Raw genomic sequence first — 54,601 nt, 5'->3', positions numbered from 1 at the left:
GCGGTTATCCGCGCTTCTTCTTTGTCAGAGCGGCCCTGAAAGGGGACAGATCGGACCAGGTGGAAGCAAAGATTTTCGAGCCAGTGTGGGCGATTAGCTCAGCGGTAGAGCACTTCGTTGACATCGAAGGGGTCACAAGTTCGATCCTTGTATCGCCCACCATTCTATTCATCGGGACGCCCACGGGCCTCCCTGCACGAAACCCTGGCGCTAGCCGCGCCGCGACATGAGGAGAGAGGCCATGAAGGTCAAGAACTCGCTCCGCTCGCTGAAGCAGCGCCACCGCGATTGCCGCGTCGTGCGCCGCAAGGGCCGCGTCTATGTGATCAACAAGACGCAGCGCCGCTTCAAGGCCCGTCAGGGCTGAGAGCTGCCAGAGCTTTTCACGAAAAGGGTCGCCTTCGGGCGGCCCTTTTTGCATCTGGCCTTTTTGCACCTGGCCCGGCCCCTGGCGGGGTTCGGCCCTTGGCGCGGGCGCGGCGGCACCCTACCCTTTCCCCATGACCGAGGATGAGATCACCCACCTCAGCGCCGCGCTGGCCGGTCGGGCGCCGGGGCCCTTCCATTTCCGCGACATCTGCGCGGGTTTCGATGAGATGTGGATCGGCGACAAGGTGAAGGCCGGGCACGCCTTCCTGAACGCGGTGCGCGCCGGGCGCCTGCCCGGGGTCCGCGACAGCGGGCGCAAGACCGGCGGCGGGCGGCTGTACCTTTGGGCGCCCGAGGGCGCCAGCGCGCGCTAGGCGGGCGAGGATGCCCGCCAGGGCGGCGGGGCGCCCCCGCCCCTCAGTCGTATTTGCGCCGATCCTCGATCACCAGCCCGTCATTGGGCAGGCTGCCCGGGGCCAGCAGCTCGATTCGCGCCTTCAGCTTCAGCAGGTCCGTGGCGCTGGAGGCAAAGGCGGCCGCGTCGCCGCCCTCGGCCTCGACCTGGAGGATCATCACGTCCATCTCGCCCTCGCGCTCGGCCACGACGCGGGCGCGGCGGACCTCGGGGTGGCGGGCGACGAAATCGGCCACCTGTTCGGGACGCACGAACATGCCCTTGATCTTGGTGGTCTGGTCGGCGCGGCCCATCCAGCCCTTGATGCGCAGGTTGGTGCGGCCACAGGGGCTGGCGCCCGGCAGCACCGCCGACAGATCGCCAGTGGCAAAGCGGATCAGCGGATAGTCGGGGTTCAGGGTGGTCACCACCACCTCGCCCACCTCGCCCGGGGCCACCGGGGTGCCGGTGCCGGGGGTGACGATTTCCACGATGACGCCCTCGTCAACGATCATCCCCTCCATCGCGGCGCTTTCATAGGCGATATTGCCCAGATCCGCGGTGGCGTAGCATTGCAGGCAGGCGATGCCGCGCTCGGCATATTCAGCCCGCAGCGACGGGAACAGCGCCCCGCCCCCCACGGCGGCCTTGGTGATCTGAAGGGGCAGGCCCTGGGCCTCGGCCCGATCCAGGATCACCTTCAGGAAATCCGGCGTACCCGCATAGGCCGTCACCCCCAGGTCATGGGCGGCGCGCACCTGAAGATCGGTCTGGCCGGTGCCCGCGGGCAGCACGGTGGCCCCCACGGCCCGGGCGCCGTTCTCGAACATCATTCCCGCCGGGGTCAGGTGATAGCCGAAGCAGTTCTGCACCAGATCGCCGCGCCCGATGCCCGCCGCGTGCAGGAAGCGGCCCATGCGCCACCAGTCGTGGCTGGCCCCGCCGGGTTCATAGATCGGCCCCGGCGACTGGAAGACATGGGCGAACCCCGTCAGCGGCAGCGCGGTCAGCCCGCCAAGCGGCGCCCCCGCCCCCTGGCGCTTCACCAGGTCCGACTTGCGCGTCAGCGGCAGGGCGGCCAGGGCCTCGACGCTGGTGATCGCCGCCGCGTCGACCTCGGCCAGAGCGGGCGCGGCCCCCGGCAGACCCTGGGCATTGGCCAGCTGGCGCGGCAGGTCGCGGGCGATCGCCGCCTCGCGCTCGTCCGGGCTGCGGGTCTCAAGCGCATCGTAGTGGTGGGTTCGGGAATGGCGGGTCATCATGCTCTCCGGGGCGCGGGGATCTGGGGAGGGGATCGGGGGAACGGGCGGGCTCAGCTCAGCCAGCGCTTGCGGCGCCGGTAAGAGCGCACGTCGCGGAAGCTTTTGCGCCCCTCATCGGACATGCCGAGGTAGAATTCCTTCACATCCGGGTTCTCGCGCAGCGCGGCCGCCTCGCCATCCATCACCACGCGGCCCGATTCCAGGATATAGCCGTAATGGGCAAAGCGCAGGGCGACGTTGGTGTTCTGCTCGGCCAGCAGGAAGGTGGCCCCCTGCTCTTCGTTCAGGCTTTTGACGATGCCGAAGATCTCTTCGACCAGCTGCGGCGCCAGACCCATGGACGGTTCGTCCAGCAGGATCGTTTCGGGGCGCGACATCAGCGCCCGGCCGATGGCGATCATCTGCTGTTCCCCGCCCGAGGTATAGCCCGCCTGGGATTTGCGGCGCACCTTCAGGCGCGGGAAGTAATTATAGACCATCTCGAGATCGGCCTCGATCTCGCCCTTGCCGCGCCGGGTATAGGCGCCGGTCATCAGGTTCTCTTCGACGGTCAGGTGTTCGAAACAGTGGCGGCCTTCCATCACCTGGATGACGCCGGTCTTGACCAGGCTGGCCGGGTCCAGATCCTGGATGCGGTTGCCGCGATAGAGGATCGAGCCCTTGGTCACCTCGCCGCGTTCCGCCTGCAACAGGTTCGAGATCGCTTTCAGCGTGGTGGTCTTGCCCGCGCCATTGCCGCCCAGCAGGGCGGTGATACCGCCCTTGGGCACCGACAGGCTGACCCCTTTCAGCACGAGGATCACATGGTTGTAGATCACCTCGATATTGTTGACCTCCAGAAGCGTTTCCTGCGTCGACGCCTCTTTGATCGGTGCGGAATCGAGCATGACGCCCTCCCATTTCCTGGCTTCACTTGCGCCCGGCGCGCCTTCGCGACCCGGGGGAGGACGGCCCCCGGGGCCGGGGACCGTCCGTTAACTATGAGCGCGGCTTATTCGCAGCCGGGGGTGATGCCGTTCTCTTCGGCATAGGCCATGCTGTCTTCGCTGATCAGCGCGTCCAGCACCTCGCTGTCCGAGGGGCCGTAGTCGGTGATCAAGGACCAGCTGCCCGCCTCGGCGTCCCATTGCGCCACGGCCCCCAGGCCGTCGCCGCCGTGGTTCGAGCAGGAGACGTTGAAGGTCGGGCCGAAGTTCGGCAGGCCGAGCCCGGCCATCTTCTCTTCGGTCATCTCCAGCGCTTCCATGCCGTCGCGCATCATGGCGGGGGTGATCTGCGCGGTGCCGTGGATGTCCTGCGCGGTGCGCGCGGCCTCGGTGGCCAGCATGGCCGCGTACATGCCACGGTTATAGAGCGCGGTGCCCAGCTGATCGCCGGCCCCGGCCGCCAGACCGGCATCGACCACATATTGCTTCAGATCGTCATAGACCGGATAGTCCATGCCCAGATTGTGGAAGGTCAGCGCCTTGTAGCCGTTGGCACCGTCGCCTGCGGGCAGCACGTCATTCTCGGAGCCGGACCACCAGATGCCGATGAAGTTCTCCATCGGATAGCGGATGTTCACCGCCTCCTGAATGGCGACCTGGTTCATCACGCCCCAGCCCCACATGATCACGTTGTCCGGCTTGGCGCGGCGGATCTGCAACCACTGGCTTTTCTGTTCCTGGCCCGGGTGATCCACCGGCAGCAGCAGCAGCTCGAAACCGTGCTTGGCCGACAGCTCTTCCAGGGTGCGGATCGGTTCCTTGCCATAGGCCGAGTTGTGATAGACCAGCGCGATGGTCTTGCCGCTGATGTCGCCGTTGTTGACATCAAGGATGTGGTTGATCGCGTGGCTGGCGCCGTCCCAGTAGTTGGCCGGATAGTTGAAGACCCAGCTGAAGACCTCGCCGTTCTTGGCCGAGGTGCGGCCATAGCCCATGGTGTGCATGGGGATCCCGTCGGCGGTGGCCTTGGGGATCAGCTGATAGGTGATGCCGGTCGACAGCGGCTGATAGACCAGCGCGCCTTCGCCCTTGGTCGCCTCGTAGCATTCCACACCCTTCTCGGTGTTATAGCCGGTCTCGCATTCGATGATCTCGATCTTCTCGCCGCCGATGCCGCCATCCCGGGCGTTCAGCAGGGTCATGTAGTCCTGGTAGCCGTCCGAGAACGGGATGCCGTTCGCGGCATAGGGGCCGGTGCGGTAGCTCAGGTCCGGGAACACCAGGTCTGCGGCGGCGGGGCCTGCGATCACCCCTGCGGCCAGCAGGGCTGCGCCCGCGACACTCATCTTCGTCTTCGCCATCTCAATCTCCTCCCTTGGAACGATGGTCCATCTGCCGGGGCTCCTCTTCCCCGGTATCGTGACACGGGCGCCTCTTGCGGGCCCCCTTGTCGGCGGCGCTGGCGGGGCTCCTCTTCCCCGCGCGGCGCCGGTCAGGCCCGCCCTAGTGCGGGAAAGGCCAAAGTCTCAGCTTCTCCTTGGCGACGCGCCACAGCTGCGCCAGCCCGTGGGGTTCGGCCACCAGGAAGGTGACGATCAGCGCGCCCACGATCATGAATTCCAGATGCGCCGCCAGGTCGGTGGGCCAGCCCAGGCTGCCGACCAGCACGTTCTTCAGCAGCACCGGCAGCAGCACCAGGAAGGCCGCGCCCATCAGGGATCCGCCGATCCGGCCCAGCCCGCCGATGATGATCATGAAGAGCACCAGGAAGGACTTGTTGATGCCGAAGGCCTCGCCCACCTCGACCGCGCCCAGGTAGACCGCGAAGAACAGCGAGCCCGCGATGCCGATGAAGAAGGACGACACCGCGAAGGCCGACAGTTTCGCCGACAGCGGGTTCACCCCGATGATCTCGGCGGCAATGTCCATGTCGCGGATGCCCATCCAGCTGCGCCCCATGGTGCCGCGCGTCAGGTTGCGGGCCACCACGGCGGCGAAGATCAGGAACAGCAGGCAGAACAGGTAGGTCACCCAGGCCTCGGCATTGGGGCCGGTGACGGCATAGCCCAGCACCTCGCGCTCGGGCGCGCTGATCTGGCCCGAAGCGGAGTAGTTGTAGAACCACGGCACCCGGTTGAAGAGCCAGACCAGGAAGAACTGCGCCGCCAGCGTCGCCACGGCCAGGTAGAACCCCTTGATCCGCAGCGACGGCAGGCCGAACAGAACGCCGACGCCTGCGGTGATGCCACCGGCCAGCAGAACGTGAATGATGATCGACACCTCGGGGAAGGCCGTCATCAGCTTGTAGGTGGCATAGGCGCCGACGGCCATGAAGCCGCCGGTGCCCAGGCTGACCTGCCCGCAGAAACCGACAAGGATGTTCAGCCCGATCGCCGCGATGGCATAGATCAGGAAGGGCAGCGCCACGGCATTGGCCCAGTAGTCGTTGATGATGAACGGCACCACCCCCAGCGCCAGAACCAGCGTGACCTGTAGCGCGACCCGGTCGAACCGGATCGGGAAGGTCTGGTTGTCAGCCTGGTAGCTGGTCTTGAAATCCCCGGCTTCGCGGTAAAGCATTTTGTCAGCCCTCGATCTGCGGTGCGATGCGCTGTGTCGGCGCGATGCGGTTGCACAGGCCCAGATGGCAGGCGACGCCCGCCAGGAAGCCCAGGCCCGCCAGCAGGCAGGCGATCAGCATCTCGCCCCGGGCCAGCTCGACGAACAGGGCGATCAGGCCAAAGGTCCAGAAGGCCCCCCAGGCCACGACGTTGGCAATGGCGATCAGTTTCATGCGTCTTCTCCCTTCATCGCCCAGCTGATGCGGCGCGCCGCGGTCAGATAGGTCAGCCAGGCGGCCACGGCGCCGATGACGACGATGACCGTATTGATCAGGTGGTGCTGGCCCTCCAGATGCCCCGGGCGCGCGGCCCAGAAGACGAAGGCCCAGTAGGCGACCCAGAACGCGGTTGCGGCGACCAGGCGGATTCCCTTCACGTCTTTCATGTCAAATCTCCTCCAGATGCCCCCCGGCTCCTCTACCGGGGGCCCCGGGCGGGCGGGTGCCGCGACAAAGTCGCGCAGTCGCCCGCCGGGGTCTTTACACTCTTTCGATAATCCGTTCCCCGAACAAGCCCTGCGGACGGAAGACCAGGAACAGAAGGGCCAGCACATAGGCGAACCAGTTCTCGGTCGCCCCGCCGACCAGTGGGCCGATGGCGAACTCGAACAGTTTCTCGCCCACCCCGATGATCAGACCGCCGACGATGGCGCCCGGGATCGAGGTAAAGCCCCCCAGCATCAGAACCGGCAAAGCTTTCAGAGCGATGAGCGAGAGCGAGAATTGCACGCCCGACTTGGTGCCCCACATGATCCCGGCGACCAGGGCCACGAAGCCCGCGATCGACCAGACCAGCACCCAGATGTAGTTCAGGCTGATCCCCACGCTCAGCGCCGCCTGGTGATCGTCAGCCACGGCCCGCAGGGCGCGGCCCTGCTTGGAATACTGGCTGAAGATGGTCAGGGCGACGACCAGGGCCGCGGCAATGGCGGTGGCCCAGAGGTCCAGATTGTCGATGAAGAAGCCGTAGCCGAAGATGCCGAAGGTGGTGTCGTCGATCCACAGGTTGATCCCCTGCGGCAGGCCCACGTCCAGCTTCTTGATGTCGGCGCCCCACATGATGTCGCCCAGGCCTTCCATGAAATAGGCCAAGCCGATGGTGGCCATGAACAGGATGATCGGCTCCTGCCCCACCAGGTGGCGGAAGATGAAGCGATTCACCGCCCAGGCCAGGACGATCATCACCCCCCCGGTCAGCAGGATCGCGGCAATGGCGGGCAGGTGCCAGCCGAAGTGGTGGATCTCGGTCCCGAAGGCGGCGTTGATCAGGTGGCTGAAGGGCACCTGCCCTTCCATGATCCCCACCAGGGTCAGCGCGGCAAACAGCGCCATCACCCCCTGGGCATAGTTGAAGATGCCGCTGGCCTTGTAGATCAGCACGAACCCCAGGGCGACAAGGGCGTAAAGCACGCCGGCCATCAGCCCGTTGAGGAACACTTCCATGGCATAGAGCAATTGATCGGGCATGGCTCAGACCTCCGGTTGCGCGACAGGGGCGCGGGTGTTGCGGGCGGGGTGGCGGGGCGCGGTCAGCTGCGGCTTAGTCATGGGCCACCCCCAGATAGGCGTCGATCACGTCCTGGTTGTTGCGCACCTCGTCGGGGGTGCCGTCGCCAATCTTCTTGCCGTAATCCATCACCACCACGCGGTCGGACAGATCCATGACCACGCCCATGTCATGTTCGATCAGGGCAATGGTGGTGCCGAACTCGTCATTCACGTCGAGGATGAAGCGGCTCATGTCCTCTTTCTCTTCGACGTTCATCCCGGCCATCGGCTCGTCCAGCAGCAGAAGCGACGGCTCGGCCGCCAGGGCGCGGGCCAGTTCCACCCGTTTCTTCAGACCGTAGGGCAGGCTGCCCACGGGCTTCTTGCGGATGTTCTGGATCTCGAGGAAGTCGATGATCTTCTCGACCTTCTCGCGGTTTTCGATCTCTTCGCGTTCGGCGCGGCCCTTCCACAGGGCCTGGGACAGAACCCCCGCCTTCATGTGGTTCAGACGGCCGGTCATCACGTTGTCCAGCACCGACATCCCCTCGAACAGGGCGATGTTCTGGAAGGTGCGGGCGATGCCCTGGCGGGCCACCTCATAGGGGCGCATCTTCGGACGCTTGGAGCCCAGGTAATGCACCTCGCCTTCCTGCGGATGATAGAAGCCGCTGATGACGTTCAGCATCGAGGACTTGCCCGCCCCGTTCGGCCCGATGATCGCGCGGATCTCGCCCTTGCGGATGTCAAAGGAGATATCCTTGATCGCCACCACGCCGCCGAAGCGCAGGGTGATGTTCTTCATCTCCATCATCACCGCGCCGATCTGGCGCCCGTCGGCGGTGATCCAGCCACCGTCCGCATCGTCGCGCTCGTGACCAAGTACTTGTTCTGCCAGGCTCATTCCGCTGCCACCTTCTTGCTTGCCACCGGTTGCACCGCCGCATCGCACAGCGTCAGCGTGGCCGAGATATGGCCCTTGCGCCCGTCCTCGTAGGTCACTTCGGTCCGGGTCGAGATCTTGTCGGAGCCGTCGTACAGCGCGGTGATCAGATCGTGGAACTTCTCTTCAATGACCTTGCGGCGCACCTTGCGGGTGCGGGTCATCTCGCCATCGTCGGCGTCCAGCTCCTTGTGCAGGATCAGGAAGCGGTGGATCTGGCAGCCCGACAGCATCTCGTCCTCGGCAACGCTGCGGTTCACCGCCTCGACATGCTCGCGCACCGTCTCCAGCACCTTCGGGTGGCCCGCCAGTTCCTGATAGCTGGAATAGGCGATGTTGTTGCGCTCGGCCCAGTTGCCCACCGCCGTCAGGTCGATGTTGATGAAGGCGGTGCACATCTCGCGGCCATTGCCGAAGACCACGGCCTCCAGAATGTTGGGATAGAACTTCAGCTTGTTCTCGACGTATTTCGGCGCAAACAGGCTGCCGTCGGCCATCTTGCCCACATCCTTGGCGCGGTCGATGATCCGCAGATGGCCGCTGGCCTCTTCGATGAACCCCGCGTCGCCGGTGGCCACCCAGCCCTCGGCATCCTTGGTCGAGGCGGTGCTTTCGGCATTCTTGTAGTAGCTCTGGAAGACCCCGGGGCTGCGATAGAAGACCTCGCCGCTGTCGTCGATCTTCAGCTCGACCCCCGGGGAGGCGACGCCCACGGTATCCGAGCGCACCTCGCCATCGGGTTGCTGGGTGATGAACACGCTGGCCTCGGTCTGGCCGTAAAGCTGTTTCAGGTTGATCCCCAGCGAGCGGTAGAAATCGAAGATCTCGGGGCCGATCGCCTCGCCTGCGGTATAGCCCACGCGCACCCGGCCCAGGCCCAGGGTGTCCTTCAGCGGGCCATAGATCAGCAGCTCGCCCAGGCGGTATTTCAGCCGGTCCATGCCGCCCACAGGGCGCCCGTCCAGCAGATCGCCGCCGACCTTGCGGGCATGGGCCATGAAATGATCGAACAACCGCTTCTTGAACCGCCCGGCATCTTCCATGCGGATCATCACATTGGTCAGCTGGGTCTCGAAGATGCGCGGCGGGGCGAAATAGTAGCTCGGCCCGATCTCGCGCAGGTCGGTGGCCAGGGTCTCGACGCTTTCGGGGCAGTTCACGCAGAAGCCGCTCCAATAGGCCTGGCCGATGGAGAAGATGAAATCGCCGACCCAGGCCATGGGCAGATAGGCCAGCACCTCTTCGCCCGCGCCCAGCTTGTCGAACTCGGCCGAGTTCTTCGAGGTCTCGATGATGTTGCGATTGGACAGCACCACGCCCTTGGGCTTGCCGGTGGTGCCCGAGGTATAGAGCATGACGCAGATGTCGTCATAGGTGATGGCGGCGGCGCGCCGGTCCAGCTCGGGCGTCAGCTCATCACGCAGGGCATGGCCCTGTTCCTGGATGTGGGAAAACTCGTGCAGATGGGTGTGGTCGTATTTCCGCATCCCGCGCGGGTCGAGGTAGATGATATGCTCCAGCCCCGGCAGCTGGTCCTTGACCTCCAGCACCTTGTCGACCTGTTCCTGGTCCTCGGCGATCACCACCCGGGCGCCGCAATGGTCCAGCACATAGGCCATCTCTTCGGCGGCGCTGTCGTTGTAGATCGGCACGGGCACGGCGCCGACCATCTGCGCGGCCGGAATGGCCCAGTACAGATGCGGCCGGTTGGCGCCGATGATGGCCACGAAATCCCCCGGGCCCAGCCCGAGATTCAGCAGCCCCCGCGCCAGATTGCGGATTTCGCTGCGTGTTTCGGACCAGCTCCAGCTTTGCCAGATGCCGAATTCCTTTTCGCGATAGGCCGTGCTGTCGGGCCAGGCCTTCGCGTTCCGGTCCAGCAGGGCGGGCACGGATGTAACCGGCCCGCCCGCCGCGTGCGAGAGTTCTCCCACGGTGTTCTCCTCCCTGTGCTCCGGTCCTCCCCGACCGGATAGCCGCCCTCCTCAAGGCGGGTCATGCCGGGGGTTGCCCCCCGGGGCGCCGCGACGGGCGCTCCTGACTAGTCAAGATTTGCCGCGAAGTTTTGCCGCATCATTTCCGGATCCTAACGAATTGTTACGGGTGCCGCGGGCGCGAAATTCGCGCTGCAACTGCAAAGCGAACCCCTTTCTCGAAGGCCCGTTTCCCGCTAGGTCTGATCCGGGGAGTGGAGGAAATATGCCCAGCCATCAGGCACGTACCGACCGGATGACCATGGCCGGGCTGAACATGATTCAGCAGGCCCTGTCGATCTATGACCAGGATCTGCGGCTGGTGCAGTGCAACCGCCGCTTCCGCTCGATGTTCGATCTGCCCGCCGAACTGACCCGCCCCGGCGCCGGCTTCGAGGACACGATCCGCTTTCTGTGCGAATCCGGCGAATACGGCCCCATCGACAACCTGGAAGAGGCGATCAAGGTCCGGGTCGAGAAGGCCCTGGCCTTCGAGCCGCATTACCTGGAGCGCCCGCGCGCCAATGGCCGCATCATCTCGGTCGAGGGGGCGCCCCTGCCCGAGGGGGGCTGGGTCACCGTCTATACCGACATCACCGAGACCAAGCGCCAGGAACGCCTGCTGCGCGCCCGCTCGGCCGAGCTGTCGGCGGAGCTGCTGACCCGGGCCGAGGAGCTGGCGGCGACCAACCGCCAGTTGCAGGCGACGAACTCGGCCCTGGAAGAGGCCAAGCGCGAGCTGACCGAGATGGAGGCCCGCACCCGGCTGACCACCGAGATGCTGCCCGCCCATGTGGGCCATGTGAACCCGGACCGGATCTATACCTATTCCAACCGCCGCCTCAGCCGCATCATGCCGGGCCGACCGGCGCATATCGTGGGGCTGCATATCGCCGATGTGCTGGGCCGCCAGGCCTATGAAGCGGTGCGCCCTTATCTGGACGCGGCCCTGGCCGGGCAGCCCGCCACCTTCGAGTTCACCGACGAGACCAGCTCGCGCCGTATCCGCACCGCGCTGACCCCCAACGGAGCCGATGGCGCCTATCTGATGTCGATGGACGTGACCGAGGAAAGCCAGACCCGCGCCGCCCTGGCCCAGACCAAGCGGCGCGAACTGGCGGCGCAGATGACCTCTGGCATGGCGCATGATTTCTCGAACCTGCTGACCATCATCCTGGGGCTGCAATCGCAGCTGTCGCGGATGGACCTGTCGCGCGACGCCCAGGGGCTGGTGGCGGCGACCCTGGGCGCGGCCAAGCGCGGCGGGCGCCTGCTGGACCGGATCGCCGATATGACCGGCGGTCGCGACCACAGCCCCGGCCCGGTGGTCTGGTCGGATTTCCTGCGCGATTTCAGCACCCTGGCCTGGTCGACCCTGCCCGATCACATCTCGCTGGTGCTGGCGGACGAGCTGGGCGCGCGGCGGCTGTGGCTGGACAGCGGGCTGTTGCAGGACAGCCTGCTGAACCTGGTGCTGAACGCGCGCGATGCCCTGGGGGGCGAGCGGGGCGAGATTCGCGTCACCTGCCGCTGCCTGAAGGACACCTGGCTGGAAATCACCGTGGCCGACACCGGCCCGGGCTTCACCGAGGCGGCGCTGGATCAGGCGCTGACGCCCTTCTTCACCACCAAGGGGGCCGAGGGCTCGGGGCTTGGCCTGTCGATGGTCTATGACATGACACAGCGCGCGGGCGGGCGGATGCGCCTGGCCAATGCGGGCGGCGCCCAGGTCACCCTGCACCTGCCCTGGCGCGAGGCGCCGCAGCCGGTCACCCCGGGCCTGGCCCTGCTGGTTGAGGACAGCCCGGACCTGCGCCGCTCGGTCCGCGACATGCTGGTCTCCCTGGGCTATTCGGTGATCGAGGCCAGCGCGGCGGAAGAGGCCCGCGCCATCGCCCGCGACCTGCCCGATCTGGTGATGATCCTGTCCGACCTGACGCTAGAGGGCGGCTCGACCGGGCTCGACCTGCTGGACGCCCTGCCCGAGGCGCCGCCGCCGCTGTTCTTCATGACCTCGCTGCGCCCCGACCATCCCCTCTACCGCCGTGCCGCCGCCCATGCGCCGGTGCTGCGCAAACCCTTCGACCAGGAGGCCCTGGCGGGCTTCCTCTCTCTGGGAGGAGAGCCATGACAGCGCCCCTGATCGCCATCCTCGACGATGAGCCCGACATCCGCTCGATCCTGTCGGCCGCGCTGGAAGAGGCCGGGTTCCGCAGCCAGGCCTTTGGCCGCGCGACCGAGTTCGAGGCCGCCCTACGCCACATGACGCCGGACCTTTGCCTGGTGGATCTGTCCCTGCCCGACCGCGACGGGCTGACCCTGGTGCACCGGCTGGCGCTGGAAAAGGGGGCGACGGTGATCATCATCTCGGGCCGCGCCCAGGTGCAAGACCGGGTGACGGGGCTGGAACTGGGGGCGGATGACTATATCATCAAACCCTTCGATCCCGCCGAGGTGGTGGCCCGGGTCCGCGCTCGCCTGCGCCGCGACCGCCCGGCCAATGGCCCCGAGGCCAGCCAGACCGCGCGATTTGCCGGCTGGACGGCGCATTTCGACCGTTTCACGCTGGAGGATGCCGAAGGGGTCGAAACCCCCTTCAGCCAGGCCGAGGGCGAGGTGCTGCGCCTCTTCCTTGACCGGCCGAAACGGCTGATCAGCCGCGCCACCATGCAAGAGGTGCTGGGGGGGGCTGCGGGCGAAAGCTTTGACCGGGCGATGGATGTGCGCATCTCACGGCTGCGGACCAAGCTGCGCGAGGATCCGAAAAACCCGCGCCTGATCAAGACGATCTACGGCGCGGGCTATATCTTTCTGGGCGATGTAAGCTGGGCCTAGGGGCGGCCCGGGCGCGGCCCAAGGTCACCCCAGACGCGTCACCGCCCCAGCCAGCACCTGAAGGCCCGCGACCAGATCGGCCTCGCCCGTGTCCTCGGCGAAGGCATGGCTGATGCCGTTGATCGAAGGCACGAACAGCATCGCCACCGGCATCAGCCGCGCCACGCTGGCCGCGTCATGCAGGGCGCCCGATTGCATCGCCCGCCAGCGCCCCGGCACCTGCGCCTCGGCCGCCCCTTCCAGCGCGGCGCGCAAGGCGGCGTCCATCGGCACCGGCTCCAGCCCCAGCAGGCCCGAGGTCGAAAGGGTCATGCCCATCTCTTCGGCCACTTGGGCCCCGGCGGTGCGAATGATCTCTTCCATACGGTCCAGCCGGTCCTTGTCGCCGTCGCGCCACTGCATCGAGAAGCTGCACCGCCCCGGCACGATGGAATGGCTGCCCGGGTGCAGTTCGACGTCGCCGGTGGTCCAGACGGTCTGCGGCGTGACCACGTTGCGGAAGCGATCCGAGATCAGCGCCTGGAACCGCAGCATGGCCTGGAAGGCGTCGCGGCGGCGGTGCATCGGGGTGGTGCCCGCGTGGTTCTGTTCGCCCTCAAAGGTCATGGTCATGTCGCGGATGCCCACGATGTCGCTGACCACGCCCACGGCCTCGCCCGCCTCGTCCAGCCACGGCCCCTGCTCGATATGGCATTCCAGAAAGCCGGTGAACCGCGCCGGATCCACCGGGCCGGTCACCATGTCGGCCATCCGCGCGCGCGCCTCGGCGAAGGTCACGCCGCCCTTGTCGACCAGCTGATCGGCCTCCTCCAGCGAGCTATGGCCCGACCAGACCCGACTGCCGGTGGTCACGCCGAACCGCCCCTCTTCGTCCTGAAAGGACACGGCAGAGATCGGCACGCCCGCCGCGGCCCCGGCGCGGGCCAATTCCAGGCCACAGATCACCCCAAGGGCGCCATCCAGCCAGCCGCCCTCGGGCTGGCTGTCGGAATGGCTGCCCACCAGCAGCGAGCGGCCCGGCGCCAGGCCAAAGACCGACCCGCAGGGATCCACCACCACCTCCAGCCCGGCCTCGGCGTATTGCTCGGCCAGCCAGCGGCGCGCGGCGATGTCGGGATCGGAATAGGCCGGGCGCACAACCCCCTTGCCGACACCAGCGGCGCCAAAGCTGCGCAGCTTGTGCAAATCGGCCAGAAATCGCTCCGGGTTCACGGGAATCATCGCGGGCACCTCCTGTTGCGTCCGGGCCCGAGACAACAGCTTTGCGCGCGGAAAGGCAAATCGGCCCGCACCCCCAGCCCTGCCGCGCCGTTCCGCCGCCGGTTTCATTGCATCCCCGAGGCGGCCCGCTATACCGGGTGACCGAAAGGAGCCTCTCATGACCCATATCTGGCTGCGCGCCGAACAGCGCCCGAACGAGGACCGCGCCGGGCTGACCCCCGAAGGCGCCAAGGCGCTGATCGAGAAGGGCTTCCGCCTGAGCGTTGAGGAAAGCCGCACGCGCATCCTGCCGATCGAGGGCTACCGCGCGGCGGGGGCCGAGATCGTGACCGAGAATTCCTGGCCCGAGGCCCCCGAGGACGCGATCATCTTCGGCCTGAAAGAGCTGCCCGAGGACGGCACGCCCCTGCGCCACCGCCACATCATGTTCGGCCATGCCTTCAAGGGCCAGCCCGCGGGGCAAGAGCTGCTGAAGCGCTTCCGCGCAGGGGGTGGCACGCTCTACGATCTGGAATATCTGGTGAATGAGACCGGGCGCCGCGTCGCCGCCTTCGGCTATTGGGCGGGCTATGCGGGCGCCGCCGTGTCGCTGATGTGCTGGGCCGCCCAGCAAGAGGGCACGATCTGCCCGCCCGTCGGCGCCTATCCCGACAAGGAGGCCCTGCTGGCCGACCTGCGCGCGCGCCTCGCCCCCTATGACCAGCGCCCCCGCGCCATCGTCATTGGCGCCAAGGGCCGCGTCGGCACCGGCGGGTCGGACCTTTGTGCCGAGCTGGGCTGCGAGGTGACCAAGTGGGACATGGCCGAGACCGCATCGGGTGGCCCCTTCCCCGAGATCGCCGAGCACGAGCTGTTCCTGAACGCGATCCTGGCCATGCCCGGCACGCCGGTCTTCGTGCCCGTGGAGATGGCCGATGGCCCGCGCAAGCTGACCGTGATCGGCGACGTGGCCTGCGATCCGACATCCGATTTCTCGCCCATCAAGGTCTATGACCGGACGACCACCTGGGAGGCCCCCGCCCTGCGGGTGCGCGACACCCCGCCCCTGGACGTGATGGCGATCGACAACCTGCCCTCGATGCTGCCCAAGGAAAGCAGCGAGGATTACGCCGGCCAACTGCTGCCCTCCCTGCTGACGCTGGATGCGCTGGATGCAGGGGTCTGGGGTCGTGCGAAGGCCGAATTCGATAAGCATATGGAGGTATTGGCATGAAGATTCATTGGTGTGGCACGGGCCTGTCGGCCGTCCCCGGCCTGCGGCGGCTGCTGACCGGCAACTACCCCGTGGTGGTCTGGAACCGCACGGTATCCAAGGCCGAGGCCGAGGTGGGCGACCTGACCCAGGACATCCGCCCTTTCACCCTGGAAGCCGTGGCGCAGGCGCTGGAGCCCGGCGACATCGCCGTCTCGATGCTGCCCGCCGACCTGCACGTGCCCCTGGCCAAGGCCTGCCTGGAGAAGGGCGCGCATTTCGTCTCGTCCTCCTACGTGGCGCCGGAAATGGCAGAACTCGACCAAGCGGCGAAGGACAAGGGCCTGAGCTTCGTCAACGAGGTGGGGCTGGACCCGGGCATCGACCACATCCTGGCCGACGACCTGGTGGCCCGGCTGAAGGACAGCGGCCTGGGCGAGGGCCTGGACGTTTCCTTCACCTCCTATTGCGGCGGGTTCCCGAAGGTCGCCAACGACTTCCGCTACAAGTTCAGCTGGTCGCCGCTTGGCGTGCTGAAGGCCCTGCGCTCGCCTTCCAAGTCGCTGAAAGGCGGCGAGGAACTGAACGTGGCGCGCCCCTGGGATGCGATCACCCGCTACGCAAACCCCCTGCCCGGCGGCGAGGTTTTCGAGGCCTACCCGAACCGCGACTCGCTGCCCTTCATCGCCCAATACGGCTTTGACGACAGCTGGACCGTGCAGGACTTCGTGCGCGGCACCCTGCGGCTGGACGGCTGGTCGGCGGCCTGGGCGGATCTGTTCAAGGAAGTGGAAACGCTGAAAGGCCCCGAGGGCGACGCGCGCCTGCGCGAGATCTCGGAAGGCCTGTGGAACGATCACGCCTATGACCCGGGCGAGGCCGACCGGGTGGTGATGTTCGTGCGCCTGACCGCCACCAAGGACGGCGCGCCGGTCTTCGATCAGGCCTGGGCGATGGATGCCAGCGGCAAGGACGACGGCAGCGCCATGGGCAAGCTGGTGTCGATCACCGTCGCGATGGCCATCGAATCGCTGGTCGCCGCGCGCCTGGCCACCGGCGTGGTCACCGCCTCGAACGCCGCCGATCCGCTGTTCGCCGAGGACATCCGCCGCGAGTGGATCGCCGAGGTGGAAACCATGTGCGACACGCTGGAGCGGATCGACTACCTGGGCTGACCCGCCCCCGAGGGGCAAAGAAAAAGGGGGCGCCGCAGCGATGCGGCGCCCCTTTTGGTTCCGGGGGCGAGGGCATGGTGCCTCCCCTACGGGGACGCACCCTACGGCCTCAGCCGCCGCGCACCAGGTCGTCTTCCTCGTCGCTGGCCGACAGGCCAAGCGCGTCCAGACCGTTCTCCAGGTGATCCGACAGATGCGGCGTGCCCAGCAGGTAGTCGGGGGTGGGCGTGGTGGCCTCGGATTTGGCGGTGGCGATGGCCTCGGCCAGATCGTCGGGCTCGAAGCTTTCGCGGCCGATCCACATCAGGGCCACGAGGCTGGCCAGTTCGTCTTCGTTCAGGCTGTCGAGGAAGGCGTGCAATTCCCCCTCGGCGCGGTTCAGCTCCCGCGCCATGAGGATGACATTAGCGACCTTCGCGATCGAGATTTCTAGCATGGCGTTTCCTCCTGTTCGTCGCGGAGCTTGTAGCCAAAACCCTACGCGCTTCCTTGATTTGCCGCAAACTCAGCTTTTATCGACCCCGTCCTGGGTCAGGCTGGCCAGCGGGCTGTCGTCGGCCTCTGGCGCCAGTTCCTCGAAATCGAAATTGTCCAGCTTGGCGGCGCGCTTGCCGGCCCGTTCGGCGGCGGTGCCGATGCCGTCCAGATCCTTGCGCGCCTGGTTGAAATGGGTGTCCAGCTTGGCCACCCGTTCCACCACCAGTTCCACGTCGCGGTGCAGCATCGACAGGGTCTTGCGGATGGCGCCTGCCTGTTCGCGCATCCGCGCGTCCTTCAGGATGGCGCGCATGGTGTTCAGCGTCGCCATGCAGGTGGTGGGCGAGACGATCCAGACCCGGGCGGCGAACCCCTCGCGGACAACTTCGGGGAAATTGGCGTGCAGCTCGGCATAGACCGCCTCGGAGGGCAGGAACATCAGGGCCCCGTCGGCGGTCTCGCCCTCGATGATATAGCGTTCCGAGATCGCCTTGATATGGGCGCGCACCGCCTGGCGGAACAGGGTCTGGGCGCGGGCCTTGTGATCGGCGGTCTGGGCGCCGCGCAGGGCCTCGTAGGCCTCTAGCGGGAACTTGGCATCGATGACGATCGGGCCCGGCGGGTTGGGCAGGTGGATCAGGCAGTCGGCGCGCTTGCCGTTGCTCAGCGTGGCCTGCACCGTGTAGCTGTCCGAGGGCAGCGCCTTGCCGACGATGTCGTTCAGCTGGATCTCGCCGAAGGCGCCGCGGGTCTGCTTGTTCGACAAGATGTCCTGAAGCGACAGCACATCGCCCGACAGCTTGGTGATGTTTTCCTGCGCGCGGTCGATCACCTGAAGGCGCTGTTGCAGCTCGGCCAGGCTTTTGGTCGTTTTCTCGGACCCGCCGCGCAGCTGTTCGTTCATCTTTTCCTGCATCTCGGCCAGGGCGCGGGCCTGCTGCATGGCGTTGGCGTGCAGGCGGTCGTTCATCTGGCTTTGCACATGGGCCAGCCGGGCCTCCATGGTCTGCACCATCTGGGTCTGGCCGTTGGTCTGGGCGTCCGACACGGTGCCCAGACGCCCGGCCAGTTGCTCCTGCCCCGAGGCCAGCCCCTCGACCGTGCGCGCCAGCTGGGCCATCTGCCAGATCACCGGCTCGGTCGAGCGGCCCGCGGCGCGGATCGCCAGGACGATCAGGATCAGCAGCACAAGAAAGGCCACGCCGCCGATGACGGCGGCGAGGGTCAGCGGGTCGGAAAGGTCGATCTGGGTACTGCCGATCTGGATCATGTGCGGCCAAACAGCCTTTCGATGTCAGAGAGCTTTAGCTCTACATAGGTGGGACGACCGTGGTTGCATTGCCCGGAATGGGGGGTCGCCTCCATCTGCCGCAGAAGTTCGTTCATCTCGGCCACCTGCATCCGGCGGCCCGAGCGGATCGAGCCGTGGCAGGCGACGCGGCTGAGGATCGCCTCGATCCGCGCCTGAAGGGTCAGGCTGTCGTCCTGGTCGGTCAGCTCGTCCAGCACGTCGCGCAGCAGGGCCTCGGCGTTGATCTCGCCCAGGATGGCGGGGGTTTCGCGCACCGCGATGGCGCCGCCGCCGAAGGGTTCGATGACCAGGCCCATGCGCGCCAGGTCGTCGGCGGCCTCTAGCAGGCGCTGTGCGTCGCCCTGCGACAGCTCGATGATCTCGGGGATCAGCAGGGCCTGGGCGGCGACGCCGTTTTCGGCCATCTGGTGTTTCAGCCGTTCATAGACCAGCCGTTCATGGGCTGCGTGCTGGTCGACAATGACCATGCCGCGGGCGGTCTGGGCGACGATGTAATTCTCGTGCAGCTGCGCCCGGGCCGCGCCCAGGGGGTGCTCTTCCAGCGGGGCCTCATCGGCGCCCTGCGGGGCCTCTTCGACGACCTGTTCGAACCGCGCCGAGGGGCCGGTGTCGAGGCTGGGCAGGCCCCAGGGGGCGGCGCCCTCGGACAGGCCGCCCGCGCGCCGGTACAAATCGGAGGGGGCGAAATCGGAGGGGGCGAAGGTCGGGCGGGACATCGCCGGGCGCGCGCCGGGGTCGTATTGATAGACCCGGGGCGCGCCGCCCTCGGGCGTCTCGGGCCGGGGGCCAAGCGCGCCCAGGGACGCAGGCTCGGGCCGGAAGGCGCCCAGCGTGGCCCCCGCCACGGTGGTAGAGGCGCGGTGCCCGGCCTCGGCCAGGGCATGGCGCAGCCCCGAGACGATCAGCCCGCGCGCCGTGCCCGGATCGCGGAACCGCACCTCGGATTTCGCCGGATGGACGTTCACGTCGACCAGATGCGGGTCGCAATCGATGAAAAGCGCCGCCGCCGGGTGCCGGTCGCGCGACAGGAAATCGAAATAGGCGGCGCGCAGGGCGCCGGTCAGCAGCTTGTCCTTCACCGGGCGGCCATTGACGAAGAGGAACTGCGCCACCGCCGCGCCGCGCGAATAGGTGGGCAGAGCCGCATAGCCGGTCATCCGCAGCCCCTCGCGGGTGGCGTCGATGCGCAGGGCGTTCTCGGCGAACTCGCGCCCCAGGATGGCGGCCAGCCGCCCGTGCAGCGCATCGAACAGATCGCCGGTTTCCGGGTCGGCGCGGAAGGTCACCCGCGCCTCGCCGCCCTTGCCCGAGGCCCCGGAGGCATCGCGCAGGGTAAAGCCCACGTGCGGCTCGGCCATGGCCAGGCGTTTGACCACATCCGACACCGCCTGCATCTCGGCCCGGTCGGTGCGCAGGAACTTCAGCCGCGCCGGCGTGGCGTAGAAAAGATCGCGCAGCTCGACCACCGTCCCCTTGTTCAGCGCCGCCGGGCGCACCTGGGACATCTGGCCGCCCGACACCTTCAGCTCGGCCGCGTCATGGCCCTTGGCGCGCGAGGTCAGGGTCAGCCGCCCCACGGCCCCCAGCGAGGGCAGCGCCTCGCCCCGAAAGCCGAAGGAATGAATATTCAGCAGGTCGGTGCCGTCGATCTTCGAGGTGGCATGGCGCGACAGGGCCAGCGGCAGCGCCTCGGGCGGGATGCCGCAGCCGTCGTCGGCCACGCGGATCAGGGTCTTGCCGCCGTCGGCGACGGTGATGTCGATCCGGCTTGCCCCCGCGTCGAGGGCGTTTTCCACCAGTTCCTTGACCGCCGAGGCGGGGCGTTCGACCACCTCGCCGGCGGCAATGCGGTTGATCGCGGCATCGTCGAGCTGACGGATGACGGGCTGGGCATCAAGGATATGGGGGTCTGGGCGCTGCATGACGCCAAATCTAGCAGGTACAAAGCGAGTCGGAAATGGGGGTGCGCCCCGGTTCGCGCAGCGACAAACCTTCCGGGGGAAGGTATGAAGGGCGCACGGGCGGAGCACCGGGGAACGGTGGTCAAAAAGCCCTCGCGCGCCGCAACCGACCCCAACGCCAACCGCCCCCCCCGCCCCTACGCAGACCCTCGCGCACCGCCCGTCTCTTTCGCCCGGCGGCACGCCGGGCTGCGCCCTCCCCTCCCCACGGGAGGGCGCAATTGCAACGACAGCCCCGAGCGGAACAGCTGCGTTTTTCGCAGGCCTAGCGACCAGCCCGACCCGTGCGCGCCCACCCAGGGGAGGGCGCAGCCCGGACCCTTAGCCAGTCGCAAAGCGGCGAACCGCCCCGGAAGCGTCCCCTGAATGCACCTCTCCCAGCCGGGCGAAAGGGGGGCCAGAGGGGGGCTCTGAACTATGAGTGCGCAGCCCGGGACATGGCCCGGCGCACAACAACGCCACGGCCCCTCACTCCCCCGGCCAGGCGGCGGGGTTGGTCAGGCAGACGGTGCGATGCGCCTTTTCGGGGGCGTCGGTCAGGTAGATGGTCAGGTCGGCCAGGGCGGCGAAGGCCACCAGGCGGATCCGGGCGGGATCCTCGGCCCCCGGGCAGGCGCCCGCCACATGCCAGATCTCGCGCGCCTCGGCGCGGAAGGGGCGGATCGACACCGCCAGGGGCGCGCCATGGTCGCTGTCTTGCAGGGTAACCGGCGCCGCCAGCACCTCGGCCGCGGCCCGGCCTGCCCCCAAGGGCAGCACCAGCGCGACCAGCGGGGCGCAAAGCGGCAAACAGCGCATTCCCGGCCCTCCTCTCGCTGCCGGTCAAGGCGCGGGGGCGAAAACCGCCTAGCCCTTGATCGCGGCCTTGTACCAGTCGCGGATGGCCTGACGTTCCTCTTCTTCGATGAAGGAAACGTTAGCGGGCGGCATGGCATGGCCCAACCCGGCCTGAAGATAGATCGCGCGGGCGTTGCGCAGGATGTCGGCCTCTGTGTCCAGCCGCACCCCCTTGGGCGCCCAAAGGATCCCGTCCCAATAGGGTTCGGCGGCATGGCACATGGAACAGCGCCCCATCACGATGTCATGCACGTCTTCATAGCCTTCGGCCTGGGCAAAGCGGCTGAACTGGGCCGAGGCCTCTTCCTCGTAGACGTCCGAGCGGAACAGCGGCGCGGTGGACAGCCACATGATCAGCAGGAAGATCAGCGCGGTCAGCAGCCAGGTCCAGTAGGGCATCCCCTTCTTGGCGTGCATCGTGTTGAAGAAATGCCGGATGGTGACCCCCATCAGGAAGACCAGCGAGGCGATGACCCAGGTGTATTCGGTCGAGAAGGCCAGCGGATAATGGTTCGACAGCATCATGAAGATGACCGGCAGGGTCAGGTAGTTGTTGTGGGTCGAGCGCTGCTTGGCGATCTTGCCGTATTTCGCATCCGGGGTGCGCCCGGCCTTCAGATCCTCGACCACGATCCGCTGGTTGGGGATGATGATCATGAAGACGTTGGCCGACATGATCGTCGCGGTGAAGGCGCCCAGGTGCAGCAGGGCGGCGCGACCGGTGAAGACCTGGGTGTAGAAATACGCCAGCGCCACCAGGATGACGTAAAGCAGCAACATCAGCCGGGTGTTGTTGTCGCCGAATTTCGATTTGCAGATCGTGTCATAGGCCAGCCAGCCGAGGCCGAGAGAGGCCAGCGAGATGGCGATGCCGCCCCAGGCGGGGATGTCCAGCACGTTGGGATCGACCAGGTAGAAATCGGCGCCCAGGTAATAGACCAGCCACAGCAGGGCAAAGCCCGACAGCCAGGTGGCGTAGCTTTCCCATTTGAACCAGACCAGGTGGTCGGGCATCGCCTCGGGGGCGACCAGGTATTTCTGGATATGGTAGAAGCCGCCGCCGTGGACCTGCCATTCCTCGCCATCCGCCGGACCGGGAATGTCGCGGTTCAGGCCGAGGTCCAGCGCGATGAAGTAGAAGGACGAGCCGATCCAGGCGATGGCCGTGACCACGTGCAGCCAGCGCACGGCGAATTCCACCCAGGCCCCGATGGCCACCAAATCGTACATATGTCCCGTCCCCCGGTTCTTGTCTTTTCGTGAAAGCATAAGCACGGATCCCCGGGCGCGGCAATCGGACGGGCCCATGCGGCGATGAATGGAGGCCGCGGCGCCCAGCGACCGGGCAAAGCGCGCCCGGCGCGCGCCCCGCCGCCCCGCCCCCAGGCAAGGCGCGCACCGCCTGCCCCGGGCGCCGGGCTGGCGGCGGAGTTCTGCGCTGCGGCGAGGCGCCACGGCCCCCTGCCCTCCCCAATCGAGCGGGACTGCCCTACATCGGAATCGGACACAGACGGTGGCAGGCCGGTGCCCCTTGGCCCTGCCCCTTGCCACGCGTCCCAAACTCACATCTCAGGAGAGAGCCAATGGAATCAGAAACCGTGGACGGCGTCGCACTGGAAACCTGGACCCCGCAAGAGGTGCATGACGCTCTGGCCGAGGGTCAGATCGTGCTAATCGACGTTCGCACGCCGCAGGAATACATGTTCGAACATGTGGTCGGCTCGCTGCTGATGCCCATGTCCTTCTTCGCGCCGCGCTACCTGCCCAGCCAGGGCACCAAGCGCATCGTGCTGCACTGTGGCTCGGGGGTGCGCTCGGAAAAGATGGCACGGGCGGCGATCGAGGCGGGCATCGACAAGATCGCCCATATGGGTGGCGGCTTCGGCGCCTGGAAAGAGGCCAAGCTGCCCTACATGGGCACCGACATGGGCACCGGCGCGCCCAGCATGGTGAACCCCGAATAGGGCGCCAGGCCCCCAGCCCTGCAATCGGAAAGGGGTCTGCCGCACGGCAGGCCCTTTTTCATGCCCGGACAGACGGCCCGCGTCGGCAAAGAAAAAGCCCGGGCGCGAACGCCCGGGCAGGTAGTGGCTGAATATGGAAGGAGGATCAGCCTTTCGAGAACTCGGGGTAGGCTTCCATGCCCAGTTCCGCCATGTCGAGGCCTGCGATCTCGTCCTCTTCCGAGACGCGGATGCCCATGACGGCCTTCAGGATGAACCACACCACGGTGGAGGCCACGACGGTTGCGCCGCCGATCACCACGATACCGTAGAGCTGATCGCCGATGGAGGCGGTGCCGGTCAGGACCACGGCCAGGGTGCCCCAGATGCCGCAGACCAGGTGGACCGGGATCGCGCCGACCACGTCGTCGATCTTCAGCTTGTCGAGCAGCGGCACGGTGAAGACCACCAGGATACCGCCGATGGCGCCGATGATGGTTGCCAGACCCAGCGAGGGGGCCAGCGGTTCGGCGGTGATCGACACCAGGCCGGCCAGGGCGCCGTTCAGCACCATGGTCAGGTCGACCTTCTTGTACATCAGCTGGGTCAGGATCGCGGCCGCCACGGCACCACCCGCAGCAGCGGTGTTGGTGTTCGAGAAGATGCGCGACACGTCAGCGACGTCACCGATCGAGCCCATGGCCAGCTGCGAACCACCGTTGAAGCCGAACCAGCCGAGCCACAGGATGAACGTACCCAGGGTAGCCAGGGTCAGGTTGGAGCCGGGGAAGGCGTTGACCTTGCCGTCGGTGTAACGGCCCAGGCGCGGGCCCAGGATGATGGCACCGGTCAGAGCGGCCCAGCCACCCACCGAGTGCACGATGGTCGAACCGGCGAAGTCCGAGAAGCCAGCTTCACCCACGAAGCCGCCGCCCCAGGTCCAGGACGCGGTGATCGGGTAGATGACCGAGGTCAGGATCACGGTGAAGATCAGGAAGGGCCACAGCTTGATACGCTCGGCCAGGGTGCCCGAAACGATCGAGGCGGTGGCGGCACAGAACATCAGCTGGAAGAAGAAGTCCGAACCGGTCGAGGCGTAGGAGTAGTCGTCCGCGGTCTCTGCGGTCACGCCAACGGCTTCCAGGACGCCGGGGCCGAACACGCCGGACAGGACGCCATCAACGGCCCAGGTGCCCAGCGGGTACATCAGGTTGTAGCCGATCAGGTAGTAGAAGATCGAGGCGACACCGAAGAGCACCACGTTCTTGGTCAGCTGCATGGCCACGTTCTTGGAGCGGACCAGGCCCGCTTCGAGCATGGCAAAGCCAGCGGCCATGAAGAACACCAGGAAGCCGGCCACGAGGAACAGCAGGGTGTTCAGGATGAAGACGACGTCGGTCGGCACGGCGGCCGGGACGGCGGCTTCGTCTTGAGCAAGGCCCAGGCTCGGCAGCGCGATTGCGGCTGCGGCAAGACCCAGTTTTGCGAAGGTTTTCATTGGATTAATTCCCTTTCCCTGTCGGAGCGTCTCAGAGCGCGTCGTCGTTGGTTTCGCCGGTCCGCACCCGAACCGCCTGCTGGATATCCAGCACGAAGATCTTGCCGTCGCCGATCTTGCCGGTCTTGGCGGTGGTGGTGATGGTCTCGACCACCTGGTCAGCCATGGCCGCGCTCACCGCGATCTCCAGCTTGATCTTCGGCACGAAGTTCACCGCGTATTCCGCACCGCGATAGATCTCCGTATGGCCCGACTGGGAGCCGAAGCCTTTGATTTCCGTCACCATCATCCCGCGCACGCCGATCTCGGTCAGCGCCTCGCGGACCTCCTCGAGCTTGAACGGTTTGATTGTCGCAATGATGAGTTTCACTACTATCCCCTTCCTTCTTCCGGGCTGTCGCGCAGTACGCACCCGCCCTTTGGCACCGGCAGCTAAGCCGTGGAGCTTCCCTTTTCGGAACAGATGGGTGCCCTGACCAGTGCAAAACGGAGGCGAACCGCCTGCAAAATGCGCACTTCTCAGCTTTTGCCTAATTTTTAGCCAATATGTTGATCAGATGACAGGGACAGCATGGCTCAACATTCCGCCTCAGGCCCTGTATTCTGCGCAAAAGCAGAACACACCGGGCAGGCAGCATGAGTGATTCACGACGGCGCAAACCGCCACTGGTGGCGGATAAACGCTATGGCGGCAAACCGCGGGGCAAGGCGCCTGCGCGGGGCAAACCGACCGCGCGCAGCGGGGGCGGTGGCACGGGTGGCGGGGGCGGCGGCAAGCGGCCCACCCCGGCGCGCAAACCCACACGCAAACCGGCCCGCCGCAAGGCGCCCGCGCGGCGGCGCAACCCGATCCTGGCCTTCGTGCTGGGGATCTTCGGCTGGGTCTTCGGCCTGATCTGGCGCATCACCTGGCGCCTGGGCGCCGTGGCCGTGGGCCTGGTGGTGCTGGCCGCAGGGATCAGCGGGCTGACCATGCCGCCCATCGACGAGCTGTATGACGGCCGCGCCCGTGGCTCTGTCACCATGCTGGACGACAGCGGCGAGGTCTTCGCCTGGCGCGGCGACCAGTTCGGCGGCGTCGTCACCGCCGAAACCGTCAGCCCGCATCTGCGCAACGCCATCGTCGCCACCGAGGACAAGCGGTTCTACAAGCATTTCGGCGTCAGCCCGCGCGGCATCGCCAGCGCCATCCGCATCAACCTCAGCGAGGGGCGCGGACCGCTGTCGGGCCATGGCGGCTCGACCATCACCCAGCAGACCGCGAAACTGCTGTGCTTCGGCCAGGCCTACGACCCCGAGGAATGGGACAGCGAAGCCGCCTATGAGGCCGATTGCCGCCAGGGCACCCTGCTGCGCAAGGGGCGCGAGGCGATCTATGCCCTGGGCATGGAGATGCGCTATTCCAAGGACGAGATCCTGGGCCTCTACATGAACCGCGCCTATCTGGGCGAGGGCACCCGTGGCTTCGAGGCCGCCAGCCAGCGCTATTTCGGCAAGTCGGCGGCCAATGTGACCCCCGCCGAGGCCGCCATGCTGGCGGGCCTGCTGGTGGCGCCGACGCGCTATGCGCCGACCAACAACCTGGCCCGCAGCCAAAGCCGCGCCGCGACCATCGTGCGGCTGATGGAGGATCAGGGCTATCTGTCGGCCAGCGCCGCCCAGGATGCGATCGAGCATCCCGCGCAGCTGTCGAAACGGGCGCAGGACCAGTCGGGCGGCTATTTCGCCGACTGGATCATGTCCTCGACCCCGGATTTCCTGACCTCGAAAACCACCGCCGACGTGATCCTGCGCACCACCCTGGACCAGCGGATCCAGAGCGCCGCCGAGGATGCCCTGCAATGGGTCTTCGACGAGAAGGTGCGCGAGGGGTCAAAGGCCCAGGCCGCCGTGGTGGTGATGAGCGCCGATGGCGCCGTGCGCGCCATGGTGGGGGGCCGCGACGTGCAGGCCTCGGGCGTCTTCAACCGCGCCACCCAGGCGCTGCGGCAGACCGGGTCGAGCTTCAAGCCCTTCGTCTATGCCACCGCGCTGGAGCTGGGCTGGCACTACAACGACATCGTCGATGATGCGCCCCTGACCATCAACATCCCCGGCTCGGGCCCCTGGAGCCCCGAGAACTACGACCACCAGTACCGTGGCCCCGTCACCCTGGAAGAGGCGCTGATGAAGTCGCTGAACATCCCGGCGGTGCGCGTAGCCGAGGCCGCGGGCCTCGACAACGTGCGCCAGATCGCCAGCGACTTCGGCATCGAAAGCGACCTGGCCCAGGGTCCGGCCCTGGCCCTTGGCGCCTCGGAAAGCACCCTGGTCGAGATGGTCGGCGCCTATGCGGGCATCCTCAACGGCGGCTCCTCGGTGACCCCCTACGGGCTGCAAGAGGTGCGGCTGCAAGGCGATGACGCCCCCCTGATGGGCAGCGAGGGCGGCATCGGCGAGCGGGTGATCCGCGAGGATGCGGCGCGCGAGCTGATCTACATGATGCGCCAGGTCGTCACCCGGGGCACCGGCGGCCGCGCCGGGCTGGACGACCGCGAGATCGCGGGCAAGACCGGCACCACCCAGGCCGCCCGCGACGCCTGGTTCATCGGCTTCTCGGCCGATTACGTGGCCGGCGTCTGGATGGGTTATGACGACAACACGCCGCTGACCGGGGTGACCGGCTCGGGCCTGCCGGCCGAGATCTTCCACGAGGTCATGGCCCGGGTTCACGACGGCCTGCCGGTGCATCCCCTGCCGATGCTGCACCCGGCCCCGGAACCGGCGCGCACCATCGCCGACACCGGCCAGGGCCGCGGTTCCGGCGGCGGGGGCGGTCTGGAGACCGCCATCGAACGGGCGCTGAAGGACATCTTCGGCCTGAACTGAGCCCCGCTCTCGCGAAACGCGAAGGCCCCGCAGCAACCGCTGCGGGGCCTTTTCACTTTCTGGGCCGGTCGGGCGGCAGCGGCACCAGGGCCGCGCGCCTCAGCCGGTCTGGCGCAGCCGGGCGGTCAGCGCGCCCACGTCGCCGCGCGCCGCATCCAGCATGGCGCCGATTTCCGAGCGTTCGGTGGCCAGCATCGACACGCCTTCGATGATCATCTCGTAGAACAGCCGCTGCCCGCCACGTTCGGCCACCAGGAAATCCACGTCGAAGGGGGCCTGGCCGCGCAGGTTGAACACCGTCTTGACGATGAAGCGGTCGCGGTAGGGTTCGGCCCCGGTGACGGTGATCTGCGCCCCGATGAACTCGCGGAACCGCTTGCCGTACTTGCGCGCGATATAGCCGGTGAAGGCCTCGGTGAAGGCCGAGAGCTCTGCCGAGGAAATGCTGCGCGCCTCGGGGCCAAGGCAGGTGCGCGCGATGGCGGTGACATCCGCATAGCGGCGCAGCATGGCCTCGAACTGCGGGATCATCCGCGCCTCGGAGCCGCCGGAATTGATCACGCCGTTGATCTCGGCCACGACCCGGTCAACCAGCTGGGTGGCCTCCGACGCGCTGAGCGCGCGGGCGGGGGCGGCGGGCAGCAGCAGGGCCGCGCCCAGCCCGGTCAGCGCCAGGCGGCGCGAAAGCCGCTCACTCTGCATAGGGGTCGATGTAGAGATCATCTGCATAGGGGTCGTTTGAGGCCGCATCGCTGTTCGTCCCGTTGTCGTCATAGGGGTCCACATAGGTATCCCCCGCCGCATCGCCAAGCTGATGGCGGCGATTTTGCAGGTAGATCAGGCGCAGCTGCGCATAGCTGTCGGCGCTGTCCTGAAGGATGGAATCCACCGTTCCGGCGCGATAGCCGCGCTCGCCCACCACATGGGCCACGGCGCTGCCGCGTTTCAGACGCCGCTCCGAGGCATCCAGCGCGGTATCCAGCGGATTGGTCACCAGGTCGACGATCATCCCCGCCGTCGCCCGCTCGGTCGAGGGGCCCAGGACCGGCAGTTCCTGATAGGCCCCCTGGGGCGCGCCCCAGACCGCCAGGGTCTCGCCGAAATCGGTGTCGCGCGGGGCGATGCCAAAGGCGGTGGCCGCATCCAGCAGCCCGCCCACGCCAATGGTCGAGTTCATCACGAAACGCACGGTGTTGATCGCCGCATTCTCGAACCGGGCCTGAAGCAGGTTGTTCACCACATCGGCAGGGGTGCCCAGGTTGTCGGCGAAATTGCCCACCATCTGGTTGACCGGCTCTGGCACCACGGTGGCATAGGCCACGCCCGCAGGCCGCAGCACGGCCCGGTCCAGCCCCTTGTTGAAGGCGTGCACCTGGCGGTTCTGCGCCTCGTAGGGGTCATAGGGGGCGCTGCCCGCGCTGCCCGGCGCCGGGGTCGAACAGCCCGCCAGCGCCAGCAAGGCCAGCCCCGCCATGGCCGGGACAAGCGCCCGCAGGGCGGAACGTGGGGTGGAAGACGGGCGACAGGACAGGGTCATCACGGGCAATCTCGTTTCACTGGTCTCGACAGGGGCCTTTCGCAGGGCCGTCAGGCCACGATGCCTGCCGAGCTTTATCTATTCTTTAAAGGCTCCGGTGCCATAGCTGCAAATACCCCGAACATGGGGCTGTGGCCACAAAGCGACAACAAGGTGGCCAAGAGCGGGAAACCGCCTTCGCTTGCGGCGTTCCCGGGGATGTACGGGCCCGGAGGGCGGATTGAAACCGGGCAATTTCGCGCAACCCCCTGCGCGCCGCTGCCGGTTGCGGGCCTCGGGCCCCGACCCAAGCCCCCCGGATACCCTGCCAGGCGTGCCCTGAAGGGCCGGGCGCGGCCCCGGCGGCAGAAGCAAGGAGAGGCGCGTGGCGTCAGACGAGCAGACCAGGGGCGCGGCAGAACTTCGCGCCATTCGCGCCGAAAGCCGCCGTTTCTACGCCCTGGCCGCGCTGTTCTCGGTGTTCTGCAACCTGCTGATGCTGACCGGGCCGCTTTACATGATGCTGGTCTATGACCGGGTGCTGTCGTCGCGCTCGGTCGAGACGCTGATCGCGCTGACCGTGCTGGTCGCCTTCCTCTTCGCCATCATGGGGGTTCTGGACGCCGCCCGGGCGCAATTGCTGGCGCGGATCGGGGCGCGGTTCCAGGCCCGGCTGGACCGGCGCGTCTACGAGGCCGCGCTGGCCCGCGCCTCGGACCGGCGCGATCCCCGGGCCGATACGGCGGTGCAGGACCTGGATGCGATTCGCGCCCTTCTGGGCTCGCCCGTGCCCGCGGCCCTGGCCGATCTACCCTGGACGCCGGTCTTTCTGGGCGGCATCGCCCTGTTTCACCCCGCCCTTGGCCTGCTGGCCCTGGGCGGTGGCGCGGCGCTGGTGGCCCTGGCCGCCCTCGGGCAAAGCTTCGGGCGCGGGCGCCAGGCCGCCGGGTTCGCCGCCAGCCTCGCCGCCCAGACCCAGGCCGACCAGATGCGCGCCGAGGCCGGGCTGGTGCGCGCCTTGGGGATGCAGGGCGCCGTCTGGCGCCGCTGGCGCGCCCTGCGCGCCGAGGCTCTGGGCCAGCTGACCGCCGCCAGCGGCCTGACCGCCGCCCTGACCGCCATGAGCCGGGCGCTGCGCCTGTTCCTGCAATCGGCGATGCTGGGCCTGGGCGCCTGGCTGGCGCTGCACGAGATGCTCTCGCCCGGGGCGATGATCGCCGGTTCGGTCCTTCTGGGGCGCGCCCTGGCGCCGGTGGAAAGCCTGGTCGGCCAATGGGCCCTGGTCGGGCGGGCGCGCCGAGGCTGGGCCTCTCTGTCGGTCCTGCTGGGCGAGGCGCCGCCTGCCCCGCCGCAAACCGCCCTGCCCCGCCCCCGCGCCCGGCTGGAGGTCGCCCAGGCCAGCATCGTCCCCCCCGGCGAACGGCAGGCGGCGCTGCGCATGGTCTCTTTCACCCTGGAACCGGGACAGGCCTGCGGCGTCATCGGCCCCTCGGGGGCGGGCAAATCGACCCTGGCGCGCGCCCTGACCGGCGCCTGGCCCTGTGCGGGCGGCACCATCCGCCTGGACGGCGCCACCCTGGATCAATACGCGCCCGAGGAACGCGGCCAGCTGATCGGCTATCTGCCGCAGCGGGTCGAGCTGTTCGACGGCACCATCGCCGAAAACATCGCCCGCATGGCCGAACACCCCGACGATGCCGCCGTGGTCGCCGCCGCGCAGAAGGCCGATGCGCACGAGATGATCGTGAAGATGCCCCAGGGCTACGACACCCGCGTCAGCCCCCATGGCGGGCGCCTGTCGGGCGGCCAGATCCAGCGCATCGGCCTGGCGCGCGCCCTTTACGGCACCCCCGTGCTGCTGGTGCTGGATGAACCCAATTCCAACCTCGACAACGAGGGCAGCGAGGCGCTCAACCAGGCGATTCGCGCCCTGCGCGCCGAGGGGGGCGCGGTGCTGATCATGGCGCATCGCCCGGCGGCAATTCGCGAATGCGACCTGCTGCTGATGCTGGATCAGGGCCAGCGCGTGGCCTTCGGCCCCCGCGACGAGGTGCTGCGCAAGGTGGTGGCCAATCACAGCCAGATCACCGCCACCACCGCCCGGGGCGGCACCGGGGGCCTGGGATGAGCGGCGCGCCCCAGACCCGCCCCGCCCCCGCCGATCCGCAGGCGGTGCGCGGTCCGGTGCTGGCCGGGGCGCTGGCGCTGCTGCTGCTCCTTGGCGGTTTCGGCGCCTGGTCGGTGCTGACCCGGATCGCGGGCGCAGTCATCGCGCCCGGCCGGATCGAGGTGGAAAGCAACCGCCAGGTGGTGCAGCACCCCGATGGCGGCCTGGTCGCCCGCATCGCCGTGGAGGAAGGCCAGACCGTGGCTCAGGGCGCGCCGCTGGCCGCACTGGACGGGGCCGCGCTGCGCTCGGAGCTGGCCATCGTCGAGGGGCAGCTGTACGAGGTACTGGCCCGCCGTGCCCGGCTGGAGGCCGAGCGCGACGCCCGCGCCACCCTGGATTTCGACGCCGAACTGACCCATGCCCCCACGCCCGAGACCCTGGCCCTGATGGAGGGGCAGCGCCGCCTGCTGGACACCCGGCGCGAGGCCGCGACGCAGGAGGTGGCCCAGCTGGAAAAACGCCAGGCCCAGATCCGCGCCCAGCTGGACGGGCTGGGCGCCCAGCAGACCGCCCTGGCGACCCAGGCGGCGCTGATCGGCCAAGAGCTTGAGGTGCAGCAAGGCCTGCTGGATCGCGGGCTCAGCCAGCTGGCGCGCGTCCTGGCCCTGCGCCGCGAGGCCGCCCGGCAAGAGGGCCAGCTGGGCGAACTGGCCGCCGCCCGCGCCGAGGCCGAGGGGCGGATCACCGAGATCGAGCTACAGATCCTGGCCCGCGCCACCGCCCGCCGCGAAGAGGCCATCGCCGCCCTGCGCGACCTGCGCCTGCATGAGCTGGAGCTGAGCGAACGCCGCCACGCCCTGCGCCAGCGCCTCGACCGGCTGGAGATCACCGCGCCGGTGGCGGGCGTGGTCCACGGGCTGCGGGTCTTCGGCCCCGGCGCCGTGGTGCGCCCGGCGGAACCGCTGCTGTACCTGGTGCCCCAGGACCGCCCGCTGCTGATCGCCGCCCGGGTCGATCCGATCCATGTCGATGCCCTTTACCCCGGGCAGGAGGTGCGGCTGCGCTTTTCCGGCTTCGACCGGCAAAGCACCCCCGAACTGACCGGCACGCTGACGCGGCTTTCGGCCGATGCCTTCACCGACGAGGCGACGGGGCGGGCCTATTACCGAGCCGAGATCCGCCTGGCCAAGGGCGAGCGGGAGCGCCTGCCCGAGGGGCTGGTGCTGATCCCCGGAATGCCGGTCGAGGCCTTCCTGCGCACCGATGACCGCACGCCGCTGGCCTATCTGGTGAAACCGCTGGGGGACTACCTGGCGCGGGCCTTCGTCGAATAGGGCAGAGGGCGGGGCGGTTTCGGCCCCGTGCCGAGGCCGATGCCTCCGGCAGGGATATTTTCGGCAATGAGAAAGAGGGGACCGCGCGCGCCGGGGGCGAGGCAGTGCCTGAGGCATCAGCGGGCAGAGGGCGGCAGAGGGGCAGGCAAGGTGAGAGAACAGGGGACGGGCGTGCGGACCGCGCTAGAGCAAAGGCGCGGCGGGCCACGCGAGAGCGCGGAACGGGGAGCGGGGCGGCTGGTGGGGGTCTGACCCGAGGAGCAACCGGCAGGGCGCGAGGAGGCGCCGCGACCCTACGCCCCCGGGCTTTGGGGTTGCATTCCCCCCGTCGACCGCTAGCGTCGCGCGCGACAGCCTGACCGGAGGAAAAGGAGTTCCCCATGTCCAACGCGATCGAAACCCGCCTGACGGAACTGGGCGTGACCCTGCCCGACGCCGCCGCCCCCGCCGCCAACTACGTGCCCTTCGTGAAGGTCGGCAACCTGCTGCATATCTCGGGCCAGGTCAGCATGGATGCTGACGGCCTGGTGAAAGGCAAGCTGGGCGACGACATGGATGTCGAAGCTGGCGCCGCCGCCGCCAAGCTTTGCGCCATCGGCCTGCTGGCCCAGGTGAAGGCCGCCTGCGGGGGCGATTTCACCAAGCTGAAGCGCGCGGTGAAACTGACCGGCTTCGTCAACTCGACGCTCGATTTCGGCGACCAGCCCAAGGTCGTCAACGGCGCCTCCGACTTCCTGGTCGAGGTGCTGGGCGAGGCTGGCCGCCATGCCCGTTCTGCCGTCTCTGCCGCATCGCTGCCCTTCGGCGTCGCGGTCGAGATCGAAGGCATCTTCGAGATCGAGTGAGTTGACATGACCGCCCTGCCCCAGGACTTCTGCCGCCTGCCGATCGCCCACCGGGCCTATCACGACCTGGCCCAGGGCCGCCCCGAGAACAGCCGCGAGGCGATCGCGGCGGCCATCGCGGCGGGCTATGGGATCGAGATCGACCTACAGCTGTCGTCGGACGGCGAGGCGATGGTCTTTCACGACTACACGCTGGACCGGGTGACCGGCGAGGCGGGCGATGTCGACGCCCGAAGCGCCGCCGCCCTGGCGGCCATCCCGCTGTCGGGCGGCAAGGCCGGGATCCCGACCTTCGCCGAGGTGCTGGCGCAGGTGGCGGGCCAGGTGCCCCTGCTGGTCGAGCTGAAGGACCAGGACGGGCGCGCCGCCCATGCCCCCGGCACGCTGGAGGCCCGCGCCGCCCAGCTGGTCGAGGGATACGAGGGCCCGCTGGCCTTCATGTCCTTCAACCCGCGCATGGTCGGCCGTATGGCCGAGCTGGCCCCCGCCTGGCCCCGCGGCCTGACCACCTGTGCCTACGAGGGCGAGCATTTCGCCCATCTCTCGGCCGAGGAGAAGGCCTATATGCAGGCGCTTGGCGCGGTCGAACCCACCGGGTCGAGCTTTGTCAGCCATGAGTGGAAGGACCTGACCCGCGACAGCGTGCAGGCCCTGCGGGCGCGCGGCCTGCCGGTCTTTTGCTGGACCATCCGCACGGCGGAGGAGGAGGCAGAGGCGCGGCGGCATGCCGACAATGTGACCTTCGAGCACTACCCGGCGGCACTTCCCGCTTGAACCCAGGCCGGGGCGCGCCAGATTATCGCCAAATGGAACGCCCCGACCTCCCCCCCAGCCCGACCGATGCCGACGCCGCCCCCGGCGCCGCGGCAGAGATCGAGATCAGCACCCTCAACAGCCTTGGCGCCATTTCCGAGGCTGAGTGGGACGGCTGCGCCTGCCCCGAAGCGGCGGACGGCGGCCCACCCGCCGATCCCTTCACCACCTGGCGGTTCCTGAAATCGCTTGAAGACAGCGGGTCGGTCGGCCCCGGCACCGGGTGGGAGCCGCATTACCTGCTGGCCCGCCAGGAGGGCGAATTGATCGCCGTGGCACCGCTTTATGCGAAATCCCACAGCCAGGGCGAATACATCTTCGATTTCAACTGGGCCCATGCCTATGAGCAGGCGGGCGGGCGCTATTACCCCAAGCTTCAGATCGCCGTGCCCTTCACCCCCGCCACCGGCCGCCGCTTCCTGGTGAAACCGGAGCACGAGGCGGCGGGCATGGGGGCGCTGGTGCAGGGCGCGGTGCAGATCGCCGCCGACAATCAGCTGTCCAGCCTGCACGCCACCTTCTGCACCGAAGCCGAGGCGCTGGCGGCCAAGGCCATGGGGCTGATGCACCGCACCAGTCAGCAGTTCCACTGGCTGAACGACGGCTACGGCAGCTTCGACGATTTCCTGGCCAGCCTCAGCTCGCGCAAGCGCAAGAACATCCGCAAGGAACGCGCCCAGGCTCAGGCCTTCGGCGGCGAGATCCTGGCCCTCACCGGCGAGGCCCTGCGCCCAGACCACTGGGACGCCTTCTGGGCCTTCTACCAGGACACCGGGGCGCGCAAATGGGGCACCCCCTATCTGACCCGCGCCTTCTTCGACCTGCTGCAGGAGAGGATGCGCGACGACGTGCTGCTGGTGCTGGCGGTGCGCGACGGGGTGCCGGTGGCGGGGGCGCTGAACTTCATCGGGCGCGAGGCGCTGTTCGGTCGCTACTGGGGCGCCATCGAGCATCACCCCTGCCTGCATTTCGAACTGTGCTACTATCAGGCCATCGACGCCGCCATCAACCGGGGTCTGGCCCGGGTCGAGGCCGGCGCCCAGGGCGAACACAAGCTGGCGCGCGGCTATATGCCCGCGCTGACCCACTCGGTCCATTGGGTGGGCGATCCGGGCTTTGCCCGCGCCATCGCCCAGTACCTGGAGGCCGAGGCCCGCGCGGTGGACGAGGATATCGAGGTGCTGACCGCCTATGGCCCCTTCCGCCGCGACCGACAGGAGGAACAGGAGTGACTGAAATTCTGGACGATTCCGTAAGGGCTGCCCTGCTGGGGCCCCTGTTCGACACCGGCTGGGAGGTGGACCGCGACGGCGACGTGCTGGTCAAAACCTTCACCTTCGCCGATTTCACCGAGGCCTTCGCCTTCATGACCCGGGCCGCGCTCTGGGCCGAGAAATGGAACCATCACCCTGACTGGAGCAATAGTTACAGGACCGTCACCGTGCGGTTGACCACCCACGACATGGGCGGCATTACCGCCGCCGACGCGAAACTTGCCCGAAAGATGGACCAGATCAGCCAATGAATGAAGACTCCGTAATGAATAGCCTCGACAGCCTGCTGCAAACCGAGATCTGGAACGGCAAGACCCTGGGCGACCTGCTGACGCTGGACGTTCTGGCCGGGCTGGCGGGCAACGTGCTGGCCGCGCTGCTCATCCTGTTCCTGGGCTTCACCATCGCGGGCTGGGCCAAGCGGCGCATCACCCATATCTCGGACCGCTACGAACAGCTGGACGAAACCCTGTTCGACTTCCTGGGCTCGATCCTGCGCTATGCGATCATCGCCTTCAGCTTCCTTTTCGTGCTGAACACCTTCGGGGTGCAGACCACCAGCGTGGTGGCCGTCATCGGTGCCGCCGGTCTGGCCATCGGCCTGGCCCTGCAGGGCACCCTGTCGAACGTAGCGGCGGGCGTGATGATCATCTTCTTCCGCCCGATCAAGAACGGCGATTTCGTCGAGGTGAACGGCCAGATGGGCACGGTGAAGAACATCAGCCTGAACTTCACCGAACTGGCGAGCCTGTCCAACACCCAGATCATCATTCCCAACAGCGAGGTCTGGGGAAACACGATCGTCAACTACTCGGTTTACCCGACCCGCCGCGCCGAATGGACCTTTGGCGTCGGCTATGGAGCCAACCTGAAGGATGCCGAACAGATCATCCGCGACACCATCCTGTCCGACCCGCGCGCCCACAAGACGCCCGAGCCCTTCATCCAGGTCAACAACCTGGGCGATTTCAGCGTCGATTTCCTGGTGCGTGTCTGGTGTGACAGCGGCGATTTCTTCCCCTTCCAGGCGGATATGAAGCGCAAGGTGAAAGAGGCGCTGGACGAGGGCGGCGTCGACATCCCCTTCCCCACGCGCACCCTGCTGCAACCGGCGCTGGAGGCCGAGAAGGACAGCTAAGCGCGCGCAAAGTGCCAAGAAATCGAAAGGGGGCCAGGCGGCCCCCTTTTGCATGTCTGCGGGCCCGGGTCAGAGACGCGGACAGCGGATCGGGGCGGCAGGTTCAGCGCGGGGCAGCTTGAACCGCGACATCCTCGGGCAGGTCGGTCATGCGGGCCAGAAGGGCGGCGGGATCGCCCGCCTCGGCCAGGGCGATACAGTCGTCCAGCTGCACCGCGAAGATGTCAAAGCGCCGCTCCAGCCGGTCCTGGGACGGGTGCAGGGTCCAGCGCACCTGCCGCCAGTAGGCCGAGCGCAGCGCCGTGGTCAGGATATGGTCGTCCAGCATCCCGAGCATCGCTTCCAGATAGGCGGAAACCGCCTGGATCAGCGCCGGGTCGGCCCCCTGGGACTGGGCCAGATGACGACGCGCGTCGCGCAGCCGGTCCAGAACCTTGCCGGGCACCTGCGCCCGCTCGGCCGGGCAATGCAGGCAGGCGTGAAGGATCGCCCCGAAGGCACGGAAATCCGAGGCCATGCGGGCCGGATCCAGCGGCGTGGCGATGGTGCCGATGCCCGAGCGGGTCTCGACCAGGTTTTCGTAGGCCAGCATCTGAAGGACCTGCCGGATCGGCGTGCGCGACACGCCAAACTGCGTCGCCAGCTGCCCTTCATGCAGCAGGATCTCACCCGCCCCACCGTCCAGGCAGATCCGTTCGCGGATCTCGGCGGCAATCTCGGCGTTCGTCTTACGGATCATCTGGGTCACTCAAGAAAATCGGCACATTTACCCCCCCGTCAAATGGGATAGCATTCACAATACGGTCTGTATACAACCCTTTGAGTTGTGCAATATCCAGACCCATTCTTCCATGAAGGGAAATCGCCGTGCCCCTCTCGCCCCGTGACGGATCCTCGCTGCGCGCCATCGTTCCGATGCCACGGGGCGGGGCCTGCCTGATGCTGGGCTTTCCGGGGCTGGAAACGGGGATCGACGGCAGCGGCTATATCGACCCCGAGGGCCTGGCCGCAAGCTTTGCCGATCTGGCTGCGGAACGGGTCGAGCTGTTCCTGGTGCTGCCCGAGGAAGACGAGCTGCCCCCCGGCGCCTTCGCCCTGCTGCGCGCCCAGCTGGCCGAGCACGGGATCGAGGGGCTGTTCCTGCCGGTCACGGATTACCAGGCCCCCGGCCCCGACCTTCTGACGCTTTGGCCCGATCTGGGGTCCAGGCTGCACCGGATCATGACCGGCGGCGGGCGGATCGCCGTCTGCTGTCAGTATGGCGCCGGGCGCAGCGGGCTGATGGCCGCCTGGCTGCTGATCGAACAGGGAATGACGCCCGAGGCCGCCGTGCGCCTGGTGCGCGACCACTTCGCCGAAGCGGTGGAAAGCGAGGCGCAACTGGCCTTCCTGTACGCCCGTGCCCTCTCTGGCGCGCCCGACCAGGGCGGCCAGGGCGGCCAGGGCGGCCAGGCCGACCCGGCCGGATCCGGAGCTTCGGGTCAACCCGCAGATTGACCGGCCACCTGTGTACAGGCTAGATTGACGCCACGTCGACCCCCGGGACAGCGGGGCGACGCCTTGCACCGGATGCCGGCGGCCATGCCGCCGCCCGCCGCCCGGGGTGCAGACGGGGTAGAAGCGCCGCACGGGACTGCGGACTTCGGGCGCCCGGGGCCCGTTCGGGGCGCCGGGCGTCACTGCCGCCCCGCCGGGGCCTCTCGCCTCTTACAGCTCGGCCAGCAGGGTCTCGCCCGCCGAAATCTCGCAGCTGCCGGGGCTTTCTTCCAAGTGCAGCACCGTCACCACCCCGTCTTCCAGCAGCATCGAAACCCGCTGGCAGCGGTCGATCAGACCAGCGGGCGGCGCCGAGAAGTTCAGCCCCATGGCCTTGGTCAGCGTGGCCTCGGGATCGGCCAGGAAGGTGATCGCCTCGCCCGCGCCGGTGGCCCCGGCCCAGGCGGCCATCACGAAGGGGTCGTTGACCGACAGGCAGATGATCTCGTCCACGCCCTTGGCGGCGAAGGCCTCGGCATTGCGCAGGAAGCTGGGCACATGGGCGGTGGTGCAGACGCCGGTAAAGGCGCCGGGCAGGCCGAACAGGACGATCTTGCGGCCCTTGGTCTTGTCGGCCAGCGACACGGGCGCCGGGCCCTTGTCGGTCATCGTCAGCAGGGTGACATCGGGTAGGCTGTCGCCGGTGGAAAGGGTCATCTGTCCGTCCTCAGGTTGGTTTGCGTTTTCCCGGGGAAAGCATATAGCTCTTGGCCGTCCAACAACCAGCAGAGAGGGGCAAGGATGACCCATTTTGCCGTGATCGGCGCCGGCCAGGCCGGGGCCAGCCTGGTGGCACGGCTGCGCGCGCGGGGCTTCGACGGGCAGATCACCCTGCTGGGCGCCGAGCCCGCGCCGCCCTACCAACGCCCGCCCCTGTCGAAGAAATTCCTGCTGGGCGAGATGGAAGAGGCGCGCCTCTACCTGCGCCCCGAGGCCTGGTACGGCGAACAGGGCATCACCCTGCGCAGCGATTGCACCGTCACCGCCCTGCGCCCCGAGGCGCGCGAGATCGCCTTGGCGGACGGTGAGGTGCTGCGCTACGACCGGCTGGCCCTGACCACCGGCGCCCGCCCGCGCCCCCTGCCCGTGGCCCTTGGCGGGGATCTGGACAATGTCTTTGCGGTGCGCAGCCTGGCCGACATCCGCCGCCTGGCGCCCCATGTGCGCCCCGGCGCGCGGGTGCTGATCATCGGCGGCGGCTATATCGGGCTGGAGGCGGCGGCGGTGGCCGCCCAGAAGGGCCTTCAGGTGACCCTGATCGAACAGGCCCCGCGCATCCTGGGCCGCGTCGCCGCCCCCGAAACCTCGGCCTATTTCCGCGCCCTGCACCAGGCCAACGGGGTGACGATCCGCGAGGGCTGCGGCCTGGACCGCCTGCTCGGCGAGGGCACGGCCACCGGCGCCATCCTCGGCGACGGCACCCATCTGGACCTGGACCTGGTAATCACCGGCACCGGCATCCTGCCCGAAACCCGCCTGGCCGAAGCGGCGGGGCTGACGCTCGACAATGGCATCGCCTGCGACGCCCACTGCCGCACCTCCGACCCGCGGATCTGGGCGGCGGGCGATTGCGCCAGTTTCCCGCGCGGCGCGGATCGGCTGCGGCTGGAAAGCGTGCAGAACGCCATCGACATGGCCGAATGCGCCGCCGACAACATGCTGGGCACCCCCCGTGCCTATGATCCCCATCCCTGGTTCTGGTCCGACCAATACGACGTGAAATTGCAGATCGCGGGCCTCTCCACCGGCTACGACCGGCTCATCACCCGCCGCGACGACCGGGGCGCGCGCTCGCACTGGTACTACGCGGGCGACCGGCTGCTGGCGGTGGATGCGATGAACGACCCGCGCGGCTATATGGTGGGCAAGCGCCTGATCGAGGCGGGCCGCAGCGCCGACCCCGCGCGCATCGCCGACCCCGCCACCGAGTTGAAGGAGCTGCTGCGCCCATGAGGATCATCGCCGGAGAGTTCCGCGGCCGCCGCCTGGCCGCCCTTGGCAAGGGCGATGCGGGCGCCCACCTTCGCCCCACCACCGACCGGGTGCGCGAAAGCCTGTTCTCGATCCTGACCGGCGGGCGCTTCGGCGACCCGCTGGAGGGCGCCCAGGTGCTGGATCTCTTCGCCGGCACCGGCGCCCTGGGCCTCGAGGCCCTGTCGCGCGGCGCAGCCCGCGCCACTTTCGTCGACGATGGCCGGGTCGCCGGGCGGCTGCTGGCGGAAAACATCCGCGAGCTGGGCCTGAAGGACCGCACCCGCGTGTTGCGCGCCAGCGCCACCCGCCTGCCCCCCTGCCCCGAGCCCCCGGCCACCCTGGTCTTCCTCGATCCGCCCTACGGCAAATCCCTGGGCGAACCGGCCCTGGCCAGCGCCCTGGCCCAGGGCTGGATCGCCGACAGCGCCCTGATCGTCTGGGAAGAAAGCGCCGAGGTCACCCCGCCCGAGGGCTGGGACATCCTCGACCGCCGCCGCTTCGGCGACAGCGCCATGACCTTCCTCGAAAAGCCCTGAGCGGTGGCGAGCGTCGCAACGCCTCCGGCGGGGATATTTACGGCCAAAAAATAGGAGGGCCGCGCCGCCCCCTGCCATCAGAGGCACCCCGGCCGCCCCAAGGCGCACGGCCCCGCTCTCTCACTGGGCCCAAAATACTCCGGGGGTGAATTGAGCCGAAGGCTCAAGAGGGGGCAGCGCCCCCTCCCCCCCAAAGGCAAAACGGCCCGCCCCGGGGGGCAGGCCGCAGCATCGCAAACCCCCTTCCGGGCCTCAGCCCTTCGGATAGGTCGGGTGGAACAGACCGCCGGGCGACAGGGTGAAGATCTCGCAGCCATCCGCCGTGACCCCCAGGGAATGTTCGAACTGCGCCGACAGCGACTTGTCGCGGGTGACGGCGGTCCAGTCGTCCGACAGCACCTTGGTCTCGGGGCGACCGAGGTTCACCATCGGCTCGATGGTGAAGAACATCCCCTCTTCCAGCACCGCGCCGGTGCCCGGGCGGCCATAGTGCAGCACGTTCGGCGGCGCGTGGAACACCTGGCCCAGCCCGTGGCCGCAGAAGTCGCGCACCACCGACATGCGGTGCGCCTCGACATAGGTCTGGATCGCATGGCCGATGTCGCCGAAGGTATTGCCGGGCTTCACCGCCTCGATGCCGATCATCAGGCTGTCATGGGTCACTTGCAACAGCCGCTCGGCCTTGCGCGACAGTTTCCCCGCCACATACATCCGCGAGCTGTCGCCGTACCAGCCATCCAGGATCACCGTCACGTCGATGTTCAGGATATCGCCATCCTTCAGCTTCTTGTCCCCGGGGATGCCGTGGCAGACCACATGGTTGATCGAGATGCAGGAGGCGTGCTGATAGCCGCGATAGCCGATGGTGGCCGAGGTGGTGCCGTATTCGGTCACCTTACCCTCGATGAACTTGTCGATCTCGGCGGTGGTCCGGCCGGGTTCGATCAGCGGGATCACATCGTCCAGAATGCGGGCCGCCACCGCGCCGGCCTTGCGCATCCCCTCGAAATCCGAGGGGTCGTGAATACGGATACCTTCGCGCGTCATGCGGCCTTTGTGTTCCTGTTCCAAAACCATCGTCCTTGAAAGCTTGCCCATAGGGCGCGCGGGTCCCGGGCGCCCTGCCCCTTGGGGCGGCGCGGGGGTCTGTTGCGCGTCGGGGGCAGAAATAATCCCTTTTGCCCGGAAAGGCCAGAGAGGGGGAGGCTGCGACGCCGGCCAGAGCGGCGCTGCCCGGCGGTGTCCCCCGCAGGGATGCTGCGATCAACGCGACAGGCGCCCCCCTCAGCCCTCCGGCGCGGGCAGGGGCGCGCCCAGGGTGATCTCTTGCGGCGAGATGTTGCAGCCAAAGGCCAGCGCCTCGACACCCGCCGCACGGGCGGCGGCGAAACCGGCGGCATAGGCCGGGTCGATGTCGGCGGCCAACCCGGTGCGCTCCGCGTCCGTCCGCTGCACCAGGAACAGCATTACCGCGCGGTGCCCGGCCTGGGCCATCTGCGACAGCTCTTGCAAATGCTTCAGCCCACGCGCGGTCACGCTGTCGGGGAACTCGGCCAGGCCGGGCTGGCGCGACAGGGTCACCGATTTCACCTCGACATAGCAGTCGGCCCGCGCCGGGTCACTGAGCAGAAAGTCGATGCGGCTTTTTGCGCCGTATTTCTGTTCCGGGCGCACCGTCGCATAGCCCTCCAGCCCCCGCACGCCCCCCGCCAGCAGCGCCTCGCGCAGGGCCCGGTTGGGCACGGCGGTATCGACCCCGGTGAAATGGCCGCCGGGATGTTCCACCAGCCGCCAGCCGTATTTCAGCTTTTTCTTGGGATCGTCGTTGGGCTCGACCCAGACCCGCATTCCCGGCTCTGCCAGCCCCATCATCGAGCCGGGGTTGGCGCAATGGGCCGTCACCTCCTGCCCGTCGGCCAGCCGGATATCGGCCAGGAAACGCTTGTATCGGCGCAATAGGGTCGCGGGCACAAGGGGGGTTTGAAAGCGCATGGTGCAGGCCTATAGCTTTGACACCCCTAGAAGAACAAGGAGAGGTGTCATGGGCAACCCCACAGCCGCGATGATCGTGATCGGCGACGAGATCCTGTCGGGCCGCACGCGGGACGCGAACATGCACCACCTGGCCTGCGAGCTGACAAAGGTGGGGATCGACCTGGTCGAGGTGCGCGTGGTCTCGGACGACCAGGCGGCCATCGTCGGCGCGGTGCGGGATCTGTCGGGCAAATATGACAGCGTCTTCACCTCGGGCGGGATCGGGCCGACCCATGACGACATCACCGCCGATTGCGTGGCCGAGGCCTTCGGGCGCAGCATCGATGTGCGCGACGATGCCCGCGACCTGCTGGTGGCCCATTGGCAGGCGCGCGGGGTCGAGGTGAACGAGGCGCGGTTGCGCATGGCCCGCATCCCGGCGGGCGCGCGGCTGATCGACAACCCCGTCTCCATCGCCCCCGGTTTCACCATCGAGAATGTCCACGTCATGGCGGGCGTGCCTGCGGTCTTCGAGGCCATGGTGGCCACCGTCCTGCCCACCCTGACCGGCGGCACACCCCTTCTCAGCCAGAGCCTGCGTATCGAGCGTGGCGAGGGCGAGATCGCGGGGCCGCTGGCGGCCCTGGCCGAACGCTACCCGGATCTGTCGATCGGCAGCTATCCCTACCAGCGCGACGGGGTCTATGGCGCCAATATCGTGATCCGCGGCACCGAGGGCGCCCGCGTCGACGCGGCCATGTCGGAACTTGCGGAGATCTTTCCGTGAGCGGCGCCGGGATGAGCGTCCCCGCCACCAGCAAAGACCGCACCGACGAGATGATGGCGGTGGTCGATGCCACCTGGCCCCCCGCCGAGATCCGCCGCGCAGATCCCTTCGTGCTGCGCCGGGGCGGCGGCGGGGGCAAGCGGGTGTCGGCGGCCTCGGCCCTGACGACCGAGATCAGCGCGGCCCAGATCGACGTCGCCGAGGCGGCGATGCGCGAGATGGGCCAGGGGCCGCTGTTCTCGATCCGCCCGGGCGACGCGGCACTGGATGCGGCGCTGGAGGCGCGCGGCTACACGGTGGTCGATCCGGTGCTGATCTACGCCGCCCCCGCCGCCACCCTGACCGCGCTGGACAAGGGCGCCAGCCCCGAACGGGTCAGCCTGACCGCCTGGGAGCCGCTGGCGATCCAGCGCGAGATCTGGGAAGCCGGCGGCATCGGCCCGGCCCGGCTGGCGGTGATGGAACGCGCCGCAGGCCCCAAGACCTCGCTGATCGGGCGCTATGACAACGTGCCGGGCGGCACCGCCTATGTGGCGCTGCACGGGGCCGTCGCCATGCTGCACGCGCTGGAAATCGTGCCCGAAGTGCGCGGGCGCCGCATGGGCCGGGCGATGATGATCGACGCCGCCCGCTGGGCCCAGGCGCAGGGCGCCCAGGATCTGGCCGTGGTGGTGACCCGCGCGAATATCGGCGGAAACGCTCTTTACCGCTCTCTCGGCATGGCGCAGGTCGGCGCCTACCATTACCGTCAGGGGTCATGAGGGAGAGGAGAAACAACCCATGACCGACCAAGTGACCGCCCTGGACCTGCCGATGGTGGACCCGCTGCCCGAACGGACGCAGAAATATTTCGACGTCTGCCAGGACAAGCTGGGGATGGTGCCCAATGTGCTGAAGGCCCATGCCTTCGACATCGCGAAACTGGAAGCCTTCACCGGCCTCTATAACGACCTGATGCTGGGCGAAAGCGGGCTGTCGAAGCTGGAACGCGAGATGATCGCGGTGGTGGTCAGTTCGATCAACAGCTGCTTTTACTGCCAGACCGCCCATGGCGCCGCCGTGCGCGAGATGGGCACGCCCGAGCTGGGCGAGATGATGGTGATGAACTACCGCGTGGCCGATCTGTCGCCGCGCCAGCGCGCCATGCTGGACTTCGCCGTGCAGGTGACCGAGGCCAGCGCCCGGATCACCGAGGCCGACCGTCAGGGGCTGCGCGATCTGGGCTTCAGCGACCGCGACATCTGGGACATCGCCAATGTGGCCGGCTTCTTCAACATGACCAACCGGATTGCCAGCGCCGTCGACATGCGCCCGAACCCGGAATACCACGGCCAGGCGCGCTGAATGACGGCGGCGGGGCGGCGACGGGGGCGTGGGTGGACGGGGCGGATCCTTGCCCTGGCGCTTGGCCTGCTGGCCGCCCTGCCCCTTCTGGCGCCCGGCCCCGCTCGGGCCCAGGTCCTGCCCGACAGCCTGCCCTTCGCCGCGCGTCAGACCGCCACCAGCCTGCGCGCACCCGACAGCTACGCCTTTCCCATCGGCCCCGCCACGGCCCAGGCCGCGCCGCCGGTGCAACTGGTCGAGGGCACGATCACCCGCCGCGCCTGGGTCACCCCGGGCGGCGACGTGACCAGCCTGCAATTGCTGCGCCCCCTGCGCGCGGCGCTGGAGGCCGAGGGGTTCGAGACCCTGCTGAACTGCGCCGCACAGCGCTGCGGCGGCTTCGACTTCCGCTTCGCGCTCGAGGTGATCGACCCGCCCGCGATGATGATCGACCTTTTCGACTACCGCGCCCTGACCGCGCGCAGGGGCGGCACCGCCGAGGCCCCCGCGCAGATGGTCTTTGTGCTGGTCAGCCGCTCCAGCAGCGCGGGCTATATCCAAGTGGTCGAGGCCGACAGCACCCCCGGTGCCGCCCCGACCGATCCGGTCGATCCGGCGCCCACCAAGGGGCTGGCCGCCCTGCCCGCCGCCCCCCTGGGCGAGGCCCAGGCCGACAGCTTTGCCAGCGCGCTGGAACGCGACGGGCGCCTGGTGCTGTCGGACCTGCGCTTTGCCACCGGCGCGGTGCGGCTGGAAGGTGGGCCCGCCGCCTCTCTGGACGCCCTGGCCCAGGTGCTGGCGGCCCATCCCGAGGCGCGTCTTCTGCTGGTCGGCCATACCGACAGCGAGGGCAGCCTGGACACCAACCGCACCCTGTCGCGCCAGCGCGCCGAGGCGGTGCGGCAACGGCTGATCCAGGCCCATGACATCGCCCCGGGGCGGATCGAGGCCCACGGCGTGGGCTTTCTGGCGCCGATTGCCAGCAACACCACCGAGGCGGGCCGCAAGGCCAATCGCCGGGTCGAGGCGATCCTGCTGCCCTGACCGCCCCGCCCTGCGTGCAAAAGAAAGCCCCGGCCAGGGGCCGGGGCGTCAAGTCCGTGACTGAGACACGGGGGGAGGATTCGGGCGGGCGTGCTACCAGTCCAGCGGGCCCTTGTTCTGAAAGGCCTCGACCAGGAAGTCGATGAAGGCGCGCACCTTGGGCTGGGTGAAACGGCCCGGCGGATAGACCGCATAGATGCCCTGCATCTCGGTCGGCAGGTCGGGGATCGCATCCTCGACCAGCCCCTGTTTCATCGCATCGTGATAAAGGAACGAGGGCAGATAGGCGATGCCGAGGCCCGCGATGGCGGCATTCAGCAGCGATTGGCCATCGTTCACCGACAGCCAGCCCGCGGTGCGGATCTGGCGCTTCTCGCCCGAGGGCGCGGTCAGTTTCCACACATTGCCAGAGGCCTGGCTGGAGTAGTGCAGCAACTTGTGCTCGTTCAGGTCGTCAATCTTGGTGGGCCGGCCGTATTTCTCGAAATAGGACGGGGCGGCGATCATACGTTGGGCCGTCTCGGTCAGCTTGCGGGCCCTGAGCGAGCTGTCTTCCAGCTCGCCGATGCGAATCGCCATGTCGAACCCTTCCGAGATCAGCTCGACGTAGCGGTTGTTCAGCACCATGTTCACGGTGATCTCGGGGAATTCCTGAAGGAACTGCCCCAGCACCGGCGACAGGTGGTTCACCCCGAAATCGGTCGCGACCGAAATCCGCAGGATGCCTGAGGGCGCCGATTGCATCGAGGTCACCAGTGCGTCGGCCTCGCCCGCATCGTTCAGCACCCGGCGGGCGCGGTCGTAATAGGCCAGGCCGATCTCGGTCGGCGAAACGCGGCGGGTGGTGCGGTTCAGCAGACGGGCACCCAGGCGCGCCTCCAGCGAGGAGACATGCTTGGAGACGGCGGATTTGGAAATCCCCATCTTCTTGGCCGCGTCCGTGAACCCTCCTTGGTCCACGACCGTGGCGAATGCCTCCATTTCCGTCAGCCGATCCATAAATCCTGCCTGTGTTACGCGATGGTCAGAGACGTTTATTGGCGTCGATCAAGGCAGGAAATGGGCAGACAGCCGACAATATCGGGGTTTTCTACGGGATCGTTGAAGGCCGGGAAACGGACGGTGGCGTCTGGCGCCACAACCCTGACGCGAAGTCGCGCCGCCGGGACGGGTGCCGATCAGGCGGCGCCGGTCTCGACACAATGGCGGCGGAAGGCGCGTTTCAGCATATCCAGCTCGGCCCGCAGCAACAGGATCTCGGCCTGGACCGTGTCACTGACTTCTTCCCCTGCGAGAACGACGAAGGAATTCAGCAGGCTGTCACTGGCCCGGTCGCGGATCAGGAAAACCTGCACCCCGTCCGACAGGACCTCGGGCGGCACGGGCACGGTGACCGCCCATTGCCCCGGCGTCTCCATCTCGGTGACGGTGACACCGTCGACCCGTTCGTCATGCACCCGCACCTCGATCTGCGGCGCGGGGGCATTTTCGGGCACCGACAGCACGCCTTCCCATTTACCGGCGAACAGGCGGGTCTTGGTCAGGGTGGTCTGGCTGGTCATCGGGGTACCTCAGGCGAAAACGGGTCAGGTCGGGCGGAGCGGATTAAATCGGGTCAGAGATCGGCGCGCGGACGGCGGCTCAGGGTCAGGTCGCGCAGGGTGACCTCGTTCATCTGCGGCCCTTCGAAGATCAGGTCGATCCAGGCCTTTTCGATCCGCTTTTCGTTGATGTCGGAATAGGCCAGGTCGAACTCGACCATGCGGTCGGCCTCGTGCAGGGGCAGTTCGCGGACCAGCTGTTCGGTGTTGGGTCCGTGCTTGATGTTCAACCGGGCGAAGATCTCCAGCGGCTTTTCCATCTGCACCAAGGTATCCAGGCGGATCAGATGGCGCTTGCGCAGCCCCTCCAGCGCGGCATCGGGCAGGTTGACCACCAGCGACAGGAACGAGCCGTCGAAGCCGAAGACATCCATGCGCAGGGCGAAGGGCGCCAGGTCGCTTTCGCGGTGGTTGCGGATCTGGCGCAGGGTCAGCTCCGAGGTGGTGCAGTCGTGGAACATGGTCACCTCCCCGCCCAGCTTTTCGCCCGAGGCGACGGCGGTCAGCCCATGTTGCGCCAGCGGGCCGCGCCACAGCTGCGGACGCCAGGCCCAATCGGTGCCATGGGGCAGCGGAAAGGCGTTCGAACCGATGGTCGGCAGAGCCAGGCGGCTGTCGGCAAAGTAGATCAGGTAATCCAGATCGCCGCGCAGGGCGCGGGCCTGGTTGCGCTGCATCCGCAGCTCCGACAACGGCGCCTTCTGCACCTGGCGGGCGCGGCGGCTCCAGCGGCGCAGTTCGGATCGGTTCACCAGCTTGTCGAGGAATGAGCGTCGTGGTCCTGCCATCGTCCTGTCGGTCCGTCCCGTTGGTCTGTGCCCGCGCCCGGTTCGGGGGCGGGCCGTGCATGTGGCTGGCCCGTCGCCGGGGTCGTGACGCCTTTTGCGGCAGATTACCCCAGCCCGGCGCGGAAACAATCGCCTGCGGTGGTCCCGGGGCCCCAGGGGGCGCCCGCTATGGCCTTTCTGCCGCGGCTGCGCCCGGATCGGGCGCGTTGACCGTGGCCCCAAGGCCCGCGGGCAGGTCCCGGGCCATCTCGCCCTGGCTGCTGGCCGCCGCCGCCGGGTCGGTGCCGCCGGGCCGGTCGGGGCTGGCGGCGCGGATCGCCCGCGCCATGGCCAGCAGAAGCGAGCGCCCGCCCGCCCCGGCCACCGCGCTGTCCTTCGGCCCATAGGCCGCCAGCGACACCGCATAGCCGTTCAGCAGGAAGGTGGCCCGCCATTGCCGGGGGTCGGCGGCGGGCACCCGCGCATTGCCGCCCTGGCCCAGGTGCAGCAGGCGCACGCCGTCGCGATCCAGTGCCTCTAGCACCTGCATATCGACGAAATCCGCCGCCAGGCGCGCCGCGCCGGGCAGCTCGGCCCCCTCATAGGGGGTGACCGTGGCGGTCAGCAGCGCCAGGGCCACCGGGTCGCCCATCTCGCCGCCCGACAGGATGTCGCAACGCGCCATCAGGGCAAAGCCGCCGCGCGCCCGGGTCTTCAGGCTGCGCCCTTCGATGCAGTAATCCTCGGGGCCGCGCAGCACCACGTCGCCCGAGGCGGTGGCCGCGTTGACCAGCACCGGCCCGATGGGCCGCCGGATCGACGAGAAGAACCCGCTGCCGCCGCCCGCCTCTTCGACCTGGCGGAACCCGGCCGAGGGGCTGCCCGTGGTCTCCAGGCAGGCGCCCAGCATCAGCGGCAGCAGCAGAGCCGCCGGCCGCAGACGGCGCGCGGCGCGCCAAAGCGCGCGGGCCGGGCCAGATCCCCCTGGCCCGGCCCGCCGCCGGTCACAGATCGGCGTAGACATGTTTCTCGGCCTTGCCGCCGGGATGGGTCACCGCGCCCAGGTAGGTCGAGCCCACAAGCTGGGCGTATTTCCACAGCGCACCCGAGGCATAGATCGTGTCCTTCGGACCGGCCCAGTCGGCCTTGCGGGCCTCCAGCTCGGCTTCGGACAGATCCACGTCGATGATGCCCTTGATGGCGTCGATGGTGATCATGTCGCCATCCTTCAGCAGGGCAATCGGGCCGCCATGGGCCGCTTCGGGGCCGACGTGACCCACGCAGAAGCCGCGCGTCGCGCCCGAGAACCGGCCATCGGTGATCAGCGCCACCTTCTTGCCCATGCCCTGGCCCGACAGGGCCGCGGTGGTGGCCAGCATCTCGCGCATACCAGGGCCGCCCGAGGGGCCCTCGTTGCGGATGACGATCACTTCGCCTTCCTTGTAGGCGCGTTCCTGCACCGCCTCGAAGGCATCCTCTTCGCATTCGAAGACCCGCGCCGGGCCGGTGAAGACCTGCTGTTCGGGGGTCATGCCCGCAACCTTCACGATGGCACCTTCGGGGGCGATATTGCCCTTCAGGCCCACCACGCCGCCGGTCTTGGTGATCGGCGTGTCGATGGCATAGATCACCTTGCCGTCCGCGTTGCGGTCGATCCGGTCCAGTTCCTCGCCCAGCGAGCGGCCCGAGGCGGTCATGCAATCCTCGTAGATCAGACCGGCCTTGCGCAGCTCTTTCATCACCACCGGGATGCCGCCCGCGTCGAACAGATCCTTGGCGACATAGGTGCCGCCCGGCTTCAGGTCGACGAAATAGGGGGTGTCGTGGAAGATGTCGCAGACATCGAACAGGTTGAAGTCGATCCCGGCCTCATGGGCAATCGCGGGCAGGTGCAGACCGGCGTTGGTCGAGCCGCCGGTGCAGGCCACGACCCGGGCCGCGTTGATCAGCGATTCCTTGGTCACGATGTCACGGGCGCGGATGTTCTTCTCGATCAGGTTCATCACCGCGCGGCCCGAGGCCTCGCCGTATTGATCGCGGGATTCGTAGGGGGCGGGCATCCCCGACGAGTTCATCAGCGCCAGGCCGATGGCCTCGGAGACGCAGGCCATGGTGTTGGCGGTGAACTGGCCGCCGCAGGCGCCGGCCGAGGGGCAGGCCACCCGTTCCAGCATCGCCAGGGCGGCGTCGGACAGGTCGTGGTTCTGGTGACGGCCCACGGCCTCGAACATGTCCTGCACGGTCAGATCGCGCGAACGGAAGTCCTCGGGGATCTCGTCGACCTGGGGCGCCTTGCCCGGCAGGATCGAGCCGCCGTAGATGAAGACCGAGGGCACGTTCAGGCGCACCATGGCCATCATCATGCCCGGCAGCGACTTGTCGCAACCGGCCAGGCCCACGACCGCGTCGTAGCAGTGGCCGCGCATGGTCAGCTCGACCGTGTCGGCGATGGCTTCGCGCGAGGCGAGCGAGCTGCGCATCCCCTCGTGCCCCATGGCCATGCCGTCGGTGACGGTGATGGTGGTGAATTCGCGCGGGGTGCCTTCGGCGGCCTTCACGCCCAGCTTCACCGCCTGGGCCTGACGGTTCAGGGCGATGTTACAGGGGGCGGCTTCGTTCCAGCAGGTGGCAACGCCGACCAGCGGCTGATGGATCTCGTCCTCGCTCAGCCCCATGGCATAGAGGTAGGAACGGTGCGGCGCGCGCGACGGACCTTCCGTGACGTGGCGGCTGGGCAGTTTGGACTTGTCGAACTTCGTCATGGAAAGCGGCTCCCCCGATCTTGTGGCTGGCATGGGGATAAATGACGGCCCGCCCCCGCACAAGCCCGTCCGGCAGGGATGCGACCTTGCGAACCTCGGGCGCACTCGGGGCGCAGCGGCGCGCAAGAGGCACAGAGGGCGCCGATGCGCCCGCCCCGGGCCGATCTTTCCCTGCCGGTCATTGCGGCGATTGCGGCCCCCCCGGCCCGGCGCTAGCTTGCGCCCATGACAGACCCCAGACCCGACTCGACACCGCTGTGGCGGGATACACCGCCCGCGCTGTGGCGCAGCGTGCTGGGCCTCCTGATCTTCCTCAGCCTCTATTCCGTGCTGCTCAGCCTGTGGTTCATCGCCCTGGCCCCCTTTGCCGCGGCGCTGCCCGCCGGGCGCCAGGTGGCGACGCTGCTGATGCTGACCTCTTTCGTCACCGCGCTGCTGGCGCTGGAACTGGTGCTGCGGATGCTGCACGGGCGCGGGCTGGCGGCCCTGGCGGGGCCGCTGCCGCCGCTGCTGCGCCAGGGCGGGCGGGTCCTGCTTTATGCGCTGCCGGTGATGGTGGTGCTGTCGGCCCTGCCGATGCCCGAGGCGCTGGCGCCGCGCCGCCACTTGCAAACCGGCGCCTGGCTCAGCTGGCTGCCCCTGGGTCTGCTGGCCGTGGCGATCCAGATTTCGGCCGAGGAATTCCTGTTCCGCGGCTATGTGCAGGGCCGGTTGCGGGCGCGATTCGATCATCCGGCCCTGTGGCTGCTGCTGCCCGCGCTGCTGTTCGGCGTGCTGCATTTCGACCCCGGCAGCGGCGGCAATGCCTGGTGGTTCGTCGCCTCGGCCACGGCCTTTGGCCTGGCGGCGGGCGACCTGACCGCGCGCTCGGGCAGCCTGGGCCCGGCCCTGGCGCTGCATTTCCTGAACAACTGCACCGCCATCCTGATCCTGTCCTTCGGGGACGAGCTGGGCGGGCTGGCCCTCTATCACATGACGATCCGCCAGGATGACGCGGCGCTGCTGCCGCTGATGCCGGTGGACCTGGCCAGCACCCTGGTGCTGTGGCTGACGGCGCGACTGGCCCTGCGGCGATGAGCGCCTTTTTCGACCCCGCCCGCGCCTATCACCGCCATGGCGCCTTTGCCGCCCCTGCCACCACCCGCCCCGAGCTGTGGCGGCTGGTGGCAGGGCTGGCGGCGATCGAGGCGATCTTTGCCCTGGCCATCCAGGGCTTCGACGCCCTGCTGGAAGAGGTCGCGCCGCGCCTTGCCCAGGCGGTCTTCGAGGGCACCAGCCCCGCCGGCCTGACCCTGCAACTGGTCAGCTACGGCTTTCTGGGCCTGGCCACCGCCTTTGTGGTCGAGAAACTGCACGACCGCCCCGCCCGCAGCCTGATCGGGCCGCGCGGCCAGGGCGCGGCGATGCTGACCCGGGCCTTCCTGGGTGCCATGGCCTTTTACATGGTGGTGCAGTTCATGCCCCCCTGGGGCGACTTTGCCGCCATCGAAGAGGTGCGCCCCGCCGCCACCTGGCTGCTGATGCTGCCGCTGGCTCTGGGCGCGCTGCTGGTGCAGACCGCCTCGGAAGAGCTGCTGTATCGCGGCTATCTGCAACAGCAGATCGCCGCGCGTTTCGCCCATCCCGCGGTCTGGATGGTAGTGCCCAACCTGATCTTCGCCTCGGTCCACTGGAACGAGGGCTCGGGCTGGGCGGACAACTGGCAATATGTGATCTGGGCCTTCTGCTTTGGCCTGGCCTGTTCCGACCTGACCGCGCGGGCGGGCAGCCTGGGCCCGGCGATCGGGCTGCACCTGGCCAACAACGCCTATGCCTTCCTGTTCTTCGGCGAGGTCGGCGGGCTGGACAGCGGTTTGTCGCTGCTGCTGTTTCCCGCCACGCCCGAGATGCCCGACATGGGCGAGGGCGGCCCGATCCTGACCCTGACCCTGCTGATGGAACTGGCCGTGCTGGCCCTGGCCTGGCTTTCGGCGCGCCTGGCGATCAGGCGCTGATTGCAATCCCCGCCCCGCGCGCTTATTTCAGGGCGCGACGGAAACGCCCCAAAGAGGCCACGATGAACTGGATCAGCAATTACGTCCGGCCGCGGATCAACTCGATCTTCTCGCGCCGGGAAGTGCCCGAGAACCTCTGGTCCAAGTGCGACAGTTGCGGGACGATGCTGTTTCACCGTGAGCTGAAGGAAAACCTGAACGTCTGCACCAGCTGCGGGCATCACATGGGGATCACGCCGCGCGACCGCTTCCGCAACCTGTTCGACGGCGGCATCTTCACCGAGGTCGCCGTGCCCGAGCCGGTCGCCGACCCGCTGCATTTCCGCGACCAGAAGAAATACCCCGACCGGATGCGCGACGCGCGCCGCAAGACCGCCGAGAAGGAAGCCATGCTGGTGGCCGAGGGCGACATGGGCCGCACGCCCATCGTCGCCGCCGCGCAGGACTTCAGCTTCATGGGCGGCTCCATGGGGATGTATGTGGGCAATGCGATCATCGCCGCCGCCGAACGCGCCGTGCTGAAGAAATGCCCGCTGATCCTGTTCTCTGCCGCCGGGGGCGCGCGGATGCAGGAAGGGATCCTGTCGCTGATGCAGATGCCGCGCACCACGGTGGCGGTGCAGATGCTGAAAGAGGCGGGCCTGCCCTATATCGTCGTGCTCACCCACCCGACCACCGGGGGCGTTACCGCCTCCTACGCGATGCTGGGCGACGTGCAGATCGCCGAACCCAATGCGCTGATCTGCTTTGCCGGGCCGCGCGTGATCGAACAGACGATCCGCGAACAGCTGCCCGAAGGGTTCCAGCGCGCCGAATACCTGCTGGATCACGGGATGCTGGACCGCGTGACCCCGCGCACCAAGATGCGCGAAGAGCTGATCACCATCACCCGCATGTTGATGGGCCTGCCGCCCGCCGTCGCCGGTGACCTGCCCCCGCCCGCACCGATGACCGAGGCCACCGAGGCCGAGGCAGAGGCCCTGGCCGCCGCCGAAGCCGAGGCCAAAGCCCAGGCCGCCAAGGCAGAGGACACGCCCGCCGAGACCGGCAAGAAGAGCAAGTCCGAGAAGTGACCGCCGCCAGCTCCGACGCGCTGCTGGCGCGCATGATGCAGCTGCACCCCAAGGTCATCGACCTGGTTCTGGATCGTGTCTGGCGCCTGCTGGCGGCCCTGGATCACCCCGAGGAAAAGTTGCCACCGGTGATCCACCTGGCGGGCACCAATGGCAAGGGCTCGACCCTGGCCATGCTGCGCGCGGGTATCGAGGGGGCGGGCCAGGTGGCCCATGCCTATACCTCGCCGCATCTGGTGCGCTTTCACGAGCGGATCCGCCTGGCGGGCGAGCTGATCCCCGAGGCCGAGCTGACCGCGATCCTGGATGAATGCCTGGTGGCCAATGGCCCCGAGGCGATCACCTATTTCGAAATCACCACGGTCGCCGCCCTGCTGGCCTTCACCCGCACCCCCGCCGACTGGTGCCTGCTGGAAACCGGTCTGGGCGGGCGACTGGACGCCACCAATGTGGTGGCGCAACCGGCGATGACCATCCTGACCCCCATTTCCATGGATCACGAGGCCTTCCTGGGCGATAGCCTGGCCAAGATCGCGGGCGAGAAGGCGGGCATTCTCAAGCGCGGTGTTCCCTGCGTCGTCGGCCCTCAGCCCGAAGAGGCGCTCGACGTGATCGAGGCCCGCGCGGCGGTCCTTGGCGCCCCCCTGCTGGCCCATGGTCAGCACTGGCACGCCTGGGAAGAGCGCGGCCGCCTGGTCTTTCAGGATGAAACCGGCCTGCTGGACCTGCCCCTGCCCGCCCTGCCCGGGCCGCACCAGATCCAGAACGCCGGCGCGGCGCTGGCCGCCCTGCGCCACCTGGGCTTTGACGAGGTCGCCTGCGAGGCCGCCGTCACCGGCGCCAGCTGGCCCGCCCGCCTGCAACGGCTGGAGACCGGCACCCTGGCCGACATGGCGCCCGAGGCCG

Annotated in this window: 54 protein-coding genes and 1 tRNA gene (1 of these 55 only partly in view); 27 read left to right on the top strand and 28 right to left on the bottom strand. The window is 68.2% G+C overall.

The features are described from left to right. Positions 1–87 precede the first annotated feature (87 nt). The 3 genes from ACRARE_RS18795 to ACRARE_RS18785 all read left to right on the top strand — a co-directional run bounded on the left by ACRARE_RS18795 (position 88) and on the right by ACRARE_RS18785 (position 743). Positions 88–162 (top strand) — tRNA-Val (locus ACRARE_RS18795). A 79-nt stretch (positions 163–241) separates the two neighbouring features. Further along, entirely contained in the window at positions 242–367 is a 126-nt protein-coding gene (gene ykgO, locus ACRARE_RS18790) for a type B 50S ribosomal protein L36 (RefSeq protein WP_012177066.1), read from the top strand. A gap of 133 nt (positions 368–500) precedes the next feature. Then, entirely contained in the window at positions 501–743 is a 243-nt protein-coding gene (locus ACRARE_RS18785; RefSeq protein ID WP_432658001.1) for a DUF1413 domain-containing protein, read from the top strand. A 43-nt stretch (positions 744–786) separates the two neighbouring features. Here ACRARE_RS18785 and ACRARE_RS18780 read toward each other — a convergent pair whose 3' ends face one another. The 9 genes from ACRARE_RS18780 to ACRARE_RS18740 form a co-directional block, all read right to left on the bottom strand. Further along, entirely contained in the window at positions 787–2,022 is a 1,236-nt protein-coding gene (locus ACRARE_RS18780; RefSeq protein WP_432658000.1) for a phenylacetate--CoA ligase family protein, read from the bottom strand. A gap of 53 nt (positions 2,023–2,075) precedes the next feature. After that, a complete protein-coding gene (locus ACRARE_RS18775; RefSeq protein ID WP_432657999.1) occupies positions 2,076–2,912 on the bottom strand; it encodes an ABC transporter ATP-binding protein in 837 nt (278 codons plus the stop codon). A 104-nt stretch (positions 2,913–3,016) separates the two neighbouring features. Then, positions 3,017–4,312: an ABC transporter substrate-binding protein gene (locus tag ACRARE_RS18770; RefSeq protein WP_432657998.1), complete on the bottom strand. Its 1,296-nt coding sequence runs from the start codon at positions 4,310–4,312 to the stop codon at positions 3,017–3,019. A gap of 142 nt (positions 4,313–4,454) precedes the next feature. Next, complete coding sequence (locus tag ACRARE_RS18765; protein WP_432657997.1) at positions 4,455–5,531, bottom strand: branched-chain amino acid ABC transporter permease; 1,077 nt, start codon at positions 5,529–5,531, stop codon at positions 4,455–4,457. 4 nt (positions 5,532–5,535) lie between these two features. After that, entirely contained in the window at positions 5,536–5,745 is a 210-nt protein-coding gene (locus ACRARE_RS18760; RefSeq protein WP_432657996.1) for a hypothetical protein, read from the bottom strand. Beyond that, positions 5,742–5,957, bottom strand: a complete 216-nt coding sequence (locus ACRARE_RS18755) for a hypothetical protein (RefSeq protein WP_432657995.1) — start codon at positions 5,955–5,957, stop codon at positions 5,742–5,744. The genes ACRARE_RS18760 and ACRARE_RS18755 overlap by 4 nt, the downstream gene beginning before the upstream one ends. A 94-nt stretch (positions 5,958–6,051) precedes the next feature. Then, positions 6,052–7,038 carry a branched-chain amino acid ABC transporter permease gene (locus tag ACRARE_RS18750; protein ID WP_432657994.1) on the bottom strand — a complete coding sequence of 329 codons (987 nt, stop codon included), beginning with the start codon at positions 7,036–7,038 and terminating at the stop codon, positions 6,052–6,054. Positions 7,039–7,111: 73 nt separating this feature from the next. Further along, complete coding sequence (locus ACRARE_RS18745) at positions 7,112–7,963, bottom strand: ABC transporter ATP-binding protein (protein WP_432657993.1); 852 nt, start codon at positions 7,961–7,963, stop codon at positions 7,112–7,114. Then, positions 7,960–9,936, bottom strand: a complete 1,977-nt coding sequence (locus tag ACRARE_RS18740) for an AMP-binding protein (protein WP_432657992.1) — start codon at positions 9,934–9,936, stop codon at positions 7,960–7,962. The genes ACRARE_RS18745 and ACRARE_RS18740 overlap by 4 nt, the downstream gene beginning before the upstream one ends. Positions 9,937–10,201: 265 nt before the next feature. On the opposite strand from ACRARE_RS18740, the gene ACRARE_RS18735 reads away from it, so the two are divergent. Further along, complete coding sequence (locus ACRARE_RS18735; RefSeq protein WP_432657991.1) at positions 10,202–12,106, top strand: PAS-domain containing protein; 1,905 nt, start codon at positions 10,202–10,204, stop codon at positions 12,104–12,106. Further along, positions 12,103–12,810: a response regulator transcription factor gene (locus ACRARE_RS18730; protein ID WP_432657990.1), complete on the top strand. Its 708-nt coding sequence runs from the start codon at positions 12,103–12,105 to the stop codon at positions 12,808–12,810. The genes ACRARE_RS18735 and ACRARE_RS18730 overlap by 4 nt, the downstream gene beginning before the upstream one ends. Before the next feature lie 24 nt (positions 12,811–12,834). On the opposite strand, the gene ACRARE_RS18725 is transcribed toward ACRARE_RS18730, so the two are convergent. Further along, a complete protein-coding gene (locus ACRARE_RS18725) occupies positions 12,835–14,031 on the bottom strand; it encodes a hydantoinase/carbamoylase family amidase (RefSeq protein WP_432657989.1) in 1,197 nt (398 codons plus the stop codon). A 157-nt stretch (positions 14,032–14,188) separates the two neighbouring features. Here ACRARE_RS18725 and ACRARE_RS18720 point away from each other — a divergent pair, with 157 nt between their 5' ends. Further along, positions 14,189–15,244: a saccharopine dehydrogenase gene (locus tag ACRARE_RS18720; RefSeq protein WP_432657988.1), complete on the top strand. Its 1,056-nt coding sequence runs from the start codon at positions 14,189–14,191 to the stop codon at positions 15,242–15,244. Then, positions 15,241–16,398, top strand: coding sequence for a saccharopine dehydrogenase family protein (locus ACRARE_RS18715; protein WP_432657987.1), 1,158 nt, complete (start codon positions 15,241–15,243; stop codon positions 16,396–16,398). Before ACRARE_RS18720 ends, ACRARE_RS18715 begins: the two co-directional genes overlap by 4 nt. A 109-nt stretch (positions 16,399–16,507) precedes the next feature. Here the strand turns inward: ACRARE_RS18715 and ACRARE_RS18710 are convergent, their stop codons facing one another. From ACRARE_RS18710 to ACRARE_RS18690, 5 genes are all read right to left on the bottom strand, one after another. Beyond that, a complete protein-coding gene (locus ACRARE_RS18710) occupies positions 16,508–16,834 on the bottom strand; it encodes a DUF3775 domain-containing protein (protein ID WP_432657986.1) in 327 nt (108 codons plus the stop codon). 69 nt (positions 16,835–16,903) lie between these two features. After that, positions 16,904–18,145, bottom strand: a complete 1,242-nt coding sequence (locus ACRARE_RS18705) for a DNA recombination protein RmuC (RefSeq protein WP_432657985.1) — start codon at positions 18,143–18,145, stop codon at positions 16,904–16,906. Further along, the gene (mutL, locus tag ACRARE_RS18700; protein ID WP_432657984.1) at positions 18,142–20,109 is read right to left on the bottom strand and encodes a DNA mismatch repair endonuclease MutL; all 1,968 of its coding nucleotides are present in this window, start codon (positions 20,107–20,109) and stop codon (positions 18,142–18,144) included. The genes ACRARE_RS18705 and mutL overlap by 4 nt, the downstream gene beginning before the upstream one ends. Positions 20,110–20,616: 507 nt before the next feature. Then, positions 20,617–20,946: a hypothetical protein gene (locus ACRARE_RS18695; protein ID WP_432657983.1), complete on the bottom strand. Its 330-nt coding sequence runs from the start codon at positions 20,944–20,946 to the stop codon at positions 20,617–20,619. 48 nt (positions 20,947–20,994) lie between these two features. After that, entirely contained in the window at positions 20,995–22,215 is a 1,221-nt protein-coding gene (locus tag ACRARE_RS18690) for a urate hydroxylase PuuD (protein ID WP_432657982.1), read from the bottom strand. A gap of 353 nt (positions 22,216–22,568) precedes the next feature. On the opposite strand from ACRARE_RS18690, the gene ACRARE_RS18685 reads away from it, so the two are divergent. Beyond that, positions 22,569–22,949, top strand: coding sequence for a rhodanese-like domain-containing protein (locus tag ACRARE_RS18685; RefSeq protein ID WP_432657981.1), 381 nt, complete (start codon positions 22,569–22,571; stop codon positions 22,947–22,949). A gap of 145 nt (positions 22,950–23,094) precedes the next feature. Here the strand turns inward: ACRARE_RS18685 and amtB are convergent, their stop codons facing one another. Then, positions 23,095–24,426, bottom strand: a complete 1,332-nt coding sequence (gene amtB / locus ACRARE_RS18680) for an ammonium transporter AmtB (protein WP_432657980.1) — start codon at positions 24,424–24,426, stop codon at positions 23,095–23,097. A 31-nt stretch (positions 24,427–24,457) separates the two neighbouring features. Next, entirely contained in the window at positions 24,458–24,796 is a 339-nt protein-coding gene (locus tag ACRARE_RS18675) for a P-II family nitrogen regulator (protein WP_432657979.1), read from the bottom strand. A 266-nt stretch (positions 24,797–25,062) separates the two neighbouring features. On the opposite strand from ACRARE_RS18675, the gene ACRARE_RS18670 reads away from it, so the two are divergent. Beyond that, positions 25,063–27,294 carry a transglycosylase domain-containing protein gene (locus tag ACRARE_RS18670; protein ID WP_432657978.1) on the top strand — a complete coding sequence of 744 codons (2,232 nt, stop codon included), beginning with the start codon at positions 25,063–25,065 and terminating at the stop codon, positions 27,292–27,294. 99 nt (positions 27,295–27,393) lie between these two features. On the opposite strand, the gene ACRARE_RS18665 is transcribed toward ACRARE_RS18670, so the two are convergent. Together ACRARE_RS18665 and ACRARE_RS18660 are read right to left on the bottom strand one after the other, a co-directional pair. Then, positions 27,394–28,017 (bottom strand): MlaC/ttg2D family ABC transporter substrate-binding protein, encoded by a 624-nt coding sequence (locus tag ACRARE_RS18665; RefSeq protein ID WP_432657977.1) that lies wholly within the window; start codon positions 28,015–28,017, stop codon positions 27,394–27,396. Then, complete coding sequence (locus ACRARE_RS18660; protein WP_432657976.1) at positions 27,986–28,831, bottom strand: MlaA family lipoprotein; 846 nt, start codon at positions 28,829–28,831, stop codon at positions 27,986–27,988. Before ACRARE_RS18660 ends, ACRARE_RS18665 begins: the two co-directional genes overlap by 32 nt. A 364-nt stretch (positions 28,832–29,195) precedes the next feature. Between ACRARE_RS18660 and ACRARE_RS18655 the strand changes: the two genes are divergently transcribed. The 7 genes from ACRARE_RS18655 (at position 29,196) to ACRARE_RS18625 (ending at position 36,324) form a co-directional block, all read left to right on the top strand. Then, positions 29,196–30,938 carry a type I secretion system permease/ATPase gene (locus tag ACRARE_RS18655; protein ID WP_432657975.1) on the top strand — a complete coding sequence of 581 codons (1,743 nt, stop codon included), beginning with the start codon at positions 29,196–29,198 and terminating at the stop codon, positions 30,936–30,938. Continuing rightward, positions 30,935–32,254 carry an HlyD family type I secretion periplasmic adaptor subunit gene (locus ACRARE_RS18650; RefSeq protein WP_432657974.1) on the top strand — a complete coding sequence of 440 codons (1,320 nt, stop codon included), beginning with the start codon at positions 30,935–30,937 and terminating at the stop codon, positions 32,252–32,254. Before ACRARE_RS18655 ends, ACRARE_RS18650 begins: the two co-directional genes overlap by 4 nt. A 380-nt stretch (positions 32,255–32,634) precedes the next feature. Beyond that, on the top strand, positions 32,635–33,099 hold the full coding sequence (locus ACRARE_RS18645) for a RidA family protein (protein ID WP_432657973.1): 465 nt from the start codon (positions 32,635–32,637) through the stop codon (positions 33,097–33,099). 6 nt (positions 33,100–33,105) lie between these two features. Further along, positions 33,106–33,873 (top strand): glycerophosphodiester phosphodiesterase family protein, encoded by a 768-nt coding sequence (locus ACRARE_RS18640; protein WP_432657972.1) that lies wholly within the window; start codon positions 33,106–33,108, stop codon positions 33,871–33,873. Positions 33,874–33,905: 32 nt separating this feature from the next. Beyond that, complete coding sequence (locus ACRARE_RS18635; protein ID WP_432657971.1) at positions 33,906–35,144, top strand: GNAT family N-acetyltransferase; 1,239 nt, start codon at positions 33,906–33,908, stop codon at positions 35,142–35,144. Continuing rightward, positions 35,141–35,437: a 4a-hydroxytetrahydrobiopterin dehydratase gene (locus ACRARE_RS18630; protein WP_432657970.1), complete on the top strand. Its 297-nt coding sequence runs from the start codon at positions 35,141–35,143 to the stop codon at positions 35,435–35,437. The genes ACRARE_RS18635 and ACRARE_RS18630 overlap by 4 nt, the downstream gene beginning before the upstream one ends. 14 nt (positions 35,438–35,451) lie before the next feature. Then, positions 35,452–36,324 (top strand): mechanosensitive ion channel family protein, encoded by an 873-nt coding sequence (locus ACRARE_RS18625; RefSeq protein ID WP_432657969.1) that lies wholly within the window; start codon positions 35,452–35,454, stop codon positions 36,322–36,324. A gap of 103 nt (positions 36,325–36,427) precedes the next feature. Here ACRARE_RS18625 and ACRARE_RS18620 read toward each other — a convergent pair whose 3' ends face one another. Further along, positions 36,428–37,063 carry a GntR family transcriptional regulator gene (locus ACRARE_RS18620; RefSeq protein WP_432657968.1) on the bottom strand — a complete coding sequence of 212 codons (636 nt, stop codon included), beginning with the start codon at positions 37,061–37,063 and terminating at the stop codon, positions 36,428–36,430. Positions 37,064–37,191: 128 nt separating this feature from the next. Between ACRARE_RS18620 and ACRARE_RS18615 the strand changes: the two genes are divergently transcribed. After that, on the top strand, positions 37,192–37,821 hold the full coding sequence (locus tag ACRARE_RS18615; RefSeq protein WP_432657967.1) for a protein-tyrosine phosphatase family protein: 630 nt from the start codon (positions 37,192–37,194) through the stop codon (positions 37,819–37,821). 210 nt (positions 37,822–38,031) lie between these two features. Here ACRARE_RS18615 and ACRARE_RS18610 read toward each other — a convergent pair whose 3' ends face one another. Continuing rightward, a complete protein-coding gene (locus ACRARE_RS18610) occupies positions 38,032–38,517 on the bottom strand; it encodes a peroxiredoxin (RefSeq protein ID WP_432657966.1) in 486 nt (161 codons plus the stop codon). Positions 38,518–38,601: 84 nt separating this feature from the next. Between ACRARE_RS18610 and ACRARE_RS18605 the strand changes: the two genes are divergently transcribed. Both ACRARE_RS18605 and rsmD read left to right on the top strand, forming a co-directional pair. Next, a complete protein-coding gene (locus tag ACRARE_RS18605) occupies positions 38,602–39,813 on the top strand; it encodes an NAD(P)/FAD-dependent oxidoreductase (RefSeq protein WP_432657965.1) in 1,212 nt (403 codons plus the stop codon). Beyond that, on the top strand, positions 39,810–40,370 hold the full coding sequence (rsmD, locus tag ACRARE_RS18600) for a 16S rRNA (guanine(966)-N(2))-methyltransferase RsmD (protein WP_432657964.1): 561 nt from the start codon (positions 39,810–39,812) through the stop codon (positions 40,368–40,370). The genes ACRARE_RS18605 and rsmD overlap by 4 nt, the downstream gene beginning before the upstream one ends. Before the next feature lie 252 nt (positions 40,371–40,622). Here rsmD and map read toward each other — a convergent pair whose 3' ends face one another. Both map and sfsA read right to left on the bottom strand, forming a co-directional pair. Further along, complete coding sequence (gene map, locus ACRARE_RS18595; RefSeq protein WP_432657963.1) at positions 40,623–41,417, bottom strand: type I methionyl aminopeptidase; 795 nt, start codon at positions 41,415–41,417, stop codon at positions 40,623–40,625. Between the two features lie 237 nt (positions 41,418–41,654). After that, on the bottom strand, positions 41,655–42,362 hold the full coding sequence (gene sfsA / locus ACRARE_RS18590; protein ID WP_432657962.1) for a DNA/RNA nuclease SfsA: 708 nt from the start codon (positions 42,360–42,362) through the stop codon (positions 41,655–41,657). Between the two features lie 49 nt (positions 42,363–42,411). On the opposite strand from sfsA, the gene ACRARE_RS18585 reads away from it, so the two are divergent. Genes ACRARE_RS18585 through ACRARE_RS18570 form a run of 4 tightly spaced genes read left to right on the top strand, consistent with a single transcriptional unit; the run spans position 42,412 to position 45,498 of the window. Further along, positions 42,412–43,131 carry a competence/damage-inducible protein A gene (locus tag ACRARE_RS18585; RefSeq protein ID WP_432657961.1) on the top strand — a complete coding sequence of 240 codons (720 nt, stop codon included), beginning with the start codon at positions 42,412–42,414 and terminating at the stop codon, positions 43,129–43,131. Further along, the gene (locus ACRARE_RS18580) at positions 43,128–43,892 is read left to right on the top strand and encodes a GNAT family N-acetyltransferase (protein WP_432657960.1); all 765 of its coding nucleotides are present in this window, start codon (positions 43,128–43,130) and stop codon (positions 43,890–43,892) included. Before ACRARE_RS18585 ends, ACRARE_RS18580 begins: the two co-directional genes overlap by 4 nt. A gap of 19 nt (positions 43,893–43,911) precedes the next feature. Continuing rightward, positions 43,912–44,475, top strand: coding sequence for a peroxidase-related enzyme (locus ACRARE_RS18575; protein ID WP_432657959.1), 564 nt, complete (start codon positions 43,912–43,914; stop codon positions 44,473–44,475). After that, positions 44,476–45,498, top strand: coding sequence for an OmpA family protein (locus tag ACRARE_RS18570; protein ID WP_432657958.1), 1,023 nt, complete (start codon positions 44,476–44,478; stop codon positions 45,496–45,498). It abuts the gene before it with no gap. A gap of 93 nt (positions 45,499–45,591) precedes the next feature. Here the strand turns inward: ACRARE_RS18570 and ACRARE_RS18565 are convergent, their stop codons facing one another. The 5 genes from ACRARE_RS18565 to ilvD form a co-directional block, all read right to left on the bottom strand. Beyond that, a complete protein-coding gene (locus tag ACRARE_RS18565; RefSeq protein ID WP_432657957.1) occupies positions 45,592–46,497 on the bottom strand; it encodes a LysR family transcriptional regulator in 906 nt (301 codons plus the stop codon). Between the two features lie 179 nt (positions 46,498–46,676). Continuing rightward, complete coding sequence (locus ACRARE_RS18560) at positions 46,677–47,060, bottom strand: hypothetical protein (protein ID WP_432657956.1); 384 nt, start codon at positions 47,058–47,060, stop codon at positions 46,677–46,679. Between the two features lie 53 nt (positions 47,061–47,113). Beyond that, positions 47,114–47,887, bottom strand: a complete 774-nt coding sequence (locus ACRARE_RS18555) for a DUF6478 family protein (RefSeq protein WP_432657955.1) — start codon at positions 47,885–47,887, stop codon at positions 47,114–47,116. A gap of 166 nt (positions 47,888–48,053) precedes the next feature. Then, positions 48,054–48,890 (bottom strand): hypothetical protein, encoded by an 837-nt coding sequence (locus ACRARE_RS18550; RefSeq protein WP_432657954.1) that lies wholly within the window; start codon positions 48,888–48,890, stop codon positions 48,054–48,056. Further along, positions 48,871–50,628: a dihydroxy-acid dehydratase gene (gene ilvD, locus ACRARE_RS18545; protein ID WP_432657953.1), complete on the bottom strand. Its 1,758-nt coding sequence runs from the start codon at positions 50,626–50,628 to the stop codon at positions 48,871–48,873. Before ilvD ends, ACRARE_RS18550 begins: the two co-directional genes overlap by 20 nt. 225 nt (positions 50,629–50,853) lie before the next feature. On the opposite strand from ilvD, the gene ACRARE_RS18540 reads away from it, so the two are divergent. The 4 genes from ACRARE_RS18540 to ACRARE_RS18525 form a co-directional block, all read left to right on the top strand. Further along, the gene (locus ACRARE_RS18540; RefSeq protein ID WP_432657952.1) at positions 50,854–51,705 is read left to right on the top strand and encodes a CPBP family intramembrane glutamic endopeptidase; all 852 of its coding nucleotides are present in this window, start codon (positions 50,854–50,856) and stop codon (positions 51,703–51,705) included. Then, positions 51,702–52,622 carry a CPBP family intramembrane glutamic endopeptidase gene (locus ACRARE_RS18535; RefSeq protein WP_432657951.1) on the top strand — a complete coding sequence of 307 codons (921 nt, stop codon included), beginning with the start codon at positions 51,702–51,704 and terminating at the stop codon, positions 52,620–52,622. The genes ACRARE_RS18540 and ACRARE_RS18535 overlap by 4 nt, the downstream gene beginning before the upstream one ends. Positions 52,623–52,684: 62 nt before the next feature. Beyond that, positions 52,685–53,695, top strand: coding sequence for an acetyl-CoA carboxylase, carboxyltransferase subunit beta (gene accD / locus ACRARE_RS18530; RefSeq protein ID WP_432657950.1), 1,011 nt, complete (start codon positions 52,685–52,687; stop codon positions 53,693–53,695). A gap of 32 nt (positions 53,696–53,727) precedes the next feature. Beyond that, on the top strand, positions 53,728–54,601 hold the 5' portion of the coding sequence (locus tag ACRARE_RS18525; RefSeq protein WP_432658061.1) for a bifunctional folylpolyglutamate synthase/dihydrofolate synthase. 365 nt of this gene lie beyond the right edge of the window; 874 of the gene's 1,239 nt are visible here — the first part of the coding sequence; its start codon is at positions 53,728–53,730; its stop codon lies beyond the right edge, outside the window.

This window comes from Pseudooceanicola aquaeponti (assembly GCF_050897975.1).
GTDB lineage: Bacteria > Pseudomonadota > Alphaproteobacteria > Rhodobacterales > Rhodobacteraceae > Pseudooceanicola.
Note: the sequence above shows the minus strand (reverse complement) of the source record. Positions and strands in the feature narration are given on the sequence as shown.

What these genes read in the sequence shown, in the direction of transcription:
- ACRARE_RS18730 (WP_432657990.1), top strand. Translation starts at nt 12,103, where the DNA reads ATGACAGCGCCCCTGATCGCCATCCTCGACGATGAGCCCGACATCCGC.
- ACRARE_RS18625 (WP_432657969.1), top strand. Translation starts at nt 35,452, where the DNA reads ATGAATAGCCTCGACAGCCTGCTGCAAACCGAGATCTGGAACGGCAAG.
- ACRARE_RS18735 (WP_432657991.1), top strand. Translation starts at nt 10,202, where the DNA reads ATGCCCAGCCATCAGGCACGTACCGACCGGATGACCATGGCCGGGCTG.
- ACRARE_RS18710 (WP_432657986.1), bottom strand. Translation starts at nt 16,834, where the DNA reads ATGCTAGAAATCTCGATCGCGAAGGTCGCTAATGTCATCCTCATGGCG.
- ACRARE_RS18620 (WP_432657968.1), bottom strand. Translation starts at nt 37,063, where the DNA reads ATGATCCGTAAGACGAACGCCGAGATTGCCGCCGAGATCCGCGAACGG.
- ACRARE_RS18695 (WP_432657983.1), bottom strand. Translation starts at nt 20,946, where the DNA reads ATGCGCTGTTTGCCGCTTTGCGCCCCGCTGGTCGCGCTGGTGCTGCCC.
- ACRARE_RS18645 (WP_432657973.1), top strand. Translation starts at nt 32,635, where the DNA reads ATGTCCAACGCGATCGAAACCCGCCTGACGGAACTGGGCGTGACCCTG.
- ACRARE_RS18760 (WP_432657996.1), bottom strand. Translation starts at nt 5,745, where the DNA reads ATGAAACTGATCGCCATTGCCAACGTCGTGGCCTGGGGGGCCTTCTGG.
- ACRARE_RS18555 (WP_432657955.1), bottom strand. Translation starts at nt 47,887, where the DNA reads ATGGCAGGACCACGACGCTCATTCCTCGACAAGCTGGTGAACCGATCC.
- ACRARE_RS18605 (WP_432657965.1), top strand. Translation starts at nt 38,602, where the DNA reads ATGACCCATTTTGCCGTGATCGGCGCCGGCCAGGCCGGGGCCAGCCTG.
- mutL (WP_432657984.1), bottom strand. Translation starts at nt 20,109, where the DNA reads ATGCAGCGCCCAGACCCCCATATCCTTGATGCCCAGCCCGTCATCCGT.
- ACRARE_RS18535 (WP_432657951.1), top strand. Translation starts at nt 51,702, where the DNA reads ATGAGCGCCTTTTTCGACCCCGCCCGCGCCTATCACCGCCATGGCGCC.
- rsmD (WP_432657964.1), top strand. Translation starts at nt 39,810, where the DNA reads ATGAGGATCATCGCCGGAGAGTTCCGCGGCCGCCGCCTGGCCGCCCTT.
- ACRARE_RS18670 (WP_432657978.1), top strand. Translation starts at nt 25,063, where the DNA reads ATGAGTGATTCACGACGGCGCAAACCGCCACTGGTGGCGGATAAACGC.
- ACRARE_RS18660 (WP_432657976.1), bottom strand. Translation starts at nt 28,831, where the DNA reads ATGACCCTGTCCTGTCGCCCGTCTTCCACCCCACGTTCCGCCCTGCGG.
- ACRARE_RS18640 (WP_432657972.1), top strand. Translation starts at nt 33,106, where the DNA reads ATGACCGCCCTGCCCCAGGACTTCTGCCGCCTGCCGATCGCCCACCGG.
- ACRARE_RS18685 (WP_432657981.1), top strand. Translation starts at nt 22,569, where the DNA reads ATGGAATCAGAAACCGTGGACGGCGTCGCACTGGAAACCTGGACCCCG.
- ACRARE_RS18570 (WP_432657958.1), top strand. Translation starts at nt 44,476, where the DNA reads ATGACGGCGGCGGGGCGGCGACGGGGGCGTGGGTGGACGGGGCGGATC.
- ACRARE_RS18780 (WP_432658000.1), bottom strand. Translation starts at nt 2,022, where the DNA reads ATGACCCGCCATTCCCGAACCCACCACTACGATGCGCTTGAGACCCGC.
- ACRARE_RS18635 (WP_432657971.1), top strand. Translation starts at nt 33,906, where the DNA reads ATGGAACGCCCCGACCTCCCCCCCAGCCCGACCGATGCCGACGCCGCC.
- ilvD (WP_432657953.1), bottom strand. Translation starts at nt 50,628, where the DNA reads ATGACGAAGTTCGACAAGTCCAAACTGCCCAGCCGCCACGTCACGGAA.
- ACRARE_RS18565 (WP_432657957.1), bottom strand. Translation starts at nt 46,497, where the DNA reads ATGGATCGGCTGACGGAAATGGAGGCATTCGCCACGGTCGTGGACCAA.
- ACRARE_RS18755 (WP_432657995.1), bottom strand. Translation starts at nt 5,957, where the DNA reads ATGAAAGACGTGAAGGGAATCCGCCTGGTCGCCGCAACCGCGTTCTGG.
- ACRARE_RS18720 (WP_432657988.1), top strand. Translation starts at nt 14,189, where the DNA reads ATGACCCATATCTGGCTGCGCGCCGAACAGCGCCCGAACGAGGACCGC.
- ACRARE_RS18745 (WP_432657993.1), bottom strand. Translation starts at nt 7,963, where the DNA reads ATGAGCCTGGCAGAACAAGTACTTGGTCACGAGCGCGACGATGCGGAC.
- ACRARE_RS18770 (WP_432657998.1), bottom strand. Translation starts at nt 4,312, where the DNA reads ATGGCGAAGACGAAGATGAGTGTCGCGGGCGCAGCCCTGCTGGCCGCA.
- map (WP_432657963.1), bottom strand. Translation starts at nt 41,417, where the DNA reads ATGACGCGCGAAGGTATCCGTATTCACGACCCCTCGGATTTCGAGGGG.
- ACRARE_RS18715 (WP_432657987.1), top strand. Translation starts at nt 15,241, where the DNA reads ATGAAGATTCATTGGTGTGGCACGGGCCTGTCGGCCGTCCCCGGCCTG.
- ACRARE_RS18550 (WP_432657954.1), bottom strand. Translation starts at nt 48,890, where the DNA reads ATGTCTACGCCGATCTGTGACCGGCGGCGGGCCGGGCCAGGGGGATCT.
- ACRARE_RS18765 (WP_432657997.1), bottom strand. Translation starts at nt 5,531, where the DNA reads ATGCTTTACCGCGAAGCCGGGGATTTCAAGACCAGCTACCAGGCTGAC.
- ACRARE_RS18785 (WP_432658001.1), top strand. Translation starts at nt 501, where the DNA reads ATGACCGAGGATGAGATCACCCACCTCAGCGCCGCGCTGGCCGGTCGG.
- ACRARE_RS18585 (WP_432657961.1), top strand. Translation starts at nt 42,412, where the DNA reads ATGGGCAACCCCACAGCCGCGATGATCGTGATCGGCGACGAGATCCTG.
- ACRARE_RS18650 (WP_432657974.1), top strand. Translation starts at nt 30,935, where the DNA reads ATGAGCGGCGCGCCCCAGACCCGCCCCGCCCCCGCCGATCCGCAGGCG.
- amtB (WP_432657980.1), bottom strand. Translation starts at nt 24,426, where the DNA reads ATGAAAACCTTCGCAAAACTGGGTCTTGCCGCAGCCGCAATCGCGCTG.
- ACRARE_RS18725 (WP_432657989.1), bottom strand. Translation starts at nt 14,031, where the DNA reads ATGATTCCCGTGAACCCGGAGCGATTTCTGGCCGATTTGCACAAGCTG.
- ACRARE_RS18750 (WP_432657994.1), bottom strand. Translation starts at nt 7,038, where the DNA reads ATGCCCGATCAATTGCTCTATGCCATGGAAGTGTTCCTCAACGGGCTG.
- accD (WP_432657950.1), top strand. Translation starts at nt 52,685, where the DNA reads ATGAACTGGATCAGCAATTACGTCCGGCCGCGGATCAACTCGATCTTC.
- ACRARE_RS18575 (WP_432657959.1), top strand. Translation starts at nt 43,912, where the DNA reads ATGACCGACCAAGTGACCGCCCTGGACCTGCCGATGGTGGACCCGCTG.
- ACRARE_RS18540 (WP_432657952.1), top strand. Translation starts at nt 50,854, where the DNA reads ATGACAGACCCCAGACCCGACTCGACACCGCTGTGGCGGGATACACCG.
- ACRARE_RS18610 (WP_432657966.1), bottom strand. Translation starts at nt 38,517, where the DNA reads ATGACCCTTTCCACCGGCGACAGCCTACCCGATGTCACCCTGCTGACG.
- ACRARE_RS18665 (WP_432657977.1), bottom strand. Translation starts at nt 28,017, where the DNA reads ATGATCTCTACATCGACCCCTATGCAGAGTGAGCGGCTTTCGCGCCGC.
- ACRARE_RS18690 (WP_432657982.1), bottom strand. Translation starts at nt 22,215, where the DNA reads ATGTACGATTTGGTGGCCATCGGGGCCTGGGTGGAATTCGCCGTGCGC.
- sfsA (WP_432657962.1), bottom strand. Translation starts at nt 42,362, where the DNA reads ATGCGCTTTCAAACCCCCCTTGTGCCCGCGACCCTATTGCGCCGATAC.
- ACRARE_RS18560 (WP_432657956.1), bottom strand. Translation starts at nt 47,060, where the DNA reads ATGACCAGCCAGACCACCCTGACCAAGACCCGCCTGTTCGCCGGTAAA.
- ACRARE_RS18775 (WP_432657999.1), bottom strand. Translation starts at nt 2,912, where the DNA reads ATGCTCGATTCCGCACCGATCAAAGAGGCGTCGACGCAGGAAACGCTT.
- ykgO (WP_012177066.1), top strand. Translation starts at nt 242, where the DNA reads ATGAAGGTCAAGAACTCGCTCCGCTCGCTGAAGCAGCGCCACCGCGAT.
- ACRARE_RS18705 (WP_432657985.1), bottom strand. Translation starts at nt 18,145, where the DNA reads ATGATCCAGATCGGCAGTACCCAGATCGACCTTTCCGACCCGCTGACC.